The organism is Caulobacter sp. FG121, assembly GCF_057809815.1.
Window position 1 is genome coordinate 164,580 of record NZ_JBMDKR010000004.1, and the last position, 55,750, is coordinate 220,329.

55 protein-coding genes and 1 tRNA gene (2 of these 56 only partly in view) are annotated in these 55,750 nt (G+C 67.9%); 31 read left to right on the forward strand and 25 right to left on the reverse strand.

Annotated elements, in window-relative coordinates:
* Positions 1-225: the 3' portion of a uracil-DNA glycosylase gene (locus ACODSL_RS12360; RefSeq protein ID WP_488900995.1), read on the forward strand. Its footprint begins 414 nt before the window's first position; 225 of the gene's 639 nt are visible here — the last part of the coding sequence; the start codon falls outside the window, past its left edge; it ends in the stop codon at positions 223-225.
* A 94-nt stretch (positions 226-319) separates the two neighbouring features.
* Positions 320-877, forward strand: coding sequence for a hypothetical protein (locus ACODSL_RS12365; RefSeq protein ID WP_488900996.1), 558 nt, complete (start codon positions 320-322; stop codon positions 875-877).
* A 19-nt stretch (positions 878-896) separates the two neighbouring features.
* On the opposite strand, the gene ACODSL_RS12370 is transcribed toward ACODSL_RS12365, so the two are convergent.
* The 3 genes from ACODSL_RS12370 to dapA form a co-directional block, all read right to left on the reverse strand.
* Positions 897-1,886, reverse strand: coding sequence for an SPFH domain-containing protein (locus tag ACODSL_RS12370; protein WP_488900997.1), 990 nt, complete (start codon positions 1,884-1,886; stop codon positions 897-899).
* A gap of 72 nt (positions 1,887-1,958) precedes the next feature.
* Positions 1,959-2,426 carry an SsrA-binding protein SmpB gene (smpB, locus tag ACODSL_RS12375; protein WP_488900998.1) on the reverse strand — a complete coding sequence of 156 codons (468 nt, stop codon included), beginning with the start codon at positions 2,424-2,426 and terminating at the stop codon, positions 1,959-1,961.
* A complete protein-coding gene (gene dapA / locus ACODSL_RS12380) occupies positions 2,426-3,310 on the reverse strand; it encodes a 4-hydroxy-tetrahydrodipicolinate synthase (protein WP_488900999.1) in 885 nt (294 codons plus the stop codon). Before dapA ends, smpB begins: the two co-directional genes overlap by 1 nt.
* Positions 3,311-3,435: 125 nt before the next feature.
* On the opposite strand from dapA, the gene ACODSL_RS12385 reads away from it, so the two are divergent.
* Positions 3,436-5,520, forward strand: coding sequence for a lytic transglycosylase domain-containing protein (locus tag ACODSL_RS12385; RefSeq protein ID WP_488901000.1), 2,085 nt, complete (start codon positions 3,436-3,438; stop codon positions 5,518-5,520).
* 3 nt (positions 5,521-5,523) lie between these two features.
* Here ACODSL_RS12385 and ACODSL_RS12390 read toward each other — a convergent pair whose 3' ends face one another.
* From ACODSL_RS12390 to ACODSL_RS12405, 4 genes are read right to left on the reverse strand one after another with little or no spacing between them, the layout of a single operon-like run.
* Positions 5,524-6,285 carry an ABC transporter ATP-binding protein gene (locus ACODSL_RS12390; protein ID WP_488901001.1) on the reverse strand — a complete coding sequence of 254 codons (762 nt, stop codon included), beginning with the start codon at positions 6,283-6,285 and terminating at the stop codon, positions 5,524-5,526.
* The gene (locus ACODSL_RS12395; RefSeq protein WP_488901002.1) at positions 6,282-7,268 is read right to left on the reverse strand and encodes a FecCD family ABC transporter permease; all 987 of its coding nucleotides are present in this window, start codon (positions 7,266-7,268) and stop codon (positions 6,282-6,284) included. The genes ACODSL_RS12390 and ACODSL_RS12395 overlap by 4 nt, the downstream gene beginning before the upstream one ends.
* The gene (locus ACODSL_RS12400; protein ID WP_488901003.1) at positions 7,265-8,071 is read right to left on the reverse strand and encodes an ABC transporter substrate-binding protein; all 807 of its coding nucleotides are present in this window, start codon (positions 8,069-8,071) and stop codon (positions 7,265-7,267) included. The genes ACODSL_RS12395 and ACODSL_RS12400 overlap by 4 nt, the downstream gene beginning before the upstream one ends.
* Before the next feature lie 4 nt (positions 8,072-8,075).
* Positions 8,076-8,711, reverse strand: a complete 636-nt coding sequence (locus ACODSL_RS12405) for a TetR/AcrR family transcriptional regulator (protein ID WP_488901004.1) — start codon at positions 8,709-8,711, stop codon at positions 8,076-8,078.
* A 167-nt stretch (positions 8,712-8,878) separates the two neighbouring features.
* Between ACODSL_RS12405 and ACODSL_RS12410 the strand changes: the two genes are divergently transcribed.
* The 5 genes from ACODSL_RS12410 (at position 8,879) to ACODSL_RS12430 (ending at position 13,427) form a co-directional block, all read left to right on the forward strand.
* Positions 8,879-10,294 (forward strand): glycosyltransferase family 2 protein, encoded by a 1,416-nt coding sequence (locus tag ACODSL_RS12410; RefSeq protein WP_488901005.1) that lies wholly within the window; start codon positions 8,879-8,881, stop codon positions 10,292-10,294.
* A 17-nt stretch (positions 10,295-10,311) separates the two neighbouring features.
* Positions 10,312-11,202: a class I SAM-dependent methyltransferase gene (locus ACODSL_RS12415; protein ID WP_488901006.1), complete on the forward strand. Its 891-nt coding sequence runs from the start codon at positions 10,312-10,314 to the stop codon at positions 11,200-11,202.
* A complete protein-coding gene (locus ACODSL_RS12420) occupies positions 11,199-11,987 on the forward strand; it encodes a TrmH family RNA methyltransferase (RefSeq protein WP_488901007.1) in 789 nt (262 codons plus the stop codon). Before ACODSL_RS12415 ends, ACODSL_RS12420 begins: the two co-directional genes overlap by 4 nt.
* Positions 11,988-12,135: 148 nt before the next feature.
* Entirely contained in the window at positions 12,136-12,714 is a 579-nt protein-coding gene (locus ACODSL_RS12425) for a hypothetical protein (protein WP_488901008.1), read from the forward strand.
* Positions 12,711-13,427 (forward strand): cytochrome c3 family protein, encoded by a 717-nt coding sequence (locus tag ACODSL_RS12430; RefSeq protein WP_488901009.1) that lies wholly within the window; start codon positions 12,711-12,713, stop codon positions 13,425-13,427. The genes ACODSL_RS12425 and ACODSL_RS12430 overlap by 4 nt, the downstream gene beginning before the upstream one ends.
* A gap of 27 nt (positions 13,428-13,454) precedes the next feature.
* On the opposite strand, the gene ACODSL_RS12435 is transcribed toward ACODSL_RS12430, so the two are convergent.
* Both ACODSL_RS12435 and hrpB read right to left on the reverse strand, forming a co-directional pair.
* Entirely contained in the window at positions 13,455-15,269 is a 1,815-nt protein-coding gene (locus tag ACODSL_RS12435; RefSeq protein WP_488901010.1) for an amidohydrolase, read from the reverse strand.
* A 120-nt stretch (positions 15,270-15,389) separates the two neighbouring features.
* Complete coding sequence (gene hrpB / locus ACODSL_RS12440) at positions 15,390-17,807, reverse strand: ATP-dependent helicase HrpB (RefSeq protein ID WP_488901011.1); 2,418 nt, start codon at positions 17,805-17,807, stop codon at positions 15,390-15,392.
* A 131-nt stretch (positions 17,808-17,938) separates the two neighbouring features.
* Here hrpB and ACODSL_RS12445 point away from each other — a divergent pair, with 131 nt between their 5' ends.
* The 9 genes from ACODSL_RS12445 to ACODSL_RS12485 all read left to right on the forward strand — a co-directional run bounded on the left by ACODSL_RS12445 (position 17,939) and on the right by ACODSL_RS12485 (position 27,770).
* Positions 17,939-19,711, forward strand: coding sequence for an amino acid permease (locus ACODSL_RS12445; RefSeq protein WP_488901012.1), 1,773 nt, complete (start codon positions 17,939-17,941; stop codon positions 19,709-19,711).
* Positions 19,712-19,834: 123 nt separating this feature from the next.
* On the forward strand, positions 19,835-20,545 hold the full coding sequence (locus ACODSL_RS12450) for an MBL fold metallo-hydrolase (protein ID WP_488901013.1): 711 nt from the start codon (positions 19,835-19,837) through the stop codon (positions 20,543-20,545).
* A 151-nt stretch (positions 20,546-20,696) separates the two neighbouring features.
* Complete coding sequence (locus tag ACODSL_RS12455; RefSeq protein ID WP_488901014.1) at positions 20,697-21,443, forward strand: response regulator; 747 nt, start codon at positions 20,697-20,699, stop codon at positions 21,441-21,443.
* Positions 21,440-22,903 carry an ATP-binding protein gene (locus ACODSL_RS12460; protein WP_488901015.1) on the forward strand — a complete coding sequence of 488 codons (1,464 nt, stop codon included), beginning with the start codon at positions 21,440-21,442 and terminating at the stop codon, positions 22,901-22,903. The genes ACODSL_RS12455 and ACODSL_RS12460 overlap by 4 nt, the downstream gene beginning before the upstream one ends.
* 86 nt (positions 22,904-22,989) lie before the next feature.
* Entirely contained in the window at positions 22,990-23,727 is a 738-nt protein-coding gene (locus tag ACODSL_RS12465) for a hypothetical protein (protein ID WP_488901016.1), read from the forward strand.
* Positions 23,728-23,807: 80 nt separating this feature from the next.
* Positions 23,808-25,391, forward strand: coding sequence for an efflux RND transporter periplasmic adaptor subunit (locus ACODSL_RS12470; RefSeq protein ID WP_488901017.1), 1,584 nt, complete (start codon positions 23,808-23,810; stop codon positions 25,389-25,391).
* Between the two features lie 10 nt (positions 25,392-25,401).
* Positions 25,402-26,085 carry an ABC transporter ATP-binding protein gene (locus tag ACODSL_RS12475; RefSeq protein ID WP_488901018.1) on the forward strand — a complete coding sequence of 228 codons (684 nt, stop codon included), beginning with the start codon at positions 25,402-25,404 and terminating at the stop codon, positions 26,083-26,085.
* Positions 26,082-27,323 (forward strand): ABC transporter permease, encoded by a 1,242-nt coding sequence (locus ACODSL_RS12480; protein ID WP_488901019.1) that lies wholly within the window; start codon positions 26,082-26,084, stop codon positions 27,321-27,323. Before ACODSL_RS12475 ends, ACODSL_RS12480 begins: the two co-directional genes overlap by 4 nt.
* Before the next feature lie 84 nt (positions 27,324-27,407).
* Positions 27,408-27,770 carry a DUF7670 domain-containing protein gene (locus ACODSL_RS12485; RefSeq protein WP_488901176.1) on the forward strand — a complete coding sequence of 121 codons (363 nt, stop codon included), beginning with the start codon at positions 27,408-27,410 and terminating at the stop codon, positions 27,768-27,770.
* On the opposite strand, the gene ACODSL_RS12490 is transcribed toward ACODSL_RS12485, so the two are convergent.
* Positions 27,767-28,624: a TauD/TfdA dioxygenase family protein gene (locus tag ACODSL_RS12490; protein ID WP_488901020.1), complete on the reverse strand. Its 858-nt coding sequence runs from the start codon at positions 28,622-28,624 to the stop codon at positions 27,767-27,769. The two genes, ACODSL_RS12485 and ACODSL_RS12490, sit on opposite strands and share 4 nt — an antisense overlap.
* 84 nt (positions 28,625-28,708) lie before the next feature.
* Here ACODSL_RS12490 and ACODSL_RS12495 point away from each other — a divergent pair, with 84 nt between their 5' ends.
* Complete coding sequence (locus ACODSL_RS12495; RefSeq protein ID WP_488901021.1) at positions 28,709-29,317, forward strand: TetR/AcrR family transcriptional regulator; 609 nt, start codon at positions 28,709-28,711, stop codon at positions 29,315-29,317.
* Positions 29,318-29,378: 61 nt separating this feature from the next.
* Positions 29,379-31,001 (forward strand): long-chain fatty acid--CoA ligase, encoded by a 1,623-nt coding sequence (locus ACODSL_RS12500; RefSeq protein WP_488901022.1) that lies wholly within the window; start codon positions 29,379-29,381, stop codon positions 30,999-31,001.
* Here ACODSL_RS12500 and ACODSL_RS12505 read toward each other — a convergent pair whose 3' ends face one another.
* Genes ACODSL_RS12505 through ACODSL_RS12525 form a run of 5 tightly spaced genes read right to left on the reverse strand, consistent with a single transcriptional unit; the run spans position 31,002 to position 33,961 of the window.
* On the reverse strand, positions 31,002-31,490 hold the full coding sequence (locus tag ACODSL_RS12505) for a hypothetical protein (RefSeq protein WP_488901023.1): 489 nt from the start codon (positions 31,488-31,490) through the stop codon (positions 31,002-31,004).
* A gap of 7 nt (positions 31,491-31,497) precedes the next feature.
* On the reverse strand, positions 31,498-32,139 hold the full coding sequence (locus ACODSL_RS12510; protein WP_488901024.1) for a DNA-3-methyladenine glycosylase I: 642 nt from the start codon (positions 32,137-32,139) through the stop codon (positions 31,498-31,500).
* A 23-nt stretch (positions 32,140-32,162) separates the two neighbouring features.
* Positions 32,163-32,741 carry a hypothetical protein gene (locus ACODSL_RS12515; protein ID WP_488901025.1) on the reverse strand — a complete coding sequence of 193 codons (579 nt, stop codon included), beginning with the start codon at positions 32,739-32,741 and terminating at the stop codon, positions 32,163-32,165.
* Positions 32,738-33,502 (reverse strand): hypothetical protein, encoded by a 765-nt coding sequence (locus ACODSL_RS12520; protein ID WP_488901026.1) that lies wholly within the window; start codon positions 33,500-33,502, stop codon positions 32,738-32,740. Before ACODSL_RS12520 ends, ACODSL_RS12515 begins: the two co-directional genes overlap by 4 nt.
* Positions 33,503-33,961 carry a hypothetical protein gene (locus ACODSL_RS12525; RefSeq protein ID WP_488901027.1) on the reverse strand — a complete coding sequence of 153 codons (459 nt, stop codon included), beginning with the start codon at positions 33,959-33,961 and terminating at the stop codon, positions 33,503-33,505.
* Positions 33,962-34,108: 147 nt separating this feature from the next.
* Between ACODSL_RS12525 and ACODSL_RS12530 the strand changes: the two genes are divergently transcribed.
* From ACODSL_RS12530 to ACODSL_RS12555, 6 genes are all read left to right on the forward strand, one after another.
* Positions 34,109-35,407, forward strand: a complete 1,299-nt coding sequence (locus tag ACODSL_RS12530; protein WP_488901028.1) for a glucuronyl esterase domain-containing protein — start codon at positions 34,109-34,111, stop codon at positions 35,405-35,407.
* A 241-nt stretch (positions 35,408-35,648) separates the two neighbouring features.
* On the forward strand, positions 35,649-36,899 hold the full coding sequence (locus ACODSL_RS12535; protein WP_488901029.1) for a tyrosine-type recombinase/integrase: 1,251 nt from the start codon (positions 35,649-35,651) through the stop codon (positions 36,897-36,899).
* 164 nt (positions 36,900-37,063) lie between these two features.
* On the forward strand, positions 37,064-37,717 hold the full coding sequence (locus ACODSL_RS12540; protein ID WP_488901030.1) for a hypothetical protein: 654 nt from the start codon (positions 37,064-37,066) through the stop codon (positions 37,715-37,717).
* A 99-nt stretch (positions 37,718-37,816) separates the two neighbouring features.
* A complete protein-coding gene (locus ACODSL_RS12545; protein WP_488901031.1) occupies positions 37,817-38,020 on the forward strand; it encodes a helix-turn-helix domain-containing protein in 204 nt (67 codons plus the stop codon).
* 214 nt (positions 38,021-38,234) lie between these two features.
* Positions 38,235-38,531 (forward strand): hypothetical protein, encoded by a 297-nt coding sequence (locus tag ACODSL_RS12550; protein WP_488901032.1) that lies wholly within the window; start codon positions 38,235-38,237, stop codon positions 38,529-38,531.
* Positions 38,528-39,484 (forward strand): AAA family ATPase, encoded by a 957-nt coding sequence (locus ACODSL_RS12555; RefSeq protein WP_488901033.1) that lies wholly within the window; start codon positions 38,528-38,530, stop codon positions 39,482-39,484. Before ACODSL_RS12550 ends, ACODSL_RS12555 begins: the two co-directional genes overlap by 4 nt.
* Before the next feature lie 950 nt (positions 39,485-40,434).
* Here ACODSL_RS12555 and ACODSL_RS12560 read toward each other — a convergent pair.
* The 10 genes from ACODSL_RS12560 to ACODSL_RS12605 form a co-directional block, all read right to left on the reverse strand.
* Complete coding sequence (locus tag ACODSL_RS12560) at positions 40,435-42,168, reverse strand: ATP-binding cassette domain-containing protein (protein WP_488901034.1); 1,734 nt, start codon at positions 42,166-42,168, stop codon at positions 40,435-40,437.
* Between the two features lie 17 nt (positions 42,169-42,185).
* Positions 42,186-43,364, reverse strand: coding sequence for a nucleotidyltransferase domain-containing protein (locus ACODSL_RS12565; protein WP_488901035.1), 1,179 nt, complete (start codon positions 43,362-43,364; stop codon positions 42,186-42,188).
* A 61-nt stretch (positions 43,365-43,425) separates the two neighbouring features.
* Complete coding sequence (locus tag ACODSL_RS12570; RefSeq protein WP_488901036.1) at positions 43,426-43,971, reverse strand: phage tail protein; 546 nt, start codon at positions 43,969-43,971, stop codon at positions 43,426-43,428.
* Positions 43,972-43,983: 12 nt separating this feature from the next.
* Entirely contained in the window at positions 43,984-44,562 is a 579-nt protein-coding gene (locus tag ACODSL_RS12575; protein WP_488901037.1) for a phage tail protein, read from the reverse strand.
* A gap of 1 nt (position 44,563) precedes the next feature.
* Positions 44,564-45,130, reverse strand: coding sequence for a phage tail protein (locus ACODSL_RS12580; RefSeq protein ID WP_488901038.1), 567 nt, complete (start codon positions 45,128-45,130; stop codon positions 44,564-44,566).
* Positions 45,131-45,574: 444 nt separating this feature from the next.
* Entirely contained in the window at positions 45,575-47,530 is a 1,956-nt protein-coding gene (locus ACODSL_RS12585; protein ID WP_488901039.1) for an asparagine synthetase B family protein, read from the reverse strand.
* Entirely contained in the window at positions 47,527-48,465 is a 939-nt protein-coding gene (locus tag ACODSL_RS12590; protein ID WP_488901040.1) for a hypothetical protein, read from the reverse strand. Before ACODSL_RS12590 ends, ACODSL_RS12585 begins: the two co-directional genes overlap by 4 nt.
* Complete coding sequence (locus ACODSL_RS12595) at positions 48,462-48,884, reverse strand: lasso peptide biosynthesis B2 protein (protein WP_488901041.1); 423 nt, start codon at positions 48,882-48,884, stop codon at positions 48,462-48,464. Before ACODSL_RS12595 ends, ACODSL_RS12590 begins: the two co-directional genes overlap by 4 nt.
* Positions 48,884-49,162 (reverse strand): PqqD family protein, encoded by a 279-nt coding sequence (locus tag ACODSL_RS12600; RefSeq protein WP_488901042.1) that lies wholly within the window; start codon positions 49,160-49,162, stop codon positions 48,884-48,886. Before ACODSL_RS12600 ends, ACODSL_RS12595 begins: the two co-directional genes overlap by 1 nt.
* Before the next feature lie 630 nt (positions 49,163-49,792).
* Positions 49,793-49,883: transfer RNA gene (locus ACODSL_RS12605), tRNA-Ser, on the reverse strand.
* Between the two features lie 121 nt (positions 49,884-50,004).
* Here ACODSL_RS12605 and ACODSL_RS12610 point away from each other — a divergent pair.
* From ACODSL_RS12610 to ACODSL_RS12635, 6 genes are all read left to right on the forward strand, one after another.
* Positions 50,005-51,582, forward strand: coding sequence for an exopolysaccharide biosynthesis polyprenyl glycosylphosphotransferase (locus ACODSL_RS12610; protein ID WP_488901043.1), 1,578 nt, complete (start codon positions 50,005-50,007; stop codon positions 51,580-51,582).
* A gap of 3 nt (positions 51,583-51,585) precedes the next feature.
* Positions 51,586-53,034 carry a polysaccharide biosynthesis protein HfsF gene (hfsF, locus tag ACODSL_RS12615; RefSeq protein WP_488901044.1) on the forward strand — a complete coding sequence of 483 codons (1,449 nt, stop codon included), beginning with the start codon at positions 51,586-51,588 and terminating at the stop codon, positions 53,032-53,034.
* Positions 53,031-53,963, forward strand: a complete 933-nt coding sequence (hfsG, locus tag ACODSL_RS12620) for a polysaccharide biosynthesis protein HfsG (protein WP_488901045.1) — start codon at positions 53,031-53,033, stop codon at positions 53,961-53,963. The genes hfsF and hfsG overlap by 4 nt, the downstream gene beginning before the upstream one ends.
* The gene (hfsH, locus tag ACODSL_RS12625) at positions 53,963-54,715 is read left to right on the forward strand and encodes an oligosaccharide deacetylase HfsH (protein ID WP_488901046.1); all 753 of its coding nucleotides are present in this window, start codon (positions 53,963-53,965) and stop codon (positions 54,713-54,715) included. The genes hfsG and hfsH overlap by 1 nt, the downstream gene beginning before the upstream one ends.
* A 201-nt stretch (positions 54,716-54,916) precedes the next feature.
* The gene (locus ACODSL_RS12630; protein WP_488901047.1) at positions 54,917-55,414 is read left to right on the forward strand and encodes a GFA family protein; all 498 of its coding nucleotides are present in this window, start codon (positions 54,917-54,919) and stop codon (positions 55,412-55,414) included.
* A 92-nt stretch (positions 55,415-55,506) separates the two neighbouring features.
* Positions 55,507-55,750, forward strand: partial view of a CPBP family intramembrane glutamic endopeptidase gene (locus tag ACODSL_RS12635; RefSeq protein ID WP_488901048.1) — the 5' portion only. The gene runs 665 nt beyond the window's last position; the window shows 244 of its 909 coding nt (coding positions 1-244); its start codon is at positions 55,507-55,509; the stop codon falls past the right edge of the window.

A 55,750-nucleotide genomic window follows, 5' to 3' on the forward strand; every position in this document is an offset into this window, starting at 1 on the left:
AAGGTCATCGTCACCCTGGGCGACGTCGCCCGGCGAAGCGTGCTGCGGGCCATGGGACTGAAGGCCTCGCTAGGCGAACCCGGGCACGGCTCGCAGTTCACGGCGGGCCCTTACACGGTGATCAACAGCTACCACTGCTCCAGGCTCAACACGAACACCGGACGGCTGACGCCGGTCATGTTCGAGGAGATCTTCCGGCGGGTGCGTAACCTGCTCGAAGCCTGATCCAGATCATCGCGGGACGGAAAGCGGTCCTCTCTCTTCCTGCGGCCGTCGTTTGATCGGCAATGCGCCAGTCAGGCGGTCGAGGAGGATCGCCATGCGTCCCAAGCCTTTGCCCGTCGTGCTGCTCGCGGGTCTGCTGCTGTTCGCCGGAGAGGCTTCGGCGGGAACCTATCGCTGCCTCGGCGGCGCGCGCGTCACCCCGGACGGACATTGTTCGGACGGATCGATGGCCATCTACGAAGCCACGCCGATCATGCCGGTCGCACCCTCGGGTCGCCAATCTGTGGAACCCGACCAACGCCCTGTCGAGCCGGCAAGCCTTTCCAGCCTGTACGGGGCGTGGTCCACCTCGGTGCCGGGCGCGGTCTGGCAGTCGCCGTCGGCGATCCCCGGCTGGCCGACCCTGCACATCTCGCCCGGCGCCCTCGCGGGGCTGCTGGTGATCTATCCGGACGGCCGCTACCTGTGGAACGCCTTTGGCGGCAAACGTGGCGTCTGGCGGCGATCCGGCGACGCCGAGTATCCCATTCTGCTCGAGGACAGGTCCGAACGACGGCTGTGGAAGATCGGGCCGAACCTGAGACGGCCCGGCCGGATCTACATCGTCGAGAGCAACGGATACTTCTGGTACGAGGGCAGTCGGGCGCGCTGACGCCGCCTCCCCCCTTCGCCTATTTCGGCACCAGCCCCCAGGCGCCCTGGCCGATGATGCAGGTATCCGTGCCCGGGGGGCAGAGGCCCTGGGAGCGCTCGGCGTATATCTGCTGGATGATCTCGGGGTTGGCGCGCAGGGCCTCGCCGCGCAGGCGGGTGCTTTCGGCGATGCCGCGGGCCGTTTCGATGGCCGCCTCGGCATTGGCGCGGGCCTCGGCGGCCTTCTGCTGCGCGGCCAGGGTGCGCTGTTCGGTCTGCGTTCGGGCCTCCACCGCCGCCGTGACGCTCGGCGGATAGCGGATGGTGCCGACCCATTCCATCTGGCTGATCTCGACGCCTTCCGCGGCCCATTTGTTGCGCACACGCTGGAAGGCGCGCTGGATGACCAGCTGGCGACCCGCGCCCATGAGCGAACCCGAACAGGGCGTCGCGGCGGCAGGCGACGCCGACGGCGTCGGCGCAACGCCGGACCCCGAAGACACGGGGTTGAGGTTGCAGGACACCGGAACCTGTTCGGTCTCCTTGGCGATCGCAGAGCGGACATCATTGCGGATCTGGCCGTCCAGCAGATCGTCGAACGGCTGGCGCCACCGGGCATAGAGCTCGGCGGCGCGGTCGTCGCGCACGCGGATGGTCAGGTTGACGTCGGCGGTCATCGGCAGGCCGGTCTGGTCGGCGAAGGCGATTTCCTCGTTTTCCTTGCCGTCGGAATTGGCCTCGCGCGTGTAGCTGTAGGTACGCTGCCGGGTCGGATAGATGATGATGTTCTCGCCGATGCCCTTCCAGTGCCAGCCCGGCCGCAGTTCGGTCGGCTGGACGCCGGGATTGGCCCCGAACTTGGTGGTCTTGATGCCGGCCTCGCCACTTTCGACCGTGGTGCTGCAGGCTGTCACGGTGCAGCCGCCGCCGATGAGCACGAAGGCGAGAACTACCACCGTCAGACCGACGCGCGCCACGCGCGGGGCCCCGGACGAAATCCTGCTCAGTCGGTTGCCCGTGTCGCTCATGCGTCCCTCCCTGGAGGGCCCGCCGAACAGGCCAGCGGCACCCCTGAAGCGGGTATCAAGCCATGAGTCGCCCTAGCCCGTCCGGTCGCCCTTCATCAGGCGGGCCTTGTCGCGCTGCCAGTCGCGCTCGGCGCTGGTTTCGCGCTTGTCGTGCAGCTTCTTGCCCTTGGCCAGGCCGATCTCGAGCTTGGCGAGGCCCTTTTCGTTCCAGTAGAGCTTGAGCGGGATGATCGTCCGGCCTTCGCGCTGGACCGCGCCCACGAGCTTGCCGATCTGCTTGCGATGCAGCAGCAGCTTCCGGTGCCGCCGGGGCTCGTGATTGAAGCGGTTGCCGCCGCTGTAGGGCGGGATGTCGGCATTGATCAGCACGATCTCGTTGCCTTCGACCGCCGCGTAGGACTCGGCGATGTTGGCCCGGCCGTTGCGCAGGCTCTTCACCTCGGTGCCGGTCAGCATGATGCCGGCCTCGACCACGTCGTCGATGAAGTAGTCGAACCGGGCGCGCCGGTTCTCCGCGATGGTCTTGCCGACCTGGGTCACTAGAGGACCCCCGCTTCCCGCATGGCGTCGAGGATCACCGGCCTGGCCGCGTCCGCGCAGCGGGTGATGGGCAGGCGGCAGTCCTCTTCGCAAAGGCCCAGCTGGGCCAGGGCGAATTTGGTCGGCCCGGGCGACGCGTCGAGGAACAGCGCCTTGTGCAGACGGACAAGGCGGTCCTGCCAGTCCCTGGCCGTGGCCCAGTCGCCCGCCATGCAGGCGTTGAAGAAAGCCGCGCAGCCGTCAGGCGCGACGTTGGCCGTCACCGAGATGCAGCCGTGCCCGCCATGGGCCATGTAGCCGAGGGCGGAGGGATCATCGCCGGACAGCATGATCCATTCGGGCCCGCACAGGAGTCGCTGGAAACTGACCCGCGTCATGTCGCCGGTCGCGTCCTTGATGCCGATGATGTTGGGCAGCTTCGCCAGCCGGGCCAGGGTCTCATTGCTGATATCGCCGCTGGTGCGGCCCGGGACATTGTAGACGAACACCGGCAGCTGCACGGCGTCGTTGATGGCGCGGTAGTGCTCGTAGAGCCCCTCCTGGCTGGGGCGATTGTAGTAGGGCGTGACGCACAGGGCCGCGTCGGCCCCGACCGCCTTGGCATGGCGGACCAGCTCGATGGCCTCGGCCGTCGCGTTGCTGCCCGCGCCGGCGATGACGGGGACCCGGCCCCGGGTGGTCTCGATGCAGAGTTCAACGACACGCTTGTGTTCGTCATGGCTCAGCGTCGAGGTTTCACCGGTGGTGCCGACGGGCACCAGCCCGTGAACGCCGCCGGCGATCTGCCGTTCGACCAGCGCGACAAACGCGGTCTCATCGACCGCGCCATCGCGAAAAGGAGTCACAAGGGCGGGGAGAACGCCCTTGAAGGGAAACTGGACCATGCCTTGCAAAAAGCCGTGAGATCGCCGCTTTCGTTTGCGGCTGTGTGTCGGAGCCGGACAATATGTCCCCGCACGGGGCGTTCGCAACCGCCGCGGAGCGTGTTTGACGAGTTGGAGACAATGGTTTGACGGGTTTTGCACGGAAGCTGGCGGTCAGCGCGGTCATCACGGCGATTCTCGGCGGCGCCGCCGGGGCGCAGTCGATGCAGCCGGACGGTGGACCGCAACTGGTGACCACGCCGCAGGTCGCCTATCGCCAGCCGCTGTCAGACAGTGACGCCAGCTACCTGAGCACCGCCCTGACCGCCGCCCGCGCCGGCGACGCCGACCGCGTGCGGCTGGCGATGGATTCAATCCAGGATCCGGTCGCGAAGAAGATCGCCCTGTGGGCCCTGGCCGACGGCGCGCCCGATTCGCTGAGTTTCTTCGAGGCGGACTCCGTGCGGCGCGACCTGAACGGCTGGCCGCGGGGCGCCAAGCGGCAGGCGACGGCGGAAAAGCTCATCGAAACCTCCGGCATGTCGCCGGAACGTGTGGTCGCCTGGTTCGGCGGCAGCGAACCCGAAACCGTGCAGGGCGCCATGGCGCTGGCCGGAGCCCTCCGCGCCACCGGCCACGGTGACGAGGCCCGCGTTCTGATCCGTCGTTGGTGGCGCGAGGAGCTGTTCGATTCCGCGCCGCAGATCGCCCTGCGCGACCGGTTCTCAGCCTTTCTCACGCCTGACGACGACCTGGCGCGCGCCAACATGCTGCTCTACGGCCCCCAGGGTCCGGCGGCACGCGAGATGGTCGACCATATTCCGGAATCCTACCGGCCGGTCGCCAATGCCCGTCTTGCATTGCGGGCCAACCAGCCGGGCGGCAACGACCTGATCGCCGCCATGACGCCGGACCAGCGCCAGGACCCGGGCCTGATCTATGAGCAGGCCGCCTATTTCCAGCGCAGGGGTCTGACGACCATGGCGCTGCAGCTGGCGCGCGGCTTCAAGCCCGCGCCGGCGCAGGAGGTGGCGGCCCGCGCCTGGACCACCGACCGGCGCAAGATGGTCGTGGCGGCGCTGGCCGCTGGAGACTTCTCCGGAGCCTATGGCGCGGCGGCCAACACAGGCCTGATCACCGGGCCCGACGCGGCCGAGGCCGAGTTCTACGCCGGCTGGATCGCGCTGCAGAAGCTGAAGAACCCGACCGCCGCGGCGGACCACTTCGCGCGTCTGGCGGCTGCCGGCACCTCGCCGATCACCCAGGGCCGCGCCCTCTACTGGCAGGGCCGCGCCGCGGAGGCGCTTGGGGACAAGGCCGGCGCCCAGGCCTTCTATGAAAAGGGCGCCCAGTACATCACCGTATTCTATGGCCAGCTGTCCGCCGAACGGGCGGGCATCCGCACCATCACCCTGCCGAAGGATCCGGTGGTCACCCAGGCCGACCGGTCGCGGTTCGAGGGCCGGGAACTGGTCCGCGCACTGCGCATCCTGTTCGAGAGCGGCAACAAGGACACCTTCAAGGTTTTCGCCCTGCATATCGACGACACCCTTCCGACGGCTGCCGAATGTGCGCTGCTGGTCGATCTGGCGCGCGGCTATGGCGACCCGGACACGGCCATGCGGGCCGTGCGCACGGCGGCGCAGCGCGGCATGGTGCTTCCAGAGCGCGGCTATCCGCTGCTGACCGCACCCGTCGTCGACGGCGGCGCCGAGCCGGCGTTCGTGTTCTCGATCACGCGTCAGGAAAGCAATTTTGACGCCCGCGCCCGCTCGTCACCCGGCGCCCGCGGCCTGATGCAGCTGATGCCCGCCACCGGCGCCCTGACGGCGCGCGCGCTGGGCGAGGCCTATTCGGTCGACCGGCTGTTCGAGGCCGACTTCAACATGCGCCTGGGCGCCCGATACCTCGGCGACATGATCAGCACCTTCGGCGGGTCCTACGTGATGGCGGCGGCGGCCTATAACGCCGGCCCAGGCCGGCCGGCGCAGTGGACCGCCCTCTGCGGCGACCCGCGCGGCGCCTCGACCGACCCGCTTGACTACATCGAGTGCATCCCGTTCGTGGAGACCCGCAACTACGTCATGCGAACGCTGGAAACGACGCAGGTCTACCGCGCGCGGCTGGCCGGCGGCTCGGCGCCGCTGATGCTGTCCAACGACCTGAAGCGCGGGGCGTGGGGGGCATATGTGCCGTCGACGCCGGCGGTGACGGCGCCGGGGGCGCGGTAGGGGTCAGTCCGCTACCCGCCGCGCGGACACCACCGGTCCCGTCGGCGTCTGGATCAGATCGCCGTCGAGCCCGAAAACCGTCCGCAGAACCTCCGGCGTCAGCGCAACCGAGGCTGCCCCCTGGGCCGCCACCTGCCCGTCCGCCAGCACCACCATACGGTCGCAGAAGCGGGCGGCGAGGGTCAGGTCGTGGAGGGTAACGACCACGGCCGCGCCGCGCGCCGCTTCGGCCCGCAGGAGTTCGAGGGTCAACAGCTGGGCGTCGGGGTCGAGGCCGGCTGCGGGCTCGTCGGCGACCAGCAGCGGCGCGCGGGTGGCCAGCAGGCGAGCCAGCAACACCCTCGCCCGCTCGCCGCCGGACATCTCCAGCACCCCGCGTGTCTCGAAGCCGGCGAGACCGACGCGGCCGAGGCAGGTCTGGGCGACCTCGCGGGCGGCGGCGGGCGACAGGTCGGGCGCGCCGAGGGCGGCGATGTCGAGCGAGGCCAGGTTCCAGCCGACGCGCCGCTCCTGCGGCAGGTAGCCGACCAGACGGGCGCGCTCCGTTTCCGGAATCGCGTCAACGGGACGTCCGGACAGAGCCGCCTCCCCGGCCTCGCGGCGCAACAGGCCGAGGCCCGCGCGGATCAGCGTGGTCTTGCCAGAGCCGTTGGGGCCGATCACCCCGATCATCTCGCCGGGCGCGGCGGTCAGGCCCGCACCGCGCAGGGCCGGACGGCCCGCGAGCCGGACGACGAGGTCCCTGAGGTCCCAGGCCGGGGTCATGCGCGCCAGCTCCGCGCCGCGCGCCAGGCCACCAGCGCGAACAGCGGCGCGCCGAACAGGGCGGTGACGACGCCGAGCTTGAGCTCCTGCTCGGTCGGGATGACCCGGGCGGCCAGATCGGCCAGCACCAGCAGGCCGGCGCCTGCCAGAGCCGAGGGCAGCAGGGTCTTGCCGGGATCGTCCCCGGCGAAGCGGCGCACCAGATGCGGCGCAGCAAGACCGACGAAGCCAATGATGCCGGCAGCGGCGACCGAGGCCCCCGCCAGCAGCGCCGCGCCGCCGACCGCCGCCGCTCGGAGGCGCGCCATCGGCAAGCCGGACAGGGCGGCCGTCTCCTCGCCGAGCGTCAGCATGGTCAGGCCGCGTGCCGACCAGGCGACGAGCAGCGCCCCGATCGCGGCGGGGATCGCCGTGCTGATCAGGTCCGGCCAGTCGCGGTTGGCCACGGAACCGAGCATCCAGGACAGCACCTCGGCCGTGGTGATCGGCGACGGGGAGAGGTTGTAGACAAGAGAGCTCAGGGCCCCGGCGAAGGCCGAGATCGACACGCCGAGCAGGATCAGCGTCTCCGGCTCACGGAAGCGGGCGGCGAGCGCCACGACCAGCGCTCCCGCGACCAGCGCCCCGGTCAGGGCCGACAGCTCGATGGCGCCGGGGATGGCGGCGAGGCCGAGGGCGATGGCGACGCCCGCGCCGAGCCCCGCGCTGGCCGAGACGCCGAGCACGCCCGGGTCGGCCAGCGGGTTGCGCAGCAGGCCCTGCAGCGCCGCGCCGGAGAGCCCGAGCGCCGCGCCGACAAGGGCGGCCATGCAGGCGCGCGGGGCGCGGATGGTCCAGAGGATCTCGCCCGGCGCCGAGCCCGGCCGGGTCAGGGCGGTCCAGTAGTCGCCGGGCCGCAGCGGCGTCTCGCCGATCAGGACAGCGACGATCACCGCCGCGAGCAGCAGCAATGAAAGGATAAGCAGCCCCCGCCCCCGGCTCATCGCGGCGCCGCCCGGGCAAGGAGCTCGGCTCCGTCGGCGGCGAACCAGGCCGGGCAGCCGAGAATCGTCGACGGCAACGACGCGACCGTGCGGCCCTCCAGACGCCTGCGCAGGGCGGCGTGCCGTCCCGGGCCCCAGCGCTGCATGGCCACCGCGAAGGTGTCGAAGAAGCCGAGCACAAAGGCGCGCGGTGGCGTCATCACCAGCCGTTCCAGCGGGATCGGCTTCCAGGTCGAGCCGGTCGCCAGATTGGTCATCCCGGCCGCGCGCATCATCGCGTCGACCAGGCTGCCCGGCCCCGTCGTGAAGCCACTGGGGGTGAAATAGAGGGCCGGAGCGCCCTTCCAGGCGCCGTTCGCCCGGTCGAGCCTGGCGTCCATGCGCGCAACGAGCGCTTCGCCCTGCGGCGCGTTACCCAGCGCGGCCGAGACGGCGCGAACATTGGCCCGCACAGCGTTGAAATCCGTGGCTTCTCCGATCTTCACGACCTTGACGCCCCGGCGCGTCAGGACGGCTTCGAGCCGGGCGTCGCCGCCCCAGTAGCGCACGACTATGTCAGGTCGGACGGCCAGGACGGACTCGGTGGTCGCCCGACGCACCGGAATGCCGACCGCCGCGGCGCGCATGTAACTGTCCCGGTCGTCAGCGCGGGCCGACAGGCCGATGATGGCGGCCTTCGGCGCCAACGCCAGCACATACTGGTCGGCGCAGCTGTCCAGAGACATGACGGTTTGCGTGGCCGCGGCCGACCCGGCGAACGCCAGCCCCGCCACGAGGGCGGTCAGAGCGGGCGCCGGGCTCATCGGTTCAGTCCGTCACGAGGCCGTTGAACAGTCCGTCCAGCATGACTCCGCGGAGTTCGTCTGTCGGGGCCCAGTGGAAGGTCGGCTTGGTCAGCAGCAGGGCGACCAGGCCGTGACAGGCCGCCCACATCGCCTGGGCCGCGCTTTCCACGGTGCCGGTGCGCAGACGGCCGGTCGCGCCGATGTCGCGCACCGCGCCGAGGAACTTGTCATAGCAGCTGTCGCCCAGAGCCTCCGTGGCCGCCTGCTTGTTCTCCGACAACAGGCCGCTTTGGCCGCAGAAGACCAGTTGGTAGGCGTTCGGGTTCTCGAGCGCGAAGGTGATGTAGGCGTCGAGCATCAGGCGCACCCGCGACACCGCGTCGATCGGCCTGGCCGCGATCTCGCTGTTCTGCTTGAGCAGCACCGCGATGGCGCTGTCGCAGATCTCGAGCAGGATCTCGTCCTTGTCCCGGAAATGCATGTAGAGCGCCGTCGAGGAGACCCCCACCTCGTCCGCGATCTTGCGAATGGTCGCGCCCTGATAGCCTTCGGCGATGAATATGCGTTCGGCCGCCTGCAGGATTTCCCCCCGGCGGGTATGACCGTCGCCCTTGGGCTTACGCGCCGACCGCTGCGGCTTCTTCAAGGTCGTCGTCACTCGACTCGCCTCTCCCCAAGGTTCCCCGACGGCTACTAAACGGCAATCACACAGGTGTCGCAAGGCGCATGCGGCCCGCGCTATCCTAAGGATTGTATTTTTGACTTTTCCCTCTTGACGCGTTTTTCGACCTGAGTCTGATTCGCCGCCGACAGCTCGGGGGCGACATGGCGCATATCCACGGCGACGCGAACGCGGCGAAACAGCCCCGGCGCGTTGCGTCGACCCTGCTGAGACCAAAGCCGCGTCTGGTGGACACGGACACCCGGACCTGGACGCGCGGGGCGGCCCAGCCCGTGACCTCGGGCCAGCTCATCGCTGGAGCAGCCTGTCTGGTCCTGCTGACCGCCGGACTCCTGACAACCCCGTTGATCGTGCATCACCTGCTGTTCCTGATGTTCGCGGCGACAGCCCTGACCCGCCTGATCGCGGCCTTGACCCCGCGGACCCTGGAAGTCGCGCCCGACCTGAAGGACAGCGACCTGCCGCGGTACACGGTGATCGCGCCGCTCTATCGCGAGGCGGCCATCGCCCCCGACCTCGTCACCTCCCTGTCGACGATCGATTATCCCGGGGACCGCCTGCAGGTGCTGATCGTGCTCGAGAGCGACGACACAGAGACCCGCGACTGCCTTGAAGCCCTTGCGTTGCCGCCGTGGATGCAGGTGCTGGCCGCGCCGCCGGGATGGCCGCGCACCAAACCGCGCGCGTGCAACATCGCCCTCGAGCAGGCCACCGGGACCTTGCTGACGATCTACGACGCCGAAGACCGCCCTCATCCGAACCAGCTGCGGGAGGCGGCGGCAAGATTTGCTACCGCGCCGGCGCGGCTGGCCTGTCTTCAGGCGCCGTTGCGCATCGACGCCGATCCACATCTGCTTCCGGCGCAGTTCGCGCTGGAATACGCGGTGCAGTTCGAGGTGCTGATGCCGGCGCTGAGCCGGATCGGCGCGCCCTTCCCGCTCGGCGGCACCAGCAACCACTTCCGGGTCTCGGCCCTGCGCGCCGTGGGCGGGTGGGACGCGTGGAATGTCACCGAGGACGCCGACCTCGGCTTCCGGCTGGCCGCCGAGGGCTACACCATGGGCGTCCTGCAGAGTCCGACCTGGGAGGCCGCGCCGGACAGCCTTCGGGCCTGGATCCCGCAGCGTACCCGCTGGATCAAGGGCTTCATGCAGACCTTCGGTGTTCACTCGCGCGCGCCGCCGCACTGGAGCACCGGCGCGACCCTTTCGTTCGCGATCACGCTGGGGGCCGCCATTGTCGCGGCGCTGCTTCATGGGCCGCTGATCGCCTGGGCGCTGGTCTCCACCGCACTGGGCCTGATCGAAACCGGCGCGCCCTGGCTCAGCCCGTCCGACGGCGCGCTGCTCGCGGCAGGCTGGGTGGGCGCGGGGCTTGCGGGCGTCATCGGGCTGCGGCGCGCCGGCCTGCCCGTAAGGCTGCGCGACCTGCTGTTTCTCCCGGTCTACTGGCCCCTGCATTCGGTCGCGGCCGCCCATGCGCTGGTGCAGCTGCTGGACCGTCCGTACCACTGGGACAAGACCCCGCACGCCGCGCGGACTGGACAGGGCGCCGCCTGAACCGGTATCGCCCGGTGATGACCGGCCCCCTCATCGCCGAAACGCCCGCGCTGATGCGCACCACCGGCTGGGCCGACTACGCGCTGGTCGACAGCGGCGGCGGTCGCAAGCTCGAGCGCTATGGTCCCTATCATGTGGTTCGGCCCGAGCCGCAGTGCCTGTGGACGCCGCGCCTGCCCGCTGCCCGCTGGGACGGCGCCGACGCCGTGTTCGACCCGACCGACGAGGACGAGGCCGGCCGCTGGCGGTTCAAGGGAACCCCTGTCGGCAGCTGGGAGCTCGGCTGGGGCGAGGTGAAGTTCCACGGCCGGTTCACCAACTTCCGGCACCTGGCCTTCTTCCCCGAACAGGCGGCCAACTGGGAATGGCTGGACGAGCGCCAGCGCGCGGCGGGCCGTCCGCTGAAGATCCTCAACCTGTTCGGCTACACCGGCGTCGCCAGCCTGGTCGCCGCCGCCGCGGGGGCGCAGGTCACGCACGTCGACGCCTCCAAACAGTCGGTTCAGCGGGCCCGCGAGAACGCGACCCTGTCCGGAATCGACAACGTCCGCTGGATCGTCGAGGACGCCCGCCGCTTCGTCCAGCGCGAGGACCGGCGCGGCAACCGTTATGACGGGATCATCCTCGATCCGCCGAAATTCGGCCGGGGCCCCGATGGCGAGGTCTGGCGACTGTTCGAAGACCTGCCCGAGATGGTCAGGCTGTGCGCCGGCCTGCTGTCCGACGACGCGTCGTTCCTGATCCTCAACGCCTACGCCGCGCGCATTTCGGGCGCCTCGATGGCGGGACTGGTGGCGGAAGCCACTGCCAACCGCGCGGGCCGCATCGACTGGGGCGAACTGGCGCTGGTCGAGGAGGCTGGCGACCGCCAGGTGGGCCTCAGCTTCTTCGCCCGGTGGTCGGCATGAGCCGGGTCGTCACCTCCCACACCAACCCGACGGTCAAGGCGGTCAAGGCGCTGCATATGCGCAAGGCTCGCGAGGAGAGCGGCCAGTTCCTCGCCGAAGGCCTGAAGATCGTCACCGAGGCGATTGAGCTGGGCCACACGCCGAAGATCCTGATGTTCGGTCAGGACGGCGGCGACCACCCGCTGCTGGTCAAGGCCATCGGAGCGACCGGCATGGCCGGCGGCGACGTCATCGAGGTCAACCGCGAGATCCTCGAGAAGGTCGCCCGCCGCGACAACCCGCAGGCCGTGCTGGCGGTCTTCGAACAGAAATTTACGCCGGCCGAGGCGCTGGATCCGCGCAGCGCTGGCGTATGGGTGGCACTGCACAAGGTCCGCGATCCTGGCAACCTCGGGACGATCATCCGTACGGCCGACGCGGCGGGCTGCGGCGGCGTGATCCTCGTCGGCGAGTGCTGCGATCCCTATTCGGTCGAGGCCGTGCGGGCGACCATGGGCTCGATCTTCGCCGTGCCGATCGTGAAGATGAGCGAGGCCGAATTCATCGCCTGGCGCGGGGGCTGGCCGGGATCGGTGGTCGGCACCCTGCTGACCGCGACCGTCGACCATCGCTCGGCCGACTATCAGCGCCCGACGCTGATCCTGATGGGCAACGAACAGGCCGGTCTGACGCCTGAACTGGCCGCCCTCTGCGACGTCAACGTGAAGATCCCCATGCGCGGAAGAGCCGACAGCCTGAACCTGTCGGTGGCCACGGGGATCATGATCTACGCGGCGGGCGACTGACGGGCTTCGACACGCGCCGATCCGGATTGATCTGGGTCAAGCATTCGCTGCGACAAACTGTCCATGGTTATGTTTGACGTCGGTTCGACGTCGCGTTTCGGCGTCAGCGCTCCTCGAGCGCGGCGGCGAGGCCAATGGGCTGACCGCCGTGAAAAGTCATCTGATCCTTCGAGAGGTGGCGCCGTTCGCGCTGACGCTATGCCTTCTGTTGGCGGCGACCTTGGCGATTGACGGACTACTGCACCTGATGAAGGCCGTGTGGCTGGGGCGCTGGCTCGGCATTCCGGGCGTGCTGCTGATCGCCGGGTCGTTCGGCTACTCCCTGCGAAAACACAAGGTCATCAACCGCGGTCGACCTGTCACGCTGTTGCGTCTCCATGAGCGCATGGCCTGGGCGGGGTCGCTGTTGATCCTCGTCCACGCCGGAATTCACTTCAACGCGGTCCTCGCCTGGCTGGCTGTCGGGGCGATGGTCCTGAATGTGGGCAGCGGCCTGACGGGCAAGTTTCTCCTCCGGAACGCCAAGACCCGATTCGAAAACACACGCCGACAGCTGGTCGCGGATGGCCTGTCGCGCGAGGACATCGACGACAGGCTTCACGGCGACAGCCTGACCCTCGACGTCATCAAGCAATGGCGGGTGGTCCATTTCCCGATCACGCTGGCGTTCGGCGTCCTCGGCGTCGCGCATATTGTCGCCATTCTTCTTTTCTGGGGCTGGCGATGAAGCGTCCCTGGATCCTCGGCGTCATCGCGATCTGCCTGGGCATCGTCGCAATTCTGGCCTTCGTCTATCCCAACGAGATGATCGCGCCCGGTCCGCTGATCCCGGCGCACACGGCGCTGACGCGGGACTGTTTTTCCTGCCACACCCCGTTTCGCGGGGCCGCCGTCGAGCGATGCGTCGCCTGCCACAGCGTGTCATCCATTGGCGTGCGAACCGTCGCCGGCGCCGCCATCAGAACGCCCCTCTCACGTCGCCCCTTCCATCAGGATCTGGCGAACAATGACTGCATGGCCTGCCATGACGATCACAGGGTCGCCGGCGTATCCCGCCCCGTGCCGCCCCGATTTGTGCATACGCTTCTGACGCCCGTGGCGCAGGCCCGCTGTGCGTCCTGTCACACGCCGCCGCGGGACGCCCTTCACAAGACCCCGACGCCCAATTGCAGCACCTGTCACCAGACCATGGCCTGGAAGCCCGCGACCTTCGCGCACGACCGCTTCTTCGCCCTGACCGGTCCGCACAGCGTGCCCTGCGCGACCTGTCATGTCGGCAACGACACAAGCCGCTACACCTGTTTCAGCTGCCACGCGCACAGGCCGGATGACATCGCCGCCCTTCATCGTCGGGAGGGTATCGCCAACATCGGCAATTGCGTCCGATGCCATCGCAGCGCCGATGAGGGTGAAGGCGGAGAGCGAGAAGGCGATGACTAGGCGGCTCCAGACGCCATCAACCTGGCTCTAGGCCGCGTAGACCCGCCTTCCGTCGACCCAGGTTTCCAGCACCTGCACCGATCCGAGCTCTTCCAGAGGAATGGCCAGCGGATCGCGGTCCAGCACCACGAAGTCGGCGAACTTGCCGACCTCCAGCGTGCCGATCTCGTGGTCTGAATGGCATTGCCAGGCCGCATCGCGGGTCAGGGCGATGATCGCCTGTTCGACGCTGACCCGCTCGGCAGCGTTCAGGACGCCACCCGGCTCGCGCCACAGGCTGCGGTTCACGGCGTTGTCGATCAGCCGCATCGGGCCCATCTCGGTGACGGTGTCATCCGAATGAACCGTCCAGCGGATGCCGGCCTTGGCACAGGACCCAGCGCGGCACAGCAGGTCGGCCTTCTCCGGGCCGAAGATCTCGTCGCGGAACGCCTTGCCCCAGTAGTGGACGTGGCCGATCAGGAAGCTGGGGCTGATACCGAGCGAGGCGATGCGGGCGATCTGTTCGTCGTGCAGCACCGAGCAGTGCTCGATGCGGAATCGCAGGTCATGCGAGGCCCCGGCAACGTAGGCGGCCTCGAAGGCGTCCAGCGCCCGGTCGATGGCCAGGTCGCCGTTGGCGTGAACCGTCACCTGCCAGCCCTGCAGCGCGCGTTTGACCACGATGTCGCGCAGCGCATCCGGCTCGACATAGGCGATGCCGGTTCCGCCGACGCCGTCGAAATAGGGTTCGCGCTGCAGGCCCGTGCGGCCCTGGTTCGACCCGTCCGAAACGATCTTCCAGCCCGTGGCGCGCGCCACGGCGTCGCCGTCGCCGGGCTTGAGGCCCTGCTCGTCCCAGGTCGCGTGTCCGGCCTGGATCAGCGAATAGCGCAGGCGGGCGGTCATGTGGCCCGAGGCCGCGAAGGCGTGGAAGGCGGCCATTTCCCGCCGCCCCTGGAAGCCGCCCGAGGCTTGGTCGCAGAAGGTCGTGACGCCGACCCGGTTGGCCTTCTCACAGACCCGCCGGCTGGCCTCGGGAACATCGTCGAGGGCCATGGCCGTGAGGTTGTGGCCGAGCACCGAGAAGATCGACGCCTGTCCCTGAAGGACGCCGTTCGGGCGGCCGTCCGGGTCGCGGACATAAGCGGCGCCGGGCGGATCAGGGGTGTGGGCGTCAACACCGGCGATCTCCAGCGCGCGGCTGTTGCAGTAGCCGATGTGCAGCGAGGCGTTGAACAGGAACACGGGCCGGTCCGGCGCGACCTGGTCGAGGGTGTGGCGCGTGATCCGGTCGGCGCCGGGCTGCAGGGACGGATCGAACTGGCGGGCGACGATCCAGTCGCCTGCGGGCGCGGCGGCCGACAGCGCGCCGATCCGGTCGATCACCGCGTCGGCGTCGGCGCAGGCCGTCGGGCCGACGTCGGGATAGCGGCCGAGAATGGCGATCGAGAAGAAATGCATGTGCGGCTCGATGAACCCCGGAAGGACGGTGCGGCCGCTGCAGTCGATGATCTCGGCGTCCTCTCCGGCCTTGGCCATGACGTCCGCGCGAGATCCGACGGCGATGATCCGGCCGTCGCGATGAGCCAGCGCCTCGGCAGTGGAGAAGGCGGCGTCGACGGTGAGGATGCGGGCGTTGGTCAGGACCTGCGTTCCCGATCGCGCGACCGGCGCCGGCCCCAGCCGCTTCCAGGCCGCCTCGCCGCCCGCCGCCGCCATATAGGGGAGCGACAGCTGGGCGAGATCACCCAGGACCGGGGCGCAGCACGGGCATCCGTGCAGACGGGCGTCGCGGGGTTGAAACGGTCGCGTTGAAATCCTGGCCGGATCTGACGTCCGGTCCGTAGTGCTGGCGTTCAATGAAGCCTCCCGATTGAACGGGGGCAGCATGGCCAAGAGCGATGTCGAGCGCCAGCGTGGCCTACGCCCAGATCAGGTTCAGCGCACAATGCGGGGACACGTACCTGCGGTACATGTCCCCTAGGTTCCGCGCGGCTTGGCCCGGGTGACGGGTGCCGCGGCGGCGGGATCTTCGGGCCAGACGTGGCGGGGGTAGCGGCCGCGCATGTCCTTACGGACGTCGGCCCAGGAGCCTTTCCAGAAGCCGGGAATGTCCTTCGTCGTCTGGATCGGCTTGTGGCCCGGCGACAGCAGGCTGAAGGTCAGGGGCACGCCAGCGACGGTCGGATGGACCGACAGGCCGTACAGCTCCCCCACCCGCACCTCGACCTTCGGCCCGCCCTCTGCGGCGTAGTCGATGGCGAAGCTGTTGCCGGTCGGCGCGGTGAAGCGGGTCGGGGTCTCGGCGTCGAGGCGGCGCTGGACCTCCCAGGGGACCAGCGACCGGAGGGCGTTTTCGATCTGGCCGTCCGACAGCTGGGCGAGGCTGGACTTGCCGTTGAGCATCGGCGCCAGCCAGTCGTCGAGGTCGGCGATCAGCGCTTCGTCGGTCAGGGGATGGCTGATGAACGCCAGACGCGCGCGCAGCCGCTCGCTGGCTTCGCCCAGCGGCAGGGCGGCGAGACCCTCGCGGCGGACCTTGTCGACCAGGGCGCGGCTGATCATCGCCGGGTCGGGCTTGTCGATCCGCCGGTCCTCGACGGTCAGACGGTCCAGTCGCAGCAGGCGGCGGCCGCGCACCTTGCCGTCCGCCTCGACCTCAAGGCGGTCCTCGGCCACCAGCCGGTCAGCGAAGGCCTCCCGAAGCGCGGTCTCGTCGAGCGGCGCGGCGAGCAGGATTCGGTCGCGGGCCGCGCCGCCGCCGAGTTCGCCGATGGCGATCCATTTCTCGCGCGCCAGCCGGTCCGTCGGCTCGACATGGGCCCCGCGGCCGGTCGCCAGCTGGAACTCGCCGTTTGATCCGCGCGCCTTGGCGACCCGTTCCGGGAAGGCCTCGGCCAGCAGCAGGGCCTCGTCGAGCGGCGGCTGTGTCGGCGGCGATCCGGCGCTCTTCGCCCATCGCTCGGCCAACTGGCGGGCGTCGCGGGCGCGTGGGCCACGATCGCGGTCGAACGCCTCGAGCCGATGGCCCAGATGGGTGTCGCGACCGCCGAGTCCGCGTTCGGTCAGCAGAGCCGCGATCTTCGCCGCCAGCAGGGCCTGGCCGCCTGCGGCGCCGCGCACCACCATATGCGCCAGCCGGGGCGGCAGCGGCAGCCGGGCCAGCGCCTCGCCGTGGGCCGTCAGGGCGCCCTCCCCGTCCAGCGCCTGCAACCGGACCAGCAGCGACCGCGCCTCATTGAAGGCCGCGGCCGGCGGCGGATCGAGGAAGGCCAGACCGGATGCGTCGCGGGCGCCCCAGCGCGCCAGATCGAGCGCCAGCCCGGACAGGTCGGTCTCGAGGATCTCCGGCCGGGCGAACGGAACCAGCGCCCGGGTCTCGGCCTCGTCCCACAGCCGGTAGCAGACGCCGGGTTCGGTGCGGCCGGCTCGACCGCGACGCTGGTCGGCGGCGGCGCGCGAGACGCGAATGGTTTCCAGCCGGGTCAGACCGCTGGCCGGGTCGAAACGCGGCACACGCGCCTGGCCGGCGTCGATCACCACGCGGACGCCCTCGATCGTCAGGCTGGTCTCGGCGATCGAGGTGGCCAGCACCACCTTGCGCCGCCCCGGTGGTGATGGGCTGATCGCGCGATCCTGCTCGGCGGGATCCATCGCGCCGTAGAGCGGAGCCAGGTCGACGTCGGGCCGGCGCATCCGCTCGGCCAGCCAGTCGCGGGTCCGCAGGATCTCGCCCTGTCCGGGCAAAAACACCAGCAGGCTGCCGCTTTCCTCCGTCAGCGCGGTCTGCACGGCCCGCCCGACCTGCTCTTCCAGGCGGTGCGCGGGGTTGCGGCCGAGGTAGCGGGTGTCGACCGGAAAGGCGCGACCCTGGCTCTCGATCACCGGCGCGTCGCCGAGCAGGCGCGCGACCGCCGCGCCATCGAGCGTCGCCGACATGACCAGGATCCGCAGGTCGTCGCGGAGGAGCTGCTGGCTGTCTCGCGCCAGCGCCAGGCCAAGGTCGGCGTCGAGGCTGCGCTCGTGGAACTCGTCGAACAGCACCGCTGCGACGCCGTCGAGACCGGGGTCGTCCTGGATCATCCGGGTAAAGACGCCCTCGGTCACCACCTCGATGCGCGTGCGGGCCGAGACTTTCGACTGCAGGCGCACGCGAAAGCCGACCGTATCACCGACCGGCTCGCCGAGCGTCGAGGCCATGCGCGCCGCGGCCGCGCGGGCCGCGAGCCGCCGGGGTTCCAGCACGATCAGCTTGCCGCCGCCGACCCAGGCCTGGTCCTTGAGGAACAACGGGACGCGCGTGGTCTTGCCGGCGCCCGGCGGAGCGACCAGCACGGCGTTGGGCGCTCGCGCCAGCGCCTCACCCAGACGGGGCAGTATTTCCTCAATCGGCAGCATTGAAGGCAGTCCTAGTGCGTCGGAAGGGCCTCGTCACCGTAAGCCGTTGCGCGAGACCGCTTAGCTGCTAACGTCCCCGACCTGTTAACAGCGCCGACGGGGGTCGTCGGCCATTGGGGGAGCGAGACCGCATGTCCGCAGAGGCCGCGAAACGCGGGAACCGACTGTTTCTCAAGAAGTCGATCGAACAGGTCCAGGCTGAGTCCAACAATCACCAGCTGAAACGGTCGCTGGGCAAGTGGAACCTGCTGTTCCTCGGCATCGGCTGTATCATCGGCGCCGGCATTTACGTGATGACCGGGAACGCCGCGGCCAATTTCGCCGGCCCGGCGGTCATGCTGTCGTTCGTCGTGGCCTTCTTCGCCTGCGTGTTTGCCGGCCTGTGCTACGCGGAACTGGCCTCGACCATGCCCGTGGCCGGTTCGGCCTACACCTACAGCTACACGACCCTCGGCGAGCTGTTCGCCTGGATCATGGGCTGGCTGCTGGTGCTGGAATACGGCGTCGCGGCGTCGACCGTGGCGGCCGGCTGGTCCGGCAACGTGGTCAGCCTGCTGCACAACTTCGGCCTCGAATTCCCGGTCCAGTGGACGACGTCGTTCGTCCAGGCGGTCCAGGGCGACGGCGGCCTCAGCTTCGTTGCGGGCGGCGGCGCCAACCTGCTCGGCGCGGCCGGCATTCTCGCCGTGACCGCCCTGCTGGTGCTCGGCATCTCAGAATCCGCCAGCGTCAACAACGTCATCGTGGCCATCAAGGTCGGGGTGCTGCTGCTGTTCATTGGCGTGGGCGCGATGTTCATCTTCCAGCATCAGGCCGACGCCATCGACCACTGGACGCCATTCATTCCGGCCAACGAGGGCGGCTTCAAGTACGGCCTGCCCGGCATCTTCCGCGCCGCCTCGGTGATCTTCTTCGCCTACGTCGGCTTCGAGGCCGTCTCGACCGCCGCGGCCGAAGCCAAGAACCCGCAGAAGGACATTCCCTTCGGCATCCTCGGCAGCCTGCTGGTCTGCACCGTCATCTACATGATGATCGCCGCCGTCCTGACCGGCATCGTCGACTTCCGTGAACTGGGCGTTCCCGCCCCGATCGCGCTGGCCGTCGACCGCATGGGCACCGACTGGTTCTCGATCCTGATCAAGGTCGGCGCCGTGGCCGGCCTGTCGTCGGTCATGCTGATCCTGACCTACGGCCAGACCCGCGTGTTCTACGCCATGGCCCGCGACGGCCTGCTGCCGAAGTTCTTCGCCCAGTTGCATCCCAAGTTCCGCACCCCGTGGATCGGCACCATCGTGCTGGGCATCATCATCTCGGTGGCCGCGGCCTTCCTGCCGATCGAAATCCTCGGCGACCTGGTCAGCCTCGGCACCGCGACGGCGTTCGGCATCGTCTGCCTCAGCGTGATGTACCTGCGCACCCGCGAGAAGCAGCTGGAGCGTCCGTTCAGCATCCCCGGCGGCGGCGGCATGGTCCCGCAGTACGTCATGGTCATCGTCTCGGCCCTGGTGATCGCCGGCTTCCTGGCCTTCTTCCAGTTCCTGCTGAAGTCGACCTGGGTCGCCACCGGCGTGAAGGTCATGGCCGTGGTCATGGGCCTGTGGTTCGTCTTCTCCCTGTTCCAGAAGAACAAGGTGTGGATCGGCCCGGTGCCGGTGCTGGGCATCTTCTTCGCCCTGATCATGACCGGCCCGCTGGTCGAGGACATCTTCACCAAGGCCGCCAACGGCGACCCGATCCCGGCGATCCTGCTGACCGGCTACGCCGGCGTCGGCGCCCTGATCTACGTCTTCTACGGCTTCTGGAACTCGCGCCTCGGCAAGGGTCTTCCGCAGCTGGAAGACGACAGCGCTGGACCGGGCCCGATGCAGGCCGAAGTGCACGGCATCGGCGACGATCACGCCTGATCCCGTCGAACGACAGACAACGGAAAGGCCCGGGAGCGATCCCGGGCCTTTTTCGTGACCGCCCCTTTATTCCTGACGTCTGAACACCGATCATGTGAGGGTTCGTCGCCGCTGGAGCTTTGCGTGTCCTCTTCCCCGATCAAGGCCTTCATCGCGCCGGTCACGCCGTTGCAGCAGAACTGCACCGTGGTCTGGTGCGAGAAGACGAAGAAGGCCGCGGTCATCGATCCGGGCGGCGAGATCAAGCGCCTGATGGCCGCCATCACCGAACAAGGCCTGACGGTCGAAAAGATCTGGATCACCCACGGCCACATGGACCACGCCGGCGGCACGGCCGAGCTGAAGGCCCTGACCGGCGCGCCGATCGAAGGTCCGCACCCCGACGACCAGTTCTGGATCGACCAGATCCCCGAGACCGGCGCGCGGTACGGCATCCCCGGGGCCGAAGCCTTCACCCCCGATCGCTGGCTTGGGGATGGTGATGTCGTGACGCTCGGCGAGACCGAGTTCGAGGTCATCCACTGCCCGGGCCATACACCCGGCCATGTGATCTTCTTCAATCGCGAGGCGCGTTTCGCCCAGGTGGGGGACGTGCTGTTCAAGGGCTCGATCGGCCGCACCGACTTTCCGCGCGGCAATCACCAGCAGCTGATCGACTCGATCACCCAGAAGCTCTGGCCGCTGGGCGACGACGTCGCCTTCGTGCCGGGCCACGGCCCGATGAGCACCTTCGGCTTCGAGCGCAAGGCCAACCCGTTCGTCTCCGACATCGCGCTCGGCGTCGAGGCCGGCGCCCTGCCGGAGATGGACGGCGTACCCAAGCGGTACAGCTAGGGGACATGTACCAAAGGTACGTGTCCCCCAATCCAGGTTCAGCAGCTGTTCGATTTGGGGACACGTACCTTCGGTACATGTCCCCTGCATGTTGCAGCTCTGAAATTCTGTGGCCACGAGAGATTGTCATGACGATCCCATGGAGCTCGTGATGGACAAGACCGCCCACAGTGTCGTCGAGGAGCCCGGCGCGCGTATCCTGATCGTCGACGATGATCCGGGCATCCGCGACGTTATCGCCGACTTCCTGGGCAAGCATGGCTACCGCGTGGACCAGGCTTCGGACGCCCGGTCGATGGAACTGGCGCTGCAGCGCAATCCGGCCGACCTGATCGTGCTGGACGTGATGATGCCCGGCGAGGATGGCCTGTCGATCTGCCGGCGCCTGTCGGGCCAGGCCGGCGGGCCGGGCATCGTCATGCTGTCGGCCATGGGCGAAGAGACCGACCGCATCGTGGGGCTGGAGCTGGGCGCCGACGACTATCTGCCCAAGCCGTGCAATCCGCGTGAACTGCTGGCCCGTGTGAGGGCCGTCCTGCGCCGGCGCCAGGAGCCGAGGCCGGCTGAGGCGCCGATGGGCGCGACCTGTGAATTCGCGGGCTGGCGGCTTGATCTGGTTCGCCGCGAATTGCGCTCGCCGCCGGGCGTGATCGTCAATCTGTCGAGCGGCGAGTTTTCGCTCTTGCGGGCCTTCGTCGAACGCCCGCAACGGGTGCTGACCCGCGACCAGCTCCTCGATATGGCGCGGGGACCGGACACCGAAGCCTACGACCGTGCCATCGATGTCCAGATCAGCCGCCTGCGTCGCAAGCTCGACGATGACAGGGGCGTCGAGATCATCCGCACCATCCGCAGCGAGGGCTACATGTTCTCGCCCAAGGTCACGCGGTCCTCATGAAGACGCCGTGGCGCGGGACGCCCATCTTCATCCAGGTTCTGGCGCTGATCGTGGTCTGTCTGGCCGCGTCCTACGGAATCACCTCGGCCATCGTTCTGCATCTGCCGCCGCCGCCGCCGGAGATTTATCGGCTGTCGGACGTGGCGAGGGCCCTGCGCAATCCGGGCGTGACGCCCGTTCCAGACGCGCGACCGCTGGTCGTCGCTTTGCAAGGCGCCGAACCCCGGGAGCAGCCGCTCCTGCCGCGCGGCAATCACTGGCGGGATGACGTGCGCAAGGGACTGGCCGACGCCCTGCAGGTCGATCCGGCCCGGATCGCCATCGAGACCGAAGGGCCGCGGCGCATGTTCATGCGAACCCGGCAGGTCGAGACGAGTTTCGAGGTCCGGGTGTTCCGCGGGGGACCGATGATGCAGCACGGCCCCGGCGGACACGGACCGCCGCCCGGCATGCGCGTCCCTGCCCCGGGACCGGGATTCGGGCCAGGACCCGGGCCGGGTGGGCCGATGCGTTTCGACGAGCGCGCGCTTTTCGCGCCGTTCAGGATCGGCGTGCGCCAGAGCGACGGCCAGTGGCTTGTCGCAAGGCCCAAGCCGAGCTTCCAATGGAATTCCTGGCAGGGTCACGTCGTTCTGACGCTCCTGATTTCCATCGTCGCCGTTACGCCGCTGGCCTGGCTGTTCGCGCGACGGCTGTCAGCGCCGATCGCCGCCTTCGCCACAGCCGCCGAGCGTCTGGGTCGGGATCCGCGCGCACCGCCGCTGGAACTTGGCGGGTCAAGCGAGGTGATCGCCGCCGCCGAGGCCTTCAACCGGATGCAGGAGCGGCTGCGGCGCTATGTCGAGGACCGCACGGCCATGGTCGGCGCCATCGCCCATGACCTGCGCACGCCGCTGACCCGACTCCGGTTCCGCATCGAGGCGGCGCCCGATGACATCCGCGCCAAGCTGGCCGCCGATATCGACCAGATGGACGCGATGATCTCCGCCACGCTGGGCTTTGTGCGCGACGCCACCCGGGCCGGGCCGCGTGAGAAGCTCGAACTGTCCTCGCTGGTCGAGAGCGTTCTGGACGAAGCCGCCGAAACCGGCGCCGACGCCACCGCCCTGCCCTCGGAACGGCTGGTCGTCGAGGGTGACCCCGTCGCCCTGAGACGGCTGACCGCCAATCTCGTGGAAAACGCCCTCAAGTACGGCTTTCGGGCGCGCGGACGCGTGTTCGCCGAGGGGGGCGAGGCCGTCATCGAGATCGAGGACGACGGTCCCGGCATTCCCGCCGAAGAAGCGGAGCGGGTCTTCGAGCCCTTCTATCGTGGCGAACCGTCCCGCAGCCGGGAAACCGGCGGCGCAGGGCTTGGCCTCGCCGTCGTTCGGTCAGTCGCCCGCGCCCATGGCGGCGACGTGGTCCTGACCGCCCGACCGGCGGGGGGACTGACAGCGCGCGTGACCCTGCCGCTCTAGGGGTGTTGCGGTTACGCAATGCCCGGGCCTTACTGACGACACGGGCAGGCTGCAGGCTGACTCGTCCTGTCATGCCGGAGTCGTTCATGCTCGCTCGCGCCTTTTGTCTGCTGCTTGTCTTCGCCGCCGCGCCCGCCGCGGCCCAGGATCCCGGCGGGCCGATCAGCATCCCCGGCGGCGGTCCTCCGGCTCCGCCGCCGCCGCCCGAGCCGCCGCCACAGCAGCTGTTCATCAGCCCAGCGGGCGAGCCGTTCCGCGCCGAGCCCGGTCAGGCCTATCCCGTGGCGCTCTGGTTCAGCCAGGTGGACGCAAACCATGACGGCGTGCTGACCCGCGAAGAGTTTATCGCCGACTCCCTGACCTTCTTCGACAAGGTCGACACCAACAAGGACAAGGTCGTCGACGGGTTCGAGACCGCCGACTACGAGCGGGATGTCGCGCCCGAGATCACCGGCACTATGCCCCGTCGCGACCGTCGTACCGATGGCGGACCGCCGCCGATCGCTTTCCCGCCAAGCCGGGCGGAGCAGGTGATCGGCCCGCCGAGCTTCTTTCACCCGCGCGGAACGCCCACGCCGATCCGCCGCCAGGGGGCCGCACAGTATGCCCTCCTGAACGAACCTCAGCCTGTCCGGGGCGCGGATTCGGACCTCGACCAACGCGTCAGCCGGGCAGAAGCGGAAGCGGCCGCCGGCCGGCGCTTCGCCCTGCTCGACCGGGACGGGGACGGCCGGATCGCCCTGGGCGACTTGCCGACAACGCCCGCCCAGGCCATGGCCGGCGCGCCGCCTGAGGACGGGCGACGGAAGAAGCCGTCGAAATGAGTTGAAATGCCGCTGCAACCTAGGTCGGTTAACGCCATTCATGTTGCTGCGCCCGCCGCAGAGTCCGGTCACGAGATCCCATGAGCCTGCATACCGCCCCGACACGTCGCAAAGGCGGCCTCCCCAAGCCCCTGCTTTACGGGCTGGGCGCTATCGGCGTCCTGGTCGCCGTCTGGGTGGGCTGGCAGGCCTTCAAGCCCAAGGCGCCGAAGGATCCCTATCGGACCGAGCAGGTCCAGCAGGGCGACATCACCAAGTCGGTCTCGGCGTCGGGTTCCCTGCAGGCGCTGGTGACCGTCGATGTCGGCTCGCAGATTTCCGGCCAGATCCTCAAGGTGCTGGTCGACTTCAATGACACGGTGCAGGCTGGCCAGTTGATGGCCACGCTCGATCCGCAGACCTACGTCAGCCGGCTGCGTCAGGGCGAAGCCCAGATCGCCGCCAACCAGGCGCAGGTCGCCCAGGCCCAGGCCCAGGCCGAACAGGCGCGCGCCGCCTACAACCGCACCAAATCCCTCTACGATCAGGGCATCATGGCCAAGGCCGCGCTCGAGACCTCGATGGCGGCGTGGAAATCGACGCAGGCCAACGTCCAGGCCGCGCGCGCCGGCGTGACGCAGAGCCAGGCCGCTCTGGCCAGCACCCGCACCGATCTGGGTCGCACCAAGATCGTCGCCCCGATCAGCGGCGTGGTGATCAATCGCAGCATCGAACCCGGCCAGACTGTGGCCGCGAGCTTCACCGCCCCGGTGCTGTTCCAGATCGCCCAGGACCTGTCCAAGCTCGAGGTGAAGATCAGCGTCGACGAGGCCGACATCGGTCAGGTGCAGGAGGGCCAGGAGGTCCGGTTCACCGTCGACGCCTTCCCGGACGACACCTACACCGGCGTCGTGACCCAGGTGCGCAAGCAGCCGGAAACCGCGTCCAACGTCGTCGCCTACATCGTCATCGCCCAGGCCGAGAATCCGGGCGGCAAGCTGATGCCGGGCATGACCGCCAACGCCGATATCGTCATCCAGCAGCTGCGCGGCGTGCTCAAGGTTCCGGCGGCCGCGCTGCGCTGGACGCCGCCTGACCAGCAGCCCCAGACCTCGGCGCGCGGTGGAGCGTCGGGAATGGTCGGCCCCGGCGGTCCGGGTGGTGGCGGCGGCGGCGGCTTCCGCCCCGGCGGCGGCGGCGGTGGTCAACGTCAGGGCGGCATGGGCGCCCGGATCATCGAACAGCTGGACCTGGACTCCGGCCAGAAGACAAAGGTCGAGGCGATCCTCGCCGAGGAGCGCACCAAGGCGCTGGCCAAGGCGTCCGGCGATCCGACCGCAATGCGCCAGGCCATGCGTGGCATGATGCAGACCGTCCTGACGCGCATCGAACCGATCCTCAAACCCGCCCAGAAGGAAAAGCTGGTGGCGTTGCGGGCGCGCATGGCCGCGATGGGCGGCGGACGCGGCCGGGGCGGCCTGACGTCGGGCGTCGTGTACGTCCTGCGCGACGGCAAGCCGACCGCCGTGCCGGTTCGCGTTGGCGCGTCGGATGGCTCCTTCACCCAGATCGTCGGGCCGCTGAAGGCGGGCGACGAGGTGATCATCGGTGGCGGGCCCAAGCCCAAGGCCAAGGCGGCGCAGGGCGGCCCAATGGGCGGCGGCGGCGTCCGGGTGCGGATGTAGGCCCCGCTCGATGATCGAGATCCGTGACCTGGAGAAGGTCTATCAAATGGGCGAGGAGACGGTGGCCGCGCTGGCCGGCGTCTCCGTCGACATCGCCCGAGGCGAGCATATCGCCATCACCGGCGCGTCGGGCTCGGGCAAGTCGACCCTGATGAACATCATCGGCGGCCTCGATCGTCCAACGCGGGGGATCTATCGCTTCGACGGCGTGGACGTTTCGGGCTTCAATGACGACGACCTGGCCAATTTCCGCTGTCGGAGGATCGGCTTCGTGTTCCAGTCCTTCCAGCTGCTGCCCCGGCTGACCGCGCTGCAGAACGTCGAGCTGCCGATGGTCTATGCGGGCCTGCCGCCTGTTGAGCGACGCGCCCGCGCGGCCGCGTTGCTGGAGCGGGTCGGCCTGGGCACCCGAACCGGGCACCGGCCGACCCAGATGTCCGGCGGTCAGCAGCAGCGGGTGGCCATCGCCCGCGCCCTGGCCAATTCGCCCGACCTGCTTCTGGCCGACGAACCCACCGGCGCCCTCGACAGCGCGACCGGCAAGGAGGTGCTTGAGCTGTTCAAGGCGCTCAACGCCGAGGGTCTGACACTGGTGCTCGTGACCCACGATCAGAAGGTCGCCGACCAGGCGCGCCGGCGGGTGACCTTCCAGGACGGCAAGATCATCTCCGACGAGACGGGAGCGGCCCCATGAGACGCGTCGATCTGGTCGTCTTTGCGGCCCGGGCGATCATCGCCCACCCGACCCGCAGCGCCCTCACGTCGCTGGGCGTGGTCATTGGCGTCGCCGCCGTGGTCATGATGACGTCCATCGGGCTGGGCGCGCAGCAGCGGGTGACCAGCGCCATCGGCGGCCTCGGCTCCAATCTCCTGATCGTTTCACCCGGCGCCTCACGCGGTCCGGGGGGCGGCTTCGTCAGCCAGGGGGCCGGCAGCGGCCAGACCCTGACCGAGGACGACGCGAAGGCCATGGCTACCCAGATCGACGGGGCAGCGGCGGTTGCTCCCAGTGTACGGGGCGGCGCGCAGCTGACCGCCGAGGGCGCCAACTGGCAGACCCGCGTCGAGGGCGTGACGCCCGACTACCTGATCGCCCGGGACCTGACGATCGAGTCCGGCCGGATGTTCGATGACAACGAAGCCCGGCAGGGTCGCAAGGTCATCGTCATCGGCAAGACCATCGCCAACGAACTGTTCGGCGCGGACATTGACCCTGTCGGCAAGCGTATTCGCGTCGGGTCCGTGCCCTTCGAGGTGGTCGGCGTGCTGGCGTCCAAGGGCCAGAGCGGATTCGGCCAGGACCAGGACGACATCGTGCTGGGCCCGCTGCAGGCGGTGCGTTCCCGCGTGGTCGGCAGGCGGGTCCAGGGCAGCAATGTCCAGACCATCTACGTCAAGGCGGCCAGCGCCGACGACCTGGACCGGCTGCAGGAGGACGTGACCAACCTGCTGCGCGAACGCCACCGCATCCGCCAGGGAGCCGACGATGATTTCAGCGTGCAGAACATGGCCTCGATCATGGAAGCCATGCAGGCGTCGGTGAAGACCTTCACCTCGCTGCTGGCGGCCGTCGCGGCTGTTTCGCTGGTCGTCGGCGGGGTCGGCATCATGAACATCATGCTGGTGGCCGTAACCGAACGGACACGCGAGATCGGCCTGCGCATGGCGGTCGGCGCGCGGCGCAACGACGTGCTGTTCCAGTTCGCGCTGGAGGCCATCACCCTGTCGGTCATCGGCGGGATCATCGGCCTGATCATCGGCGTCGGCGGCGGCGTGCTGATGGCTAAGCTCGGCCAGTGGCCGGTGGCGATCGCCGGCTGGTCGATCCCGGTGTCGCTGGGCTTCTCGTTGCTCGTGGGCCTGGTGTTCGGCGCTTATCCCAGCTGGCGGGCGGCCAGGCTCGACCCGATCGAGGCGCTGCGACGGGAATAGCCGGGTCCGAATTGATCCGGCTCAATGACGCCGATCGCGCGCCGCCATCGCATGCTGCCCGGGACCCCGAGCTGGTCAGCCGTGATGGAGAAGTCTCCCGTGCGAGCCCTCTTGATATGGATGCCGCGCGTCCTCGCGCTGGCGTTCGCCCTGTTTGTCTCCGCCTTCGCCCTCGACGTCTTCGACGGACGCGGTGGGCCCGATCTGATCGCGTCGCTGACCACACATCTGGCGCCCGCCGTCGCGGTGCTGGCCGCCGCCCTCATCGGCTGGCGCTGGCCGGTCGCCGGCGGCGCCCTGTTCGCGCTTCTTGGAGCCGCCTACGTCCTGCTGGCAGGCCCGGGTCGCCCGATCAGCTGGTACGTCGTCATCGCCGGCCCGGCCTTCATCGTCGGGCTGCTCTACATCGTCAGCCAGGTTGCCGGATCGCGCGCGAGACCAAACTAGACCGGCCGATCCCCGACGATCGTCACCCGCTCCATCCTGCGCACGACCGGCCAGTAGTCGCTCGCGGCATAGTGCTGGCTGGCGCGGTTGTCCCAGAAGGCAATCGCATTGGGCGACCAGCGGAAGCGGCACTGGTATTCCGGGATCGCCGCCTGGGCGTAGAGGTGCGCCAGCAAGGCGTCGCTCTCGGCCTTCTCCATCCCGACGATATGCAGCGTGAAAGCCGCATTGACGTAGATGCAGCGGCGACCGGTTTCGGGATGGGTGCGCACCACAGGGTGTTCCGCCATCGGGTACTTGCGGTTCATCTCCTCGATCTGCTCTTCCGACATGCCGCGCTTGCGCATGCCGGCGCGGAAGTGGGTGAAGTCGTGCACCGCGACGGCGTTGTCGATCTTCGCCTTCACCTCGTCCTTCAGGCCGTCGTAGGCGGCGTACATGTCGGCGAACAGGGTGTCGCCGCCGACGGGCGGCAGTTCGATGGCCCGCAGGATCGAACCCAGCGAGGGCTCCAGCCGCCAGGTCACATCGCTGTGCCAGGTGTTCTCCTTGCCCCGGTTCTTCTCGTCGTGGGTGATGGCGAGGACTTCCGGATAGCCTGGCTTCTGCGGCGCGAACGGATGCACCTCCAGCTCCCCGAAATTGCGGGCGAAGGCCAGATGCTGGTCGGTCGTGATGTCCTGGTCGCGGAAGAACAGCACCTTCCAGTCAAGCAGCGCCTGGCGCAACGCCTTGACCGTGGCGGCATCGAGAGGGCGGGTCAGGTCAACACCTTCGACCTCGGCGCCGATCGTCGGCGTCAGGGGCACAAGGGTGAGATCCTCGATCACGAGGCTGCGGACGAGCTGGTTCACGCGGATGTCCTCCCGTATTTTCGGGCATTATGTTACCATGCGGTTTCATTCGGCAAGCGCCGACCGTTCCGCTAGACCTGACCCATGACCGCAGCCGCCGCGCCTGTCCGAAAGAAGCCCCGCGTCGACGCCGTCGCGCGTCGGGACGAGTATGTGCGGATCGCAGCCCGCGTCCTGCTCGAGAAGGGCCTGCATGCCGCGACCATGCGCGACATCGCCGACGCGGCCGGCGCGGCCAAGGTGCTGGTCTATCGCCTGTTTCCGTCCCGCGAGGCATTGATCGAATCCGTGTTCGACAGGGTCGCGGACGCCATTGAGGCGGCCTACGCCGCGCCCTGGGAAGGCTATGGCTCGATGGTCGCCAGAGTGCTTGAGACGGCCCGCGAAGAGCCCGCCCCTTTCCTGCTGGTGTTCCGCAACTGTCGTGCAGGGCAGCCCGAGTGGGAGGCGCGCCTGAGACTGCTGCTGGCGCGGACCTCCCTGCCCCTGTTCACGCCCGGCCCTGACGCGCCTGCCGGAGCCGACGAGCGGGCGGAAAAGGCGGCCGGGGCCCTGTTCGGCCTGTTCCTCGACAGCATGATCCGATGGCTTGAGGACAGCGACGGCCTGACCGATGCTGAACGCATCCGCTGGTGGGGCCGAATGGTGCGGGAAAACCGGGCGGCCGGCCGCGAGGCGTATCGGCTGGATTGACTTGCGCCCCCCCGGGCGTCGATCTTCAAAGCAATCAAGAAGAGACCAGAAGGAAGCGCCCGTGATCCCCGGACTGATGCAGGACGTCCCGTTGCTGACGACCGCCATTCTGACTCATGCCGAAACCGCGCATGGCCGGGTGGAGGTCGTGTCGCGCACGGTCGAGGGGCGTGTTCATCGTTACGACTACGCCGGCATGGCGGCGCGCACGCGGAAGCTGGCGCGGGCGCTGCAGGGGCTGGGCGTGACGTCGGGCGACCGGATCGCCAGCCTCGCCTGGAACACGCACCGGCACATGGAACTGTTCTACGCCGTGCCGGGACTCGGCGCGGTGCTCAACACCGTCAATCCGCGCCTGTTCGACGAGCAGATCATCTACGTGCTGGAGCACGCCGAAAGCACCGTGCTGTTCTACGACCGCACGTTCGCGCCGCTGGTCGAGCGGCTGGCGGATCGCCTGCACACCGTGAAGACGTTCGTGCTGCTTTCGGACGCCGACAGTCATGACGCCGGCACGGTCGGAGCCTTGAACTACGAGACCCTGCTGGACGCGCAGTCGGGTTCGGCGTTCGCCTGGCCGCGGCTGGACGAGAACGCCGGGGCTTTCCTCTGCTACACCTCGGGCACGACGGGCGATCCCAAGGGCGTGCTCTACAGCCACCGGGCGGTGGTGCTGCACGCCATGGCCGCGGGCCTGGCCAGCGCGTTCGGCCTGACGGCCTTTGACGTAGTCATGCCCTGCTCGTCGCTCTACCACGCGACGGCATGGGGCCTGCCATTCATCTGCCCGATCAACGGCTGCAAGCTGGTGCTGCCGGCCGAGAAGATGGACCCGGCCAGTCTGCAGGAGCTGATCATCGGCGAAGGCGTGACCTTCTCCGGCGGCGTGCCGACCATCTGGACCATGTACCTGGACTGGCTGGCCCAGACGGGACAGACGGTCGGCGACCTCAAGCGGGTGATCATCGGCGGCTCGGCCGTGCCCCGGGCCATGGCAGAGACCTTCAAGGTCAAGCACGGCGTGCAGGTGCTGCAGATCTGGGGCATGACCGAGACCTGCCCGCTGGGCGTGGTGGCCACGCCGACGCCGTCGATCACCGCCCTGGGAGAGGATCAGGTCGACGAGATCATCTGGACCCGTCAGGGCCGGCTGCAGTTCGGCATCGAGCTGAAGATCATGCTTGAGGATGGCAGCGAGGCCCCGCGCGATGGCGAGACCAGCGGCGCCCTGATGGTGCGCGGGCCCTGGACCATCAAGCGTTACTTCCGCAAGGACGCCGATGCGCTGGATGACGGCGGCTGGTTCGACACCGGCGACATCGCCACGCTCGACGAGCACGGCTTCATGCGCATCACCGACCGCGCCAAGGATGTGATCAAGACTGGCGGCGAATGGATCAGTTCGATCGATCTGGAAAACATCGCCGTCGCCTGCCCGGGCGTGAAGATCGCGGCCGTCGTGGGCATTCCGCATCCGAAATGGGAAGAGCGGCCCCTGCTGGTCATCGAAGCCCACGAGGGCCGCACGGTGACCCGCGACGAGGTGCTCGACTACCTGCGCCCGCGCATCGTCAAATGGTGGATGCCCGACGACGTGGTGTTCGCCGCCGTGCCGCTGACGGCGACCGGCAAGATCGACAAGAAGACGCTGCGCACGGCCTGGAATAACCACCTTCTGGATTGATCAGGCGCGGGTGACGGTCCGGGTCAGGGACGCCATGCGGCGCCCGGTGTCACTGCGCACCAGCACCCTTACCTTCACGGGACCCGAGGCCTCGCCGACGTAGAAAAGCGCGCCGACGTCTCCGCGCGCGTCGGACGCGAGGTGGGCCAGCACGCCGGAGGCTGTTACGCCCGCGCCTTCCGTCGAGACGACATGGCGGGCCCCGACCGGCGCGCCATCTTCCGCCAGCAGGGCCTCGCGCACCCCCGGCGCCACCGTCGCCCCCTCCGGCGAGAGAACCTCGACCGTGGTCGTGAACCGCCGGTCACGGCGGCGGGGATTGTAGAGCACCTGCAGATCGATCCCCCGTCGGTCGGGATCGGTGACGGTGTCCAGCCGGAGGCGGAGTTCATGCTCCCGCCAGGCTTTCCACAGCTGCCAGATGAGCGAGGCGTGGCCGGCGGCCGCGCCCAGCTTCACGATCAGCTCGACTTCAGAGGTCATGGCCATCGACGTCTCACTCCACGCTCATGGCCAGGATACGACTGATATGGGCGAACGGCGCGCCGCTCTCCGCCGCCCAGGCGCTGAAGGCCGCCTGAATGGCGCGGCGGGCTGTCTTCGTTTCCGGCGCGCCGTTGATGACGCCTTCACGGACCAGGGCCTTGACCATGTCCTGCGACGTCACCCAGCCGTCCCGCCCCATGAACCGCATGGCCATCATGCCCGCATTGCCGCCCAGTCGGTCGCCCCGGGCCTTCAGCATGTCGAGCAGGCCGATGTAGTCGTCCGCCGGCCAGGTGGCGAACACCGAGGCCGCCGCGCCATGTTCGCGGGCCAGATCCACCAGCAGCGCCGCGTTGTTGCGCACGGCCGCGACCTTGGCGCCGTTGCGGATGATCCGCCTGTCTTTCAAGAGCTCGTCGAGATCCTCGTCAGACATCATCCGGCAGCGCCCGGGGTCGAAGCCCCAGAAAGCCTCCTCGAAGCCGGGCCATTTCTTCTCGACGACGCTCCAGGAGAAGCCCGCCTGGAAGACGCAGCAGCTGATCGTCGAGAGCCAGCGGTCGTCAGGGATCGCGGCGAGCTCGGCGGCCGTCTTCACTGCCGGCAGCAGGGCGGTCAGCGCGGCCTCGCCGCCCTTGCGCGCGGCGGCCACGGCGCGGATGTCGGCAAAGGACTTCAGGGTCGGCCTCCGTGCGCCGTCGTCGCGCGGCCGAAACTCAGCCGGCCAGGCAACGCCAGATGCGGCGTGGTGCGCTCGATCAGGGTGACGCCACCGAGCGTGAAGGTCGCCTCACCGCCGCACTGACCAGCTGTGATGTGGTGGATCCGCCCGCCGCCCATAACGATATGGACGCCGCGAAGCTTGAGCGACACAGCCGTCCGGAAGGGCAGCCGCCCGAGATTCAGCCCGCCGGCAAGCAGGTCGATGTGGGGCTGCTGTGACGAGGAGATCTTGTGGTCCAGCAACGGGAACGGGATCAGCCTGTCCGGATCGGTCCGGCTGGCCGCCTTGATGTCGCGGACGGCCTCGACCCTGTCCCAGGCCGACTCGAGGATGTCGTCCAGACCGATCTGGAAAAACTGATCCAGCGCCCCGGCGACCGATTTCATCAACGTCTTGCGGGTCAGCGGCGGCAGGCCTGAGCCGGCGTGCTCGACAGCCTTCCGCACCGCGTTCATGTCGCAGCTCTCGGCGATCGGCGCCGCAGGGTCGGCGCAGAAGAACGTCTTGAGGGTCAAGGGCCCGGCGCTCATGCCGTCCCTCCGGCCCGGGCGTCGGAACCCGAGAAGGCGATCGAGAGGTCGCCCGGATCGATCGCCACGCGGGCCTGAACCGTCGGCGCGCCCCATCGGGTGAAATGACGCGCAAACCAGGCTCCGAGGCCGAGCGTCAGCAGCGATAGCAACAGGCCCAGACCGCCGATCGGCGGTGACGGCTGCGGCGGCGCGACCGGCATCCAGCCGGTCTCCAGGGGATTGGCGGGCGCGGCAGGCGGCGGCGAAACCTCTGCCACGGGCGGCGGCGCGGGCATGGCCGAAGGCAACGGGGTCGGCCGCGCCGGGATCGAGGGGTCGGCGGCGGGCGTCTTCACCGATGACGGCGCCGTCGCGACGGCTGTGGGACGAGGCTGCGCGGGAGGCTGGGCCCCGTCCGGAACCGGCGGCGGCGTCTCGCGCGGCGGCGGCGCGGCGGGGACCCTGGCCGGCTCCGGCGTGACGGCCGGTGGAGTCGGCGCGGGCTCGGCGGAAGGGGCCGCCGCGGCCTGTCGAGCCGCCTCCTCCTGTTCCCGCTTCTTGCGGGCCTCCTCTTCCTTCTTCTTCGCTTCGGCTTCGCGCGCCTTTTTCGCGAGCCAGCCCAGTCCGCCGATGACCGCGCCAGCCGTGTCGAGATCGGAACCCCCGTTTCCGCCGCTTCGCTCCCGCGACGGGCCCTGCGACGGGCGACTCTGGGCGGCGGCCAGCCCCGGCGTGGCCGCCAGAATGATCGCCAGGATCAGGCCGCCCGGACGCCGCATCTATTCCGCCTTCACCAGGCCGGACGACACATTGATCCTGACCCGGGCGACGCTCCGGGCAGGCGACGGCCCGCCGTCTGGCGGCATGACCGAATAGCCGAACGTCAGGAGCAGGCCGCGCTTCGGGTCATAGCTGCTCTTGAGCGTGGCGAAGTCGATGCCCGCGAAGCCGGTATGCCCCTGATCGCTGACCAGCCGGCAAACGAAACTCTCCGGGTCGTCATTGCCATAGAACAGGATCAGCAGGTGCGCGCTGCAGCAGGCCGGCTCTCCGCCCGTGTCCAGCGCCGCGACCCTGACCCGACCCTGATAGAAGCTTCGGGCGTTGCCCTCCCAAGGCTCGATGATGTTGGCGGCGCTGTCGGTGACGCCGTCACAGTCGCGGACAGTCACGGCAAGCGCGGGCGAGGCAAGGCCTGCGGCTGCCAGAATTGCTGCGAAGGCAAGAGTTTGCCGCATGCCTGTCTCCCCCGTCCTTTGCCATCCTGCGTCGTTGAGCGCGCGAGGGCTAGTCCGGATATCGACGGTCTCCCGCAACGATGAGCCTACTTCCTGCCATTCGGCCGTCCCGCTAGGCTGCCGTCAGAAACCGGGCGGGCTAGCGCGATGCGGCGATGGATCTTGGGGATCGGGCTGGCGCTGATGTTGGCGGGCGGGGTCTGGCTGCGCCTGACCTACGTTCACTACTTTCCCCTGACGCCCGACGAGATCGGCGGACCGCCCGCAGCGCCTGCCGTGCTGGCGCCCTTTGGCGATGATCCGCCCGTGCGGGACCTCGAGGACTGGCGTTCACGGCGGGCGCCCTTGCTCCGGGAAGCCTTCGCGCGCGACGTCTATGGCGCCATGCCGCCGCCGCTTCCTGGAGCCGTGCTCACGCGGCTTGCCCTGCCGGCGGAGCGACCCGACCGGGGCGCACGACTACAGCAACTGACCGTCGGATTCGGTCCGGACGGGGCGCGCGGGAAGGTCAATGTTGTCCTCGCCATGCCGCCGTCGGGGACGCCGGTGCGGGCCCTGATCGTCATGCAGACGTTCTGCGGAAACGCCGCCGCGCTCGGCGGTCGATATCCGCAGGTCCGCTCCCTGACCCCGCCGCCGAAGTATTGCGAAGGGCCGATGGCGGTCGCCAGCCACATCATTCTTGGTCGCTATCCCGACGGCCCGCCGCTGAAACGTGTGATCGACCGCGGCTACGCGGTAGCCATCGCCTATGGCGGCGATCTGGTCCCCGACGACGCTCGAAGCGCCCCGCCTGCCCTCGCCCGACTCTATGGACCGGGCGTCCCGCCTGGCGGGGCGCTGGCCGCATGGGCCTGGCTCTATGGCGAACTGGGCGAGGTGCTGACCCGCGAACCCGGCCTGACCACCGCGCCCGTCGTCGCCTGGGGTCATTCGCGCAGCGGCAAGGCCGCCCTGCTCGCCGGCGCGGTCTATCCGTCGATCGCGGGCGTCATCGCTCATCAGTCCGGGCGCGGCGGGGCGGCGCTGACCCGAAGTTCAACGGGGGAATCGGTCCGGCAGATCACCGACGCCTACGCCTACTGGTTCGCGCCGCGCTTCGCAGACTGGGCCGGCCGTGAGACGGACAGCCCTGTCGACCAGCACCAGCTGCTGGCGCTGATCGCGCCCAAGCCGGTGTTGATCGGCGCGGGAAACCGTGACCGCTGGGCCGATCCGGCCGGGATGTTTCGCGCCGTTCAGGGCGCCAATCCGGTTTACCGGCTCTACGGCGCGCCGGCTTTCACCCAGACGAAGCTCGCCGACCCGGACCTCCGCAAACTACAGGCCTTCTTCATGCGTCAGGGCACGCACGGCGTGACGACACACGACTGGACCCTGTTTCTGGATTTCCTTGACGCTCACTTCCCGGCCAGAACGGTCCTGAAACCGCAAGGCGGTGGCTAAAAACCGCCCCGGGATCACGGAATGGAAGGCTGCAGAGTCTGCTTCGCCGACGTCGGGTGGCGCGAAGAAGGATGGCGGAGACGGTGTCCGCCGCATCACCTTCCCCGACCATCCCGAAGTGTACGCAGTTGCCGTTCTTGGTAAGGCGTTTTCTGCACCCCTGTGTTTCCGCGTCCCAAAATGTCCACTACAATCCGACATCAAAGGTGGGGCCGAAGGTGGGGCCGGCGCGGGATTGAAGATGGCCAGGACCCTCAATCGAATAAAGTCGAAGCAAGTTGAGAGCCTTGGCGTTGGCCGCCATGCCGACGGTGGCGGGCTCTATCTTGACCGTGACAGCCAGGGCCGTTCTCGCTGGCTGTTCATGTGGAAGCGGGCCGGCAAGCGCCGGGAGATGGGCTTGGGCGCAGCCGGCAAGGGCGGCAAGTCCTTGGGGGAGGTGCGCCTGGCCGCAGAAGCTGCACGATTGATAGTCAAGGCGGGTGGAGACCCAATTGAGGCTCGTAAGGTGGTCCCTTCGGAGCCGACACCCGTTCCGACCTTTGGCGACGTCGCGGACGAATTCGTCGCTTCCTTGTCGCCGCAGTGGCGTAACGCCAAGCACATCGGCCAATGGGGCATGACGCTCAAGACCTATGCGTCTGCGCTCCGCCCGATACCGGTCGATCAGATCGACACGTCAACCGTTCTGGAAGCGTTGCAGGCCATCTGGCTCGAAAAGCCTGAAACCGCTTCTCGGCTTCGCGGTAGGATCGAGCGGGTGCTCGACGCGGCGAAGGCGAAGGGCTTTCGAAGTGGGGAAAACCCGGCGCGGTGGCGAGGGCACCTCGATCACCTGTTGCCTCGGCGCCAGAAGCTCACGAGGGGCCACCATGCCGCCATGCCCTACGCGGACGTGTCGGGGTTTGTCGCGCTCCTGCGCGAGCGCAAGGCGGTAGCGGCCCTTGCGCTGGAGTTTTTGATCTTGACCGCAGCCAGAACCGGCGAAGTCTTAGGTGCCCGTTGGGGCGAAGTTAATCTGCAAGCTGCCCTCTGGACCGTTCCAGCAAGCAGAATGAAATCAGGACGCCAACACCGGGTGCCCTTGAGCATACGAGCTGTCAAAATCCTTGAGGCCGTGCTGCCGCTCGCCGAGGGCGGTGCCAAGACTGCCAGTTCATTCGTCTTTCCGGGCCAGGGACCGGGCGTGCCGCTCTCTGGCATGTCCCTCACCATGCTGATGCGAAGGATGGAGGTGGGAGTAACGGTCCATGGGTTCCGTTCTTCATTTCGGGATTGGGCGGGAGAAGCTTCAACATTCCCCAGAGAACTCGCCGAGGCCGCCTTGGCCCACACGGTGGGTGATGCGACGGAGCGTGCCTACAGGCGCGGTGATGCGCTGGAGAAGCGTCGCAAACTGATCGAAGCGTGGGCGGGTCATTGCGAGCCAAAAGCCGCCGGCGACCGCGTTCTCCCGTTCAAGAAAACCCGAGGAAAGGTCGATGTCCAGTGACGTCCGGCGCGGATTGCAGTCGTGTGTGTTGGTCGTGTTATGAACCAATCGGACGCACGCTCAGACCGTCCTGCTTGGCATTCGCAGCGCCGCGTCCTCTACGCAGGTTTGCGCGAACACGGAGCGTCGATGATGGCTGAAGTCGATGTCCGGACACCGGGCGTATGTTGAACGACTGTGAAGTGCCGACAAGTGACCTCATGCGCGAAGCCGGTCTGTTTGTGCCCATACCGCCCCACGACGAATTGCCAATCCCGCGCGGGAAACTCGATCCGTCTTTACCTGAAGTCTATCGCGATCTTTTCGAGTTCCTCGTTTCAGATCTGATTTCTATACCGAACACGCGGGAATTTCCTCCGCAATACAAAACTACGTTCTTGAAGAGCATTGCGAGTTTTAGAGATACATTCGACCGATGCTTGCTGGGTGATCCAGCATCTCTAGCGATTTTGCCACGACGAATAGAAAAATTCCTTAGCTATTCGATTGGCTACTACGGCTCATCGGGGCCCTTTCATGAGGGCTTGGCCTTTGCCACTGCGGCGGCTCGTGCCGCCCAACACGTCGTCTTGAAACGCAAGGTTCGTCGCCCTGCGAAGAGGAAACCCGATAGGAGCCTAGACGACGCCGAAATCAGAGACCTCATAAGGATCGAAGGCGACCTTATCGGTAAGCCTGTGACACTAAAACGTGGCGCTGAAATCGCAATGAAGGCGGACCCGGCTATCAGGAGGGAGAAGGCCCGAGAGCTTACGAAAAGCGTGTACCCAGATGAAGGACCGGGGCCAAAAGGCCCAAGGAATCCTGCCGCCGGATAATTGTGCCATGGAAGAAAATTGACCGGCACAATTGCACATTTCGACAAGTCTAGCCGCGTGTGAACAATCCGAGACCGTCTTCAACAGAAGGAGGCGGCTATGTCCGACCTTGAAATCGAAGCGTCTCAAACAGTCCAGCCAAGGGCTTATCGAATCCGGGATTTCTGTCGCGTCTTCGGTCTTTCCCGGAGCACCACGTACGCGTTGATGGCTCGCGGCGAGCTCGAGTCCGTTCTCATTGGAGGTCGCCGGCTGATTCCCGCCGACGCCGCCGAACGCCTGCTCCGGCTTGGGAGCGTGTAGTCATGGACTCCAATGGAAAAGATCCCGTCGCCGTTGGAGCGGCAGACGGGATCCGGGGTGCTTCGCTTGGCAGCTGGCCCCAGAAACCTACCACCGCCCCTTCCGACGGCAAGTTCTTCCTGTCCCTTCGGCTATTCCCCCTCGACAGTTTCATCGAGGCCGTGGAGGCCGCGAAGGAGCGCCCGGAACGCCGGAGACTGATCGGTGGCCGTCGATGAGCGCCATCTCGGAAATCGATATCAGCCGGACGATCGCCTACACTGAGGAGCGACGTCGCCAAGAGGAGCTTGATCGGCAGCTGGCGGAATTTCCCGCAATGTCCATGGCGGGCTGCATCGCCAGTGGCCCCAGCGGAATTGCTCTTTCGAAACTCCTTCATGTTCATTTCCCAAACGCCCGGCGTGCCGAAGTCTACCTAGCAATCGGCCTGGCGGTTGCAGGCCTTCAAGCCGAGTTGACGATCGGGCGAATGGAGCTGGATTGCCTCAGACAGCCGGGTGCTGAATCGTGATCAGCGCCGCCCAACTTCAAGAAAAGACCTTTCAACCGCTGCGGTGGATAGTGCCAGGCATTGTTCCCGAAGGCCTGACGATCATCGCCGGCAAGCCCAAGCTCGGAAAATCCTGGTTGGTGCTCGACGTAGCGCTAGCAGCGGCTGAAGGCGGATTTGCTCTCGGCGACCGGAACTGCATTGCCGGTGATGTGCTCTATGCCGCACTCGAGGACGGCGAGCGCCGGCTGCACGACCGCCTGAAGAGGGTCTGCCGCGCAAAGGTATGGCCACGTTCACTCACCTTCGCAACCGAGATGCCCGGCCTCGCCGACCGCAGTCTGGATGAGATTAGAATATGGGTGGCGCGGGCGACAAATCCGCGCCTGATCATCATCGACACCTTTGCCAAGGTTCGCCCAACCAAGACCCGCGAAGAGACGCAATATGACGCCGATTACCGAGCAGCGGGCTTGCTCAAGACCTTCGCCGACGAGACCGGCGTCGCGGTCGTGATCGTCCACCACGTCCGAAAAATGGAGGCCGAGGACCCGTTTGACACGGTCAGCGGGACCAACGGCCTGACAGGGGCAGCGGATACAATCTTGGTGATTAGACGTGACGCGGGCGGCGTCACCCTCTTTGGGCGGGGGCGCGACGTCGAGGAGTTCGAATTCGCGGTGGAGTTTCAGAAAGATATTTGCCGCTGGCGGGTCCTTGGCGATGCCGGCCAGGTCCACAGGACCGACGAGCGCAAGGCCGTGGTCGACGCTCTGGGTGCCCATGGCGAGCCCATGACCGCGAAAATGATCTCAGACGTCACCGGCCACCCCTATCCGGCTACCCGCAAACTCTTGTTCCGCATGGGACAGGACGCCGAAGTCGTGAGGCCCAAACGCGGTTTCTACAGTCTGCCCGAAAACGGGTCTTCCTTGTCTAACCATGAGGAACATGAGGAACAAAGGAACAAGTGACGGGGTGTTTGTTCCATTGGTCCCGGTGTTCCGGTGATAGGAAGCGGCGCTGCATTCGCTCGATGCCGTTTCGAATTTCCTCAGCGGTGCATGCAGGGCGAGAACGGATTTCCGGTGCCTAGCGGGCGGTCAGACTGGGTCGGCAATGTGTTCGCCGAGCATGCACGAACCAGCCAGCTGACTCGACACCGCGCCTGCGCGCTCTGGTCAGAAACGCCTACGCCGCTGACGCACCGCGCAGAGGCATTCGCGGGGTGTGTTCAGCGTCCGGGGCTGCGTCACGGTGAGCGTGCTTTCATACGGTCCGCGGCGCAAAGCGTGAGATATTTAGTTCCGAGCGACCAGTGAGGTTCTGCCGCCCCGTGTGAGCTTTGGCTTCGGGGTCAAGCGAAGCGCTCCGAACTGACGATTCAACGGCTTTTGTTTGGATTCTTGGGGGTGCCAGCCCGACTGCTGTACTCCCTAAAGTTGCCTGACTTCTCCAACCCCATTTGGCCCCTGATCGGACGTGGCGGCGTGTAGGTGCAGCGTGCAGGTGCAGCGTGCAGCTGCAGCATGCAGGTGCAGCATGCAGGGCATTCGAGTGGGGACTCCCGGGGCGAAGGAGTGAATGAAGGCAGTGCACTTCTCGTGCGTACCCTGAACGCCTTCACAAATTCAGCTAAGCGCCATATGCGGACTTTGACCCGCTGACGCCAAGCAGACGTTCTGAGCGTTAGCGGAGGGTGGCGAGCGGACATTGCGGCGGTCGCCGCCAGATAAGTGCCATGCGCCAGGAGCGGACATTCCGTCACGCCCACAATGCCGACATTGCCGGCGCCTCGCCGCAGTCGGCGGCAAATGATGCTAGCTGTCGCCACCACCCGATTTTTTGCTGCCTTCGGCGATAAAGCCGTCTCCCAACCCTGGTCGCAGTATCCCGACCGCAGGATTCGAAATCGCGCCGAGTACTACCAACCCTCGCCGCGAAGCTTTCCCTCGTCGAGAACCAGGATCCGGTCGCAAAGCGCGAGGCTCTCGGCGCGATGGGCGATGATCAGGGTGGTGCCCGACCGGGTCCGGAGGCGCCCAAGGATCGCGCGTTCAGTGGCGATATCGATGGCGCTGGTCGCCTCGTCGAGCACCAGCAGGTTGCCGCCGCGCAGCAGGGCGCGAGCCAGCGCCAGGCGCTGTCGCTCGCCGCCGGAGAGCAGCACGCCCCGTTCGCCCACGATGGTGTCGATCCCCTGGGGAAGGCCGGCGACAAGGTCGGCGGCGGCAGCGGTTTCCAACGCGGCCCAGAGCGCAGGCTCGTCAGCGCAACGGGCGCCCCAGACCAGATTCTCACGCACGCTGGCATGAAACAGATACGGGTCCTGCGCGACGTAGCTGACATGATCGCGCCAAGCGGCGGACATCGACCCTGAAAGCGGTACCTTGTCGATGCAAACCTGGCCGGACTGCGGTTGGATCAGACCCACCAGCAGATCGGCCAGGGTCGACTTGCCGGCGCCGGACGGGCCGGTGAGTCCGAGCATTTCACCGGCTGCGAGGGTGAAGCTGATATCGTCGACCCCAGCCAGGCCGTCTTCCGCACCGCCGCCATCGCGCGGGGGATGGCGAAAGGTGACTTTCTGGAAGGCCACGGTCGCGGCCGGGCCGATATCCGGCAACCTTCCCGACGAGGCTTCCTGCCTCCCGGCTTCCAGCTCGCCAGCCAGGCGATTGACCTGGTCGTAGGCCGGCAGGGTGTAGGCCAGCTGTTGCAGCGCCTGTTGGATCTGTGTCGCCGGACCGCCCATCCTCGTGAGGATGAGGATGATGGCGGCAAGCAGCGGCAGGGGCGCATCCAGCCAGCCGAATCCGACAAGGGAAACCAGGGCGGCGGCGGCCAGGGCCACGCCCGATACCGCCAGGCGCGCCGCGCTTTGCTGGCGAAGGAAGGCCGTTTGGCGATGGCGCACCTCGCTCAACTGCGCCTCGAACCGCTCGACGAACCGACCCTGCTGGTTCTGACTGGCGGCCAGCTTGAGCCCGCCGAGAAACCGCCCCGCCGTCTCGGTGAGATCGAGATTGGCGCGGGTGACCTGACTCCCGAGGCTGTGAGCTCGCCGCAGTAGAACACCCAGCGCGAGCCCGCCGCCGCCGAGCAGGGCCAGCGCCATTACGCCGAGAACGGGGGCGAGCGACAGCATGATAACGGCCTGGGCCGTCAGCATGACGACCCCGACCGAGGCCTGGATCACCACATGGGCGGCCTGACCAATGCGCTGAACGTCCTGCCCCAGCGCCTGGTTGACCCGGGCGTGGCGCATCGCCGCAACCTGCGCCCAGGGGGCCGCCGCGAGGGCGCGGGCGATCCGCGCCCGTTGCGCCTCGGAAAAGCCGATCTGAAGGGAGGAAAGGGCCGCGTCGCGATTCCAGATCACCACGGCGCGGACCGCCCACAGGAGGGCCAGGGCCGCCAGCAGCCCGGCCAGACGCCCCAGTGGGGTGTCGATGGCCAGCGATTGAAACAGGTGCTCGGCGACCTGCCCCGGCCAGCCGCCGGGCCTACCAGCCGCGACGGCCAGGAGCGGAACAATCAGGGCCAAGCCGCCCGCCTCGGTGACGCCGGCCGCGAGCGTCAGGGCGGCGGCGGCGATCCCCCTTCGTCCCGCGAAGGCGATGAAGTCCCGTGCAAACACCCTGGCCTGGGACAGCATGGCCGCCTCACGCGAACTCATGGACCGGGTGGCGCGACAAAGGTGAGCCTGCGCCATAGCCAACAACCAGGTCGCAGGATCAGATAGATGAAATGGAGAGACCGGGGCAGCGGCAAGCGACGCATCAACGGCCAATCGACGAAGGCAAGCCGCAACGCGCGCGCGCGGTAGGCCGGAGTGTCCTTCAACCGCCAGAGATACAGCTGGCTCCAGATCAGACCGAAGCGCTTGTCATCAAACTCAGGACCATGGAGAGCACCGATGCAGTGGCGCTCCAGCAAAGTGAGACGCCGGTCGGCGTCCAGGCGTGCGACGAGGTCGGCGGGTACGGGCAGGCTCCAGAGCCGACGACAGAGCTGGAGCGCCAGACCCGCGGCTCGTTCCGCGTCTCTGGTCCGGGCGGCTTCGTACAGACGGGCGATGTCCTCCGAGCTCCTTCCCGACAGCATGGCCTGAATGTCCGCCAGCCATTTCAGCCTGAACCAGCGGGACACGGTCCCGTGGGTACAGAGGTAGGCGAAGAGATCGTCCTCGCCCAATGTATGAAACACCGTCCCCCCAAGGGTCACCTTGCGCGAGGCGTCCGCGACTCTCAGTGGCGCGATGAGGTGGCGATTGTTGATCAGGCCATGATGCAGCTCCACCACAAAGCCTGTCGCAGGGTGGCGGAAGATCGTATCCTTGACCGTGTCGAGCCAGAGGTCAAACCAGGGGCCGTCGCAGGCTGGCGGGCCGGCGATCATATCATAGCCGTCCGCCTGGAGCTGCCCGATGGCGCGGGAGGCATCAGTCGGAGCGACCCAGACGTCGAGGTCCTTGGATTGACGAAGCCCGGGCGTACCGTAGAGCAGGAGGCTAAGCACCGGCCCCTTGACCACGGCCATGGCGATACCCTCGGCGGCGCACAGAGTCTGCAGACGCGCGGCCTCGGCACACAGGCCAAGCGCGTTGCGTACGTCACGAGACGCCAGCGCCTTCAGCTCAGCCGGCGGATCGATGCCCGCGCAGGTCAGGCCGTCCAGAGCGAGCGGCGCCATGCGGTGGCGGAGGACCATGGCCACGAAGGCGGGCCAGTCTTCGCCGACGAGGTCCGCAGCCTGCCGCACGCCTGCATCGCGCTCAGCCCCCCGCGGCCAGCGGGCGCAGGCGACCAGCAGGCGAAACGACGGCGACGACAACGGATCGGGGACGATCATCGCCTCCTTACAAGCAAGGCATGGGCTGGCACCAATCGAACTGCCTCACAGTCCGACGCCGTCAGTCGCGGCTGGGATAGTCGCCATCCAGGCAGATACAGTAGATCAGGGCCAGCACGGGCTGGCGATTTTCATGCGCCTCACCGCCGCCGGCGGCGCCGAGCGCCTTCTGCGAGAACCCCTCCGTCACCTTCCAGGGATCGATGTCGATATTGGCGAAGTCCAGCTGATTGGTGGTTCGCGCGATCCTGCTGCCGCTGTCAGGCGTATTGGTGAAGTTGGTGCTGGAGCTGGGCACCCTGGCGCTTACCGCATGCTGGTGAGCTGGGATTTCGCTCAGCGTGAGCGTGACGCTCTCCACGCCGCAACGATCGGCCAGTTCACGCTTTGTCAGCCCCGGCCCTTCTCCTGCCCCGACCGCCAGGGTCGACCGCAGGTCGGGCAGCTTGAAGGTCTGCTTGCCGTCGCCACCGAAGCGGTTTGAAATCACCGAAAACAGGGCCTGGTTCTGTGTCACGGACAAATCCGACCCGTCGCACAGATGCCATCCTTCCGGCGCGTAGCCGCAGCTAAAGGCGCGAATCTCGCCGATCAGGGCGTCAGTCATGCCTGGCTCCTCTCAAGGATTGGGGTTGAGCGGCGGGTATGAGCCCGAGATGGCGATGATGTAGTTGATCGCCGCCGACGGCATGGTGTTCTCGTGCGGATTCGCGCCCGGCTTGGCCTGGCCGTTGCCGCCCGCGAAATCCAGCATGTTGGGATCCATCACCTGCACGGTGACGGCGCTCGCGGCCAGATTGGCCTTGCTGTAGAGGCCGTTCACCGTGCCGGCCTGCTTGACCGCGCCCAGCACCCGATCCTTCGGGTCCTTGCTCGTCGCCGGTTGTGCGGTCACGTTGAAGGCGTGAGTGTGCCTTGCTAGGGTCGCCCCGGTGATGGCGACCTTTTCCTCACCTCCCGTCTGAGCAAGGGTGCGGGGCGCTAGGCCGGCGCCGGCCCCCGACCCGATCACGACGCGACCCCGCAGGTCGGGCAGCGCGAAATCGGTCTTTCCATCGCCACCCCACGCCGCGCCGATCAACGAAAAGAGGGCCTCGTGCTCCGATACGGGCAGCTTGGTTCCGTCGCAGAAATTCCACCCCACCGGCGCGTAGTCTCCGGCGAAGAGGCGGATCTCGCCCAGATACGGTTCGCTCATTTCACCCGTCCTGTCGGGGCGGATACTCGCCCTTGATGGCGATGCAGTATCCGATCACCGCGAAGGGCTGCATGTTCTGATGCCCCTGGCCCCCGCCAGCCGGTTCAATCGTGCCTTCCTCCAGTGGGATGAGCGGGTTGGAGGCTTCAGCGTAGATGTTGATCGTCGGATTGCTTCCGGCCGCCGCTACCTTGCCGAACAGCGCGCCCCGGGGCAGCGATGTGCCCACCGGCTTGTCGGCGACGTTCGTCCCATGAACATGGTTGGGCATTGATTTGAGTGTCAGCTCGACGCTTTCGGAACCGATCGTCTCGCCCACCCGGCAGACGGTTCTGCCCTCCAGCCTTGGGGGGCGTTCCCCATCCGACGCAATTGCGCCGACAATCGCCCGCCCACGCAGATCAGGCAGGGCGAAGGTCTTCTTGCCGTCCCCTCCGAACTTGTCGCCCAGCAGGGAAAAAAGCCCCTGATGCTCCTTAACCGACAGTATCGCCCCGTCGCAGGGCGCCCATCCTTGGGGTGCCTTTGGCCAGGAAAACATGCGTATCTCGCCGAGCATCGGCTCCATTGCCGTAGATCCCCCATTTTGGGTTAGAGGCCCGCCATGAACTCATGCATTGCTCATGAGTGATGACCGGTTCGAACGCGCGGAACGTGACTACAGTAGTCAGATCAGTAAGCTTGATCATCGAAATCAGGGACTTGCAACAGGTTTGGCCGGACATGGTTGAGGCGTTGCGCAGATGGTTTGTTCATGGCAACCTGCCTTTCTAGAGTTCGATGGAGCGCCCCATGTCTTTGTCAAAATCGATGATCGAGGACGCGCACTCGGCCGGCAAAGTCGGTGCGGACAGGAAGCCATGGTCGGATCCAGTTTGCCATGAAGTCTCGGTCGCTGATGTCACGCAAATGAATGACAACATCGGCGTTGATGGCATCGACAACCTATCCTCCTAAGGGACCCGATTCGAGGGTTCAGATGCGTCGGCGTTCTTGGCAGGCTGCAGTCGGATTAGTCGGCGGCACAACTATTCGTTCTGTCCAGCTTTCGAATGAAATGCCCTACCGACAGTCCCCTAAGGAGCTGAAGCCGAAACCGGTTGCGTTCGCGCGATGAGACGTCGGCCGGCAGCGGCATTCTCGCCAAGCCTGTGAGGCTGTCAGTGTCAATTAGGCTGTCGGCCTCTTTGCTTTCCCCCACCCAGCGCAACATGTTGATGATTGACGCCTGAGCGCGTCGCAACCGTTCGAGCCAGTCGGCCAGTTGCTGGCCTTTGGCGCGTTGGTTCCGGATTTCATCAGGCACTCGATCCACGAACGCGTGTTGATAGAGCCAACGCCCCCGTCCGTTGCGGAAGAGCACGCGGGTTGGAGCGGCGAGGACAAATTCCACCAGGCGGCGGTCCGCCGTAGGATCGCGAAGGTCAACGCCGGCCAGCGCTAGCCGCCCCTTCTGTTCAAGTCCCCGAATGTCCATGCGCCGCAAGACCGCTGAGACAAGCGACCTAACGCTGGCCCGCGGTCTGAACGTGGGATCATAGGCCAGATCGCTGAGCCGCTTCCGGAAGCCGGCGCTGTCGATGATCGCGCCTCGCAGGGCCGAGAAGTCGCCGATGGTGGCGATCGGCTGGCCCCGCACGGCGCGCAGGACTTTGAACAGCCAGGGCGGGATCTTGGGCAGGATCGGCCGCCCGAGCCAGGTTCCAAGCCATCCATGGCCGACCCGGCGCGCGGCGCGGCTTTCCGTGATCCAGGTCGGCCAGTCGCCGCTCCAGAACAGCTCCGTCAGCCGTTCCTCGCCCGAGATGCTGATGGTCATGTTGCCGGCGCCGCCGGTCAGCATTACCTTCGCCGGCGCCTTGCTGGCCAGGCGGTCGATCTCGCTCGACCAGACCGTGTTGCAGAGGTTGAGGGCCGGATACTCGGCCGCGTGAAAATGAGCCTCCAGATTGTCACCGATCTGACGGTCGGCGGCGTCGACCAAAACATGGTCGATGTTGGGATAGAGCGCCGCAACGGTGGCGGCCAGCGGGCCTTCGTCACCGAACCGACCCGGCGGCTCGTCTAGGGCGACGCCTGACAGGGGAACGTGGGTAAAGGCGGTCAACCGCTGTCCGCGCGCCGCCAGCATGGCCGCCGCAGTTGCAGTGACGGCGGAGCTGTCGAGGCCGCCGCTGAGGTGGCTGGCGACCGGACCAGTGGCCCGCAGCCGGTCGGCCACACAGCGGTCGAACAGATCGCGGAAAGCCTCGACATAGGCTTCGTCGCTGGGAAGGCGTAGCTGGCGGTCGAGGCGCCATTCGTACCAGTCGCGGCGCTCAATCCGGCCATCGGCGTGCAGGCTGACAAGGCCGCCCGGCTCAACGCGCTGGATGCCGGCGAAAAAGCTCCCCGGGCCGCGCATCGGGGCCAGGGCCAGATAGTCGCGCAGAGTGTCCATGTCCGGCGCGATCGGCATTTCCGGAAGCGCGTGCAGGCCCTTGGCCATGGTGGCAAAGGCGACGAAGTCCTCGCCCTGGTGATAGAACAGCGGCCGCTGGCCGAGCGGGTCGCGCGCCAGCTGCAGGGTGCGGGTCTGAGCATCCCAGACGGCAAGGGCAAAGTCGCCGTAGAGCCGGTCCAGGGCGCCCTCGCCCCATCGCTCCCAGGCGGCCAGCACGACATCGCTGTCGGCCATGATCTTCAGCCGTTCGTCGGCGATGCCGAGGTCGGCGGCCAGCTCAGGTCGGTTGTCGATACGGGCATCAACGACCATGACGAACCGGCCGCCCCCGCCCGTCAGAGGCTGCCGGTCGTGGATGTCCTCAGGCACCAACCGGGCCAGCTGGATGCCGAGCGCCACGTCGCCGTTGTCCCAGCCGCTGCTGCCGTCACGACCGTAGATCGTCAGTGACCGCCGCATCCGCTCGCAGTCGTCGGCCGCGCCCCCTCGTCCGTCCAACCGCCAGACGCCGCAGATCGCCGTCATGGCCCGGCCCCCGCCGGGGCCGCAGAGAACCGGTCAATGATCCTGTCCATCAGATGTTCAAGTCCGGCCAGATCGTTGGTCCTGCGCACGAGATAGACCGGCACTGTGCGCGCCAGTGAATGAGCCCAGGCAAACAGGTCTGCCTCCAGACCCAGCGCCGCGCCCACATGGCGATAGTGGATCAGGCTCCCCAGCGTCGCCACCGCCTGTGGCGGCGACAGGCGCGTGACGTCCGGCTCGGTGAGGTCCGGCGCCGGGGCGAGGGCGAACACCGCCTTCAGCGGCGTCGGGCGGGCCTCGAAGCCGGCGGTCGCGGCGACATGAAACTTCTCGAAGCCCGGCGCCACGCGGTGGGCGGGCTCGGCCAGCTCGCCAAGACGGGCGGCGCTGTCAGCCCACAGCTTGCTACTCGGAAAGCCGGGGTAGGCGATCGCCGTCGACGGCTCGATCCTCAGTTGGTCGTCCGCTAGAAGCGGCAGCCCGCGCCCCATCAGGGCGCGCGTGGTCGTCGACTTGCCCGCGCCGCTGTGGCCGGCGATCGCCAGGGCGGCGCCCCCCGACACCACGGCGCCGGCATGCAGGGCGGGGCTCCGCCGCTGGAAACACAGCACGGCGAAGGCGGCGCCGAACAACAGGGTATGGACCGCCGCCTCGGCGCCGTCCGGCGCGTCGACAATCATCCGCCGGCCGTCGGCGATCCGAATGCGAACGCCGGCCGGACTGACCAGATCGACCAGGTCAGGCGCGTGAATCTGGAACCGGCCCAGATCCTTCGCCGGCGGCGTCGACTGAGACAGCCAGCTATCGAACTCGACGACGATGTCGGGGGACGCGGTCGGTGCAGCTTCCAGGAGATAGGGCAACGGGCGGCAGGAGCCGATCGTCCAGCCGCTGACCTGGTAGCAATAAGGCGGCCCAGGGCTCGACCCGTTCACGCGTCGACGCTCCGTGCACGATGACCGGCGTCGGCGATCGGCTGGAAACCGCCGGCTTCCTCGCCCCCCATCAGCACCCTCTGCCCCAGCACCAGCCAGGCATGGGCCGAGACCTTGCCGCTCTCGCTGCGGACGCCAAGGCGAACCAGCGCGCCAATGCCCCGCCGCCGCAGCATCAGCCAGCCGGCCAGGGCGCGCACCAGGCAGGTGGTCGCGGGGAGCCGCCGGGCGACGCGCAGAACACGGCCGACGACAGCGCGCGCGCGGATCTGGTCAGCAGGGGCACCATCCGCCGGAACGCCACCGCTCCGCTCCAGGCCAAGCAGGCCGGCGACGAACCGGAACGGCAGAACGAACACCAGCAGCCAGGCCAGGCCCAATGCCGCCGCCGCCTCCGCCGCCCGCAATACCCTGCGCATCAGGCCACCTTGATCAGACGACGTTGCAGCAGGTCCCGCAGGAAGGTCATGGTCGCCGCGCGGATGCGATCGGGCGGCGCGTCATAGACTCCCGCCAGATGGTCGCAAAGATCGCTGATGCGCCGCGGCGTCGCCAGTTGACGCCAGATCTCGGCGCCGACCTCCTGGAAGTTGAAATACTTGCCGGACGCCGCGTCCAACAGCACGACATCGTTCTCAAGCTCCGCGGCGAGCACCGCCGGATCGGCCACGACCAGGGCGTCGTACGTCAGGCTCATCTTTAGCCCCCTCAGCCCAGCCCCCGGACCCCCCGATGGCGCTGGGCATTTGACTAACATCCCTAGACGCTCGGCAATAGTCATCTGGCCGCTTACATCTGCGGTTCAACACGCGCAAGCGATCGCGTCGTACAGGGCCGAACCGCAATCCCACCCGGCAAGTCCTGGCCCGGTCGCGCCGGATATCAGCAGGCGGCGGGCTCAGTCCACGGCCGCGACGACGCGTCAGTCAGCCAATCGAAGGCAGCTAAGAGTGCCGTGAGGCGCCCTTGCTTTCAGTATCTGTCCACAAGCCGACCATTCAAAGGTCCGCTCTGGGTCGGAAGCAGACATTGGGCCTCCTGCCCGAAAACGGACCTTCCCGACGTCCAAGAAGAGTCAAAGGCGGACGGGGCCTTTTCTCGTCGAGACTTGCTCTTCGAAAAACATGGCCGATGCGAAATATTTTCGCGCGCGGCACTTACTCCGAATGCTGATGGGGGGCGCCCCTTATGATTCTGAGTTTGCGGTCATTAACGGCGGCAATCCACGCTTGTCCGGCAGTGTCGGCCAAAGTCCGGGGCACAGGTGGGGCCGATGGTGGGGCCCGGCGAGTCATGGCGCACTTACATCAATGTTTTCAATGGCCAGTGGCGGAGACGGTGGGATTCGAACCCACGGTACCCTTTTGGGGTACGCTCATTTAGCAAACGAGTCCCTTCGGCCACTCGGGCACGTCTCCATCCCGCTTTCGCGGGAGGCCCCTCATATCCAAGAGGCGCGCGGTTCGCAATCGGCCCTGAGCACAGTTTGACGGAACGGCGTTAACCGGACGCTCAGCCGCTGGTGCGAGACTGGCCGGGATGAAATCCGCTCGTGTTCCCCTGCCGACGTCAGAGAGCCCGCCCGAAGAGGGATGGGTCGACGCCGTTCGCGCGTTGCACCGCGTCCTCGAGGACCAGTTCGGCCCCGACGAAAACACCCCCGCGCTCGAAGATCCGCGGGACCGACGCGGGCCCTTCCGTCCCAACCGGCTGGTGCCGGTGCGGTCGCGCCTCGAGTTGCGCCATGTCACGCGGACGTTCCGGCTGATCGACGCGGCAGCGATCATCCTGACCAGCGTGGCGGCGACCAAGGGCCTCGCGACGCATGGCGTGTGGCAGCTGACCCTCGGACAGCTGGCGCCGCTCATCCTGAGCCTCGGCCTGCTTCTGTGGGGCCTCCGCGCGCTCGACACCTATGCCTTCACGCTCAGCGAGGGTCTGGGCCGCCACTTCATCCGCGTCTGCGCCGCCCTGAGCCTCGCCGGGCTTCCGATCGCCGCCATGGACATGCTCGCCCCCGGCCTCGATGCCGCGCTGCCGGTCTGGTTCGCCGCCGGGGCCGTAGCGCTTCTGGTGCTGCATGGCCTGTGGTGGTCGATCGTCAGCGGCTGGCGTCGCGAGGGCAAGCTGACGCCCAATATCGTCATCGTCGGCGCCACCGAAGCGGCGCGCAAGCTGATCGAAACGGCCCTCGCCACCCGCGAAGTCGCGGTGCTGGGCGTGTTCGACGACCGGCTGGGCCGGGCGCCGAAGGAAATCGCCGGCGTGCCGGTGCTCGGCGACACGTCCAGTCTGCTGGGTCACAAGATCATGCCCTATGTCGACCGGATCGTGATCGCCGTGAATCCCTCGGCCCAACCGCGCATCCGCGAACTCATCGACCGACTGCGGGTGCTGCCGAACGACGTCAGCCTGGTGCTGGATTCCGGCGGCGAGGATGGCCGACAGCGCGCGCTCTCGCGCATCGCCGACGCCCAGTTGGCCCAGGTCTCGGGCGAGCCGGCCGATATCCATCGCGCCGCCGTCAAACGGGTTCAGGATCTGGTGGTGGGCGCGACCGCCCTGCTGCTGGGCTGGCCGCTGATGATCGGCGTCGCCCTGGCCATCAAGCTCGACAGCCCGGGTCCGGTGTTCTTCCGCCAGCGCCGTCACGGCTTCAACAACGAGGAAATCCTCGTCTGGAAGTTCCGCTCGATGCGCGCCGAGGCCGCCGACTTCGCCGCTGTCCAACAGGTCCGCGCCGGCGACGATCGCGTGACCCGCGTCGGCCGTTTCATCCGCAAGACCAGCCTCGACGAGCTGCCCCAGCTGTTCAACGTGCTGACCGGCGAGATGAGCCTGGTCGGCCCGCGTCCCCATGCCGTGGGCATGAAGACCGGCCAGACCGAGTCGGCCCGCCTCGTCGCCGAATATGCGCACCGTCATCGCATGAAGCCCGGCATGACCGGCTGGGCCGCCATCAACGGATCGCGCGGCCCCGTCGACACCCCCGAGCTCGTCCGCCGCCGGGTGGCGCTGGATATCGAGTACATCGAGCGCCAGAACTTCTGGTTCGACCTCTACATCATGGCCATGACCATCCCCTGCCTGCTCGGGGACCGGGACGCGGTGCGCTAGCCGATGTTTCGTCGCGGCCTGATCGGCTATCTGCCCGCAAACATCACCCAGGGCGTCGTCGGCCTGCTGACCATCGTCGTATTCACCAGGATTCTAACGCCGGAACAGTACGGCGGCTACGCCCTGGCCCTGTCGGTCATGACCCTGGCGCACACGACGCTGTTCACCTGGATCGAGGCCGCGCTGGCGCGGTTCCAGGCCCGGGCCGCCGAGCGCGGCGAGGTCGCCACACATCTGGCCACCCTGATGCGCGCCTATTTCTGGCTGGCGGCGATCTTTCCGGTCGTCGCCGCCGTCGCCGTCTGGCTCACCCCCATCAGCCCGCCACTGAAGGTCGCCGTGGGCATCGGCCTGGCGTCCATCATCTTCCGCAGCCTGGTTCGCCTGGTCCAGGAGCGCCGCCGCGCCGACGGCGAGGTGATGGCCGCCTCCGCCCTCGACATGGCCCAGACCGCGGGCGGCTTCGCCATCGGCGTGCTGGCCATCACCCTGGGCGCCGGCGCCGCCGGACCGATGATCGGCATGGGCGCGATCGCCGTCATCTGTCTGGTCTTCACGCTGCGCAAGGAACTGGCCCTCGTGCGCGGGGGCGTGATCGAGACCACACGGCTGCACGACTACGCCAGCTACGGCCTGCCCGTGGCCTTCTCGCTCATCCTGTCCCTGGTCATCGCCACGACCGACCGGTTCCTGCTGGCGGCCTTCCTCGATGAACGGGCGGTCGGCGTCTATCATGCCGGCTACAGCCTCGCGAACCGCACGCTCGATGTGATGTTCATCTGGCTGGGCATGGCCGGAGGACCGGCGATGGTCTCGGCGCTGGAGCGCGGCGGCCGGGCGGCGCTGGCCGAGACGGCCCGCGAACAGGCCAGTTTCATGATCCTGCTGACCTTGCCCGCCGCCGTCGGCGTGGCGCTGGTCGCCCACCCCCTGGCCCAGATCATGGTCGGCGGCGCCCTGTCCGAAGGCGCGGCCCATGTCACGCCGTGGGTCGCGTTCGGCGCCTTCTTCTCGGGCATGACAACCTACTATTTCCACCAGGCCTTCACGCTGGGCCGGCGCACCCACCTGCTGTTCGCGGCGATGATCGCGCCGGCGGCGGCAAACCTCCTGCTGAACGTCGTCCTGATCCCGCGCTACGGCATCGCCGGCGCCATGTGGTCGACGGCCGCGAGCTATGCGCTGGGTGCGGGCATGTCATGGCTTCTGGGCAGGCGAGCCATGCCCCTGCCCGTACCGCTGGACGTGATCTGGCGCGCGGGGCTCGGCTGCGCCGCCATGGCTGTCTTGGTCAGCCAGGTCCCGGCCTTTGGCGGCATCCTGGAACTGGCCCTGAAGGCCGCCCTCGGCGGGCTGGTCTATGCCGCCGTCGTCCTGGCGCTCGACGCCGGCGGCCTGCGCAGCCGGGGCCTGGGGATGCTGCAAGGCCTGCGCGCGCGGGTGGCGGCATGACCGCGCCCGTCGCTGAATGGACGACCGACAACGCCGCCTGGCCCGGCGCGACGGCGCGCCTGTCGGTGCTGATCCCGTTCATGCGCGACGATCCCATCAAGCTCCTGCAGGCGCTCGATCGCGAACGGCAGCCTGTGGAAATCGTCCTGCTGGACGACGGCTCCGGAGATCCGGACCTGGCCGCGCGAGTCGGTTCAGCCGTCGAGGCCCTGCGCCTGCCGACCCGGTTCGTGCGCCTCGCCTCCAACGAGGGTCGGTCGAAGGGGCGCAACCGTCTCGCCCGCCACGCCCGCGCCGACCGCTTCCTGTTCATCGACGCCGACATGCTGCCGGACAGCGACCACTTCCTCGCCGACTGGCTGGCGTTGATTGACGCTCAGGATCCCGCCGCGGCGTTCGGCGGGTTCTCGCTTGAGCAGACCCCCCGCACCCGGGAGAACGCGCTTCACAGGGCGATGGCGCTGCGCAGCGACTGCCATAGCGCCGCCGAACGTGCGCGCGATCCCGCCAAGCATGTGTTCACGGCCAATCTGCTCGTCCAGCGCGATGTGTTCGACAGCATCGGGTTTGACGAGCGGTTCACAGGCTGGGGCTGGGAAGACGTCGAGTGGGGCATCCGCGTCGCCGCGCGCTGGCCTATCGTTCACGCCGACATTGCTGCCAGCCACCTCGGGCTCGACTCGGCGGCTCAGATGGCGCGCAAGTACGAGCAATCGGCGGCGAACTTCGCGCGCGTGGTCGCCGACCACCGCGCGGTGGTCGAAAACTATCCGAGCTACCGCGTCGCCCGGCTGCTGAAGCGCCTGCCGCTGCGCAACCTCTGGCGGCCGATAATCAAGGCGGTCGCCCTGGCCGATGCCCTGCCCGTCGCGCCGCGCGCCTTCGCCTTGCGCCTGTACCGCGCCGCGCTCTACGCCGAGGCCGTCTGATGGAGGCCTACAGCGCCGACCGATCGCTCAAGGGCAAGCTGCGCAGACGGCTCGCGCTGCTGTCGCACCGCTGCCCCGTGCGCATGGCGCTGGACCGGCCGATGATCACCTTCAGCTTCGACGACGCCCCCGCGACGGCCGCTGATGCAGGCGCGAAGGTGCTGGAGCTGCGCGGGATTCGAGGGACCTGGTACTTTTCAGCCGGCCTCGCGGGCCAATCCGGGCCGATGGGCGTCTACGCCACGGCGGAGGACGCACGGCGGTTGGCCGAGGCCGGCCACGAAATCGCCTGCCACACCTTCAGCCATCTTGATTGCGGACAGGCCAACGCCCGCGCGATTGTCGAGGACGTGGACCGCAATGCGGACGCCCTGAAGGCATGGGGCGCTCTGCCCTCGGAGAGCTTCGCCTACCCTTATGGTGACGTTTCGACGGCCGCAAAGTCAGTGCTGGGGGGCCGCTACCGCACGCTGCGGACCGTTCAGGCCGGACTGGTGGAGGGCGGCTCAGACGCCAACCAATTGCCGGCGGTAGGCATCGAGGGTCCGGATGGCGAAGCCGTCGCCCTGCGCTGGATCGACAAGGCCGCAGACCGCAAGGCCTGGCTGATCCTCTACACGCACGATGTTGCGGAAGCCCCTTCTCCCTGGGGCTGTACGCCGGACGCTCTGGGGCGACTCGCCGACGCCGCACGGACGCGGGGGTTCGACATCGTGACCGCCGCCGAGGGCGCGAAGCGGCTGGGGCTATAGTCCCTCGTCATCCCGGGCCCTGTACCCGGGATTCCTTGTTCAGCCGAGCGACCGCGACCGAACCTGACGCGGTCCAATGGCGGTCAGAGGGATCCCGGGTACAGGGCCCGGGATGACGGTGGGCAGTGTGTCAACGCGCTGTCAGTGGCCAAACGGCCACGAAGGCCCTCTAGTCCGCGTCCTGATCCGATTGAGGCGCCTATGGCCAAACCCGCCCCCAAACCGAAAGCCTCAGCCGTCCAGGCTCAAGGTCGCTGCGCCTGCGGGACCGTGCGGTTCGAGATTGATGTGCCCGCCGTCTGGGCCTGGCACGACCACAGCGAGGCGAGCCGGCGGGCCATGGGCGGAGCCTATGCGACCTTTGTCGGCAGCTGGCGTAGCCGGTTCCGTTGGATCGACGGCGAGGACAGCCTGACGCGCTTCGAGGACCCTGAAGCCCGCACGACGCGCAGCTTCTGTGCTCGCTGCGGGACGCCCGTGCTTTACGAACGCGCCCGGTCGCCGAAGATGGTCAACATTCCGCGCGGCCTGTTCACCAGCCGCACCGGGCGAGAGCCGCGCTACCACATGAACCTTCCGGAGCAGGCCGACTGGACCTGGGCCGGCGAGGCGTTGGGTCCGCTGAAGGGCTATCCGGGTGTGATGGTCGAACGGGCACGTCGCAGACCGCGCGTCCTCGCGCCAGACGACATCCTCTGAGAGCGCATGACGGTTCGATAACGTGACGACGGAAGCGGGATGTGCAGACTGCGCCCGAGCCGAGGGCGAAGACGGGGGAACCAATGTCATCAGTGTTTGAACGTCTTGGCGTGCCGATCGAACTTGGTGGGCGCCGCTTCCTGCACCCGGGGCCCTTGCGGTGGCTGCGCGCCGTGGCCTGGATGATCGTGTTCTTCGTTCTGGTCGCCGTCGCCGGCTATGGCGTCGAGGGTGTGGTTGGCGATCATTGGCCCAAGAGCAACGGGCCGGCGCATTTCATGGCGAACGTCGCTGGCGCGCTCGCGGCCCTGGCGGCCTATCCTCTGCTCGTCTGGC

Excerpts from the sequence above, each read along its gene's own strand:
- ACODSL_RS12365 (WP_488900996.1), top strand. The coding sequence starts at position 320 with ATGCGTCCCAAGCCTTTGCCCGTCGTGCTGCTCGCGGGTCTGCTGCTG.
- ACODSL_RS12370 (WP_488900997.1), bottom strand. The coding sequence starts at position 1,886 with ATGAGCGACACGGGCAACCGACTGAGCAGGATTTCGTCCGGGGCCCCG.
- dapA (WP_488900999.1), bottom strand. The coding sequence starts at position 3,310 with ATGGTCCAGTTTCCCTTCAAGGGCGTTCTCCCCGCCCTTGTGACTCCT.
- ACODSL_RS12390 (WP_488901001.1), bottom strand. The coding sequence starts at position 6,285 with ATGACCCCGGCCTGGGACCTCAGGGACCTCGTCGTCCGGCTCGCGGGC.
- ACODSL_RS12395 (WP_488901002.1), bottom strand. The coding sequence starts at position 7,268 with ATGAGCCGGGGGCGGGGGCTGCTTATCCTTTCATTGCTGCTGCTCGCG.
- ACODSL_RS12400 (WP_488901003.1), bottom strand. The coding sequence starts at position 8,071 with ATGAGCCCGGCGCCCGCTCTGACCGCCCTCGTGGCGGGGCTGGCGTTC.
- ACODSL_RS12410 (WP_488901005.1), top strand. The coding sequence starts at position 8,879 with ATGGCGCATATCCACGGCGACGCGAACGCGGCGAAACAGCCCCGGCGC.
- ACODSL_RS12415 (WP_488901006.1), top strand. The coding sequence starts at position 10,312 with ATGACCGGCCCCCTCATCGCCGAAACGCCCGCGCTGATGCGCACCACC.
- ACODSL_RS12420 (WP_488901007.1), top strand. The coding sequence starts at position 11,199 with ATGAGCCGGGTCGTCACCTCCCACACCAACCCGACGGTCAAGGCGGTC.
- ACODSL_RS12430 (WP_488901009.1), top strand. The coding sequence starts at position 12,711 with ATGAAGCGTCCCTGGATCCTCGGCGTCATCGCGATCTGCCTGGGCATC.
- hrpB (WP_488901011.1), bottom strand. The coding sequence starts at position 17,807 with ATGCTGCCGATTGAGGAAATACTGCCCCGTCTGGGTGAGGCGCTGGCG.
- ACODSL_RS12445 (WP_488901012.1), top strand. The coding sequence starts at position 17,939 with ATGTCCGCAGAGGCCGCGAAACGCGGGAACCGACTGTTTCTCAAGAAG.
- ACODSL_RS12455 (WP_488901014.1), top strand. The coding sequence starts at position 20,697 with ATGGACAAGACCGCCCACAGTGTCGTCGAGGAGCCCGGCGCGCGTATC.
- ACODSL_RS12460 (WP_488901015.1), top strand. The coding sequence starts at position 21,440 with ATGAAGACGCCGTGGCGCGGGACGCCCATCTTCATCCAGGTTCTGGCG.
- ACODSL_RS12465 (WP_488901016.1), top strand. The coding sequence starts at position 22,990 with ATGCTCGCTCGCGCCTTTTGTCTGCTGCTTGTCTTCGCCGCCGCGCCC.
- ACODSL_RS12470 (WP_488901017.1), top strand. The coding sequence starts at position 23,808 with ATGAGCCTGCATACCGCCCCGACACGTCGCAAAGGCGGCCTCCCCAAG.
- ACODSL_RS12475 (WP_488901018.1), top strand. The coding sequence starts at position 25,402 with ATGATCGAGATCCGTGACCTGGAGAAGGTCTATCAAATGGGCGAGGAG.
- ACODSL_RS12480 (WP_488901019.1), top strand. The coding sequence starts at position 26,082 with ATGAGACGCGTCGATCTGGTCGTCTTTGCGGCCCGGGCGATCATCGCC.
- ACODSL_RS12485 (WP_488901176.1), top strand. The coding sequence starts at position 27,408 with ATGGAGAAGTCTCCCGTGCGAGCCCTCTTGATATGGATGCCGCGCGTC.
- ACODSL_RS12495 (WP_488901021.1), top strand. The coding sequence starts at position 28,709 with ATGACCGCAGCCGCCGCGCCTGTCCGAAAGAAGCCCCGCGTCGACGCC.
- ACODSL_RS12505 (WP_488901023.1), bottom strand. The coding sequence starts at position 31,490 with ATGGCCATGACCTCTGAAGTCGAGCTGATCGTGAAGCTGGGCGCGGCC.
- ACODSL_RS12515 (WP_488901025.1), bottom strand. The coding sequence starts at position 32,741 with ATGAGCGCCGGGCCCTTGACCCTCAAGACGTTCTTCTGCGCCGACCCT.
- ACODSL_RS12520 (WP_488901026.1), bottom strand. The coding sequence starts at position 33,502 with ATGCGGCGTCCGGGCGGCCTGATCCTGGCGATCATTCTGGCGGCCACG.
- ACODSL_RS12525 (WP_488901027.1), bottom strand. The coding sequence starts at position 33,961 with ATGCGGCAAACTCTTGCCTTCGCAGCAATTCTGGCAGCCGCAGGCCTT.
- ACODSL_RS12530 (WP_488901028.1), top strand. The coding sequence starts at position 34,109 with ATGCGGCGATGGATCTTGGGGATCGGGCTGGCGCTGATGTTGGCGGGC.
- ACODSL_RS12535 (WP_488901029.1), top strand. The coding sequence starts at position 35,649 with ATGGCCAGGACCCTCAATCGAATAAAGTCGAAGCAAGTTGAGAGCCTT.
- ACODSL_RS12540 (WP_488901030.1), top strand. The coding sequence starts at position 37,064 with ATGTTGAACGACTGTGAAGTGCCGACAAGTGACCTCATGCGCGAAGCC.
- ACODSL_RS12545 (WP_488901031.1), top strand. The coding sequence starts at position 37,817 with ATGTCCGACCTTGAAATCGAAGCGTCTCAAACAGTCCAGCCAAGGGCT.
- ACODSL_RS12550 (WP_488901032.1), top strand. The coding sequence starts at position 38,235 with ATGAGCGCCATCTCGGAAATCGATATCAGCCGGACGATCGCCTACACT.
- ACODSL_RS12560 (WP_488901034.1), bottom strand. The coding sequence starts at position 42,168 with ATGCTGTCCCAGGCCAGGGTGTTTGCACGGGACTTCATCGCCTTCGCG.
- ACODSL_RS12565 (WP_488901035.1), bottom strand. The coding sequence starts at position 43,364 with ATGATCGTCCCCGATCCGTTGTCGTCGCCGTCGTTTCGCCTGCTGGTC.
- ACODSL_RS12570 (WP_488901036.1), bottom strand. The coding sequence starts at position 43,971 with ATGACTGACGCCCTGATCGGCGAGATTCGCGCCTTTAGCTGCGGCTAC.
- ACODSL_RS12575 (WP_488901037.1), bottom strand. The coding sequence starts at position 44,562 with ATGAGCGAACCGTATCTGGGCGAGATCCGCCTCTTCGCCGGAGACTAC.
- ACODSL_RS12580 (WP_488901038.1), bottom strand. The coding sequence starts at position 45,130 with ATGGAGCCGATGCTCGGCGAGATACGCATGTTTTCCTGGCCAAAGGCA.
- ACODSL_RS12585 (WP_488901039.1), bottom strand. The coding sequence starts at position 47,530 with ATGACGGCGATCTGCGGCGTCTGGCGGTTGGACGGACGAGGGGGCGCG.
- ACODSL_RS12595 (WP_488901041.1), bottom strand. The coding sequence starts at position 48,884 with ATGCGCAGGGTATTGCGGGCGGCGGAGGCGGCGGCGGCATTGGGCCTG.
- ACODSL_RS12600 (WP_488901042.1), bottom strand. The coding sequence starts at position 49,162 with ATGAGCCTGACGTACGACGCCCTGGTCGTGGCCGATCCGGCGGTGCTC.
- ACODSL_RS12610 (WP_488901043.1), top strand. The coding sequence starts at position 50,005 with ATGAAATCCGCTCGTGTTCCCCTGCCGACGTCAGAGAGCCCGCCCGAA.
- hfsF (WP_488901044.1), top strand. The coding sequence starts at position 51,586 with ATGTTTCGTCGCGGCCTGATCGGCTATCTGCCCGCAAACATCACCCAG.
- hfsG (WP_488901045.1), top strand. The coding sequence starts at position 53,031 with ATGACCGCGCCCGTCGCTGAATGGACGACCGACAACGCCGCCTGGCCC.
- hfsH (WP_488901046.1), top strand. The coding sequence starts at position 53,963 with ATGGAGGCCTACAGCGCCGACCGATCGCTCAAGGGCAAGCTGCGCAGA.
- ACODSL_RS12630 (WP_488901047.1), top strand. The coding sequence starts at position 54,917 with ATGGCCAAACCCGCCCCCAAACCGAAAGCCTCAGCCGTCCAGGCTCAA.